Genomic DNA, 57,671 nt, shown 5'->3' on the forward strand with positions numbered 1-57,671 from the left:
GCCGGTAAACAGGTTGAATCCAAGGAACGCGGGCGTAGCATCCTCAGGAATGTCGAGGGACTCGACGTCCACGGCATGCACTGTGAAGACATACCGGTGCTCGCCGTGTCCGGCCGGAGGCGCGGCACCGACGAAACCCTTGACACCGCCGTCGTTCTTGAGTGTCAGCGCGGAACCGGAAAGCGCATCCTTGTCGAGCTGATCGACCACCGCGGATCCATCAGCAAGCTCGGTGATCGACGCGGGAATGTTGGCCACTGCCCAGTGCCAGAACCCGCTGCCGGTGGGGGCATCCGGGTCGAAGCACGTAACGACGTAGCTCTTAGTGCCCTCCGGGGCGCCGCTCCAAGACAGCTGCGGGGAGCGGTCCTGTCCTCCGGTGCCGAGCATGCCGCCCACATGCTCAAGTGGAAGCTGATCGCCATCGTTGAAAGAGGACGAGGTTACTTGGAGCTCCGGAAGCTCGGGCAGTGCAGCCTGGAAATCGAAAGACATGAGATTCCTTTCTGTCAATGATGTTGATTGCGATTGGGGAAGGCTTTGGGGATAAGGCTCACAGCGACCAGCCGCCGTCTACGCGCCAGCTTGATCCTGTGACATACCCGAATTCTGGGCGGAGAAGTGAAATAATCACTGCCGCCACCTCCTCAGCTGTACCTGCGCGGCCAGCGGGGATCTCGGCTCGCATGCGGTTCGCGTGTGATTCGTCGTTCCACCCATCAGCGGTCATCGGCGTTCGAATTGATCCGGGGTTGACTGAATTTACTCGAACGCCGTAAGGAGCGAGCTCGAGGGCAGCACTCCTCACGAGCGCATCGATTGCCCCCTTTGAGGTGTTGTATGACGCTTGTCCACTCACCGTCTTAGAAGTGACGGCCGAGGAGACAAGAACAACTGGCAGGCCCTGTGCATCGTATCCACCGTCGCACACCTGGGCCAGACGACGCAGCCCCAGAAACGCTCCTGTCACGTTGATGTCCATGACGTCCCGCCAGTCATCGAGAGACGTTTTCGCCAATGGTGCGGGCTTTCGTATTCCGGATGTGATCACGAGGCCCTTGCAGTCATTGAGGTCAAGGCTGTTCCAGTCTTCTTCGGCTGTCACGTCGAAGCGAACAACATCGTCGTTCGGGTTGAGATCGAGTCCAAGCACTTCAGCGCCAGTTGCGGCCAGCGATGTGTGAACTGCGCCCCCGATGCCTGAGGCCGCCCCGATGACGTAGTAGCGGGAGGCTGTCATGACCCTCCTTTCTTGAAACGAGAATTTGAACTCCAGGCTGTGACGTCAGACTGTCGAAGCATTTTCGTTTTGGAGGATAGAGTCCTTCTGTCGCTCACCCGTGAGCACGGCGAGAGCAACGTACGTGACAAGGGCAGCCGCCACTGCGGACGCCACAGGGGGCACGACTTCAATCGGCTTCCAGCCAAGCACTCCGGCAAGTCCTAGTGCGGAGCCCACCAGTAGGGAGCCAATGGCCGAGATCTTCCCTCCGAAGTTAGTGAAAAGGCCCATGAAGAAGAGCGCGAACACTCCTGCTCCGTACATCGTGAAAGCCATCGTCAGGATGGTGATGATGTTCGGGACCAGTAGGGAAGCGACCAGTGCGAGCCCGCCGACGACCACGGTGATGATGCGTGTTGCGGTCAAGGAACCAAGTGTTTGTGCGGTTTTCTGCGGGAGTCGTGCGATCAAGTCCGAGCTGATATTGCTGACGATGGCGAGCAGGATGGCGTCTGCCGTCGAGATCACCGCCGAAATCAGTGCTGCTACGAAGATGCCGGCGGCCCAGACGGGCAGGACATCCTGGATGAGTGCCGGGATGGCGCCCACGCTCGGATCGAGGTCCGGGATGAGAGTTTTGGCGGCCATGCCCGACAAAGCGGGAAAGACTGCGAAGAGCGCGGTAAGAACGCCAGCGATAATTGCGCCACGGCGCGCAACAGTCGTGGTCTTGGCTGCGAAAACTCGCTGCATGACGTCCTGTCCGACCTGCTTGTGGACAAAGACAGGCAAAGCGGCGCCGAGGAAGAATGCCCACCCCTGGTTCCAGGGATTGAAGGGGTCGCTCACCCCGGCAGCTTCGTAAGTGGCGGAGATGGCGCCGATCCCGCCCGCCGCAGAGACGGACATGACGGTGATGACCACGAGGCCCACAGTGATCACGCAGAACTGAATGAAGTCTGTGACTGCCACCCCCCACATGCCTGAAAGAGCCGTAAGGACAATGATCAGGACAGTTCCGATGATGGCGCTCGTCTCGTAGGTGAGGCCAAGTGTGGTGAACGCGCTTCCAATAGCTGCGATCTGACCGCCGAGGATTCCCGTCAGGGCGATGATCGACATAAGCGAGACGAGTACGGCGAGGGCCGTGCTACGGAAGCGCCGCGAGAGGAAGTCCGGCACCGTGCTGAACTGGGTACTGCGTACGCGGCGAGTGACAAACAGGCCAAGGCAGGTAAGGCCGAAGAAGATGCCGATTGCGAATGACACGGCCGCGAATCCGACCGCGTAGGCATCCTGACTTGTACCGAGGACGAATGCGCCACCGAAGTTGATGGCCAGCAGCATCGTGGCCATCAGTGTGGTTCCGATATTGCGACCGGCAAGCAGGTAGTCCTCATTGTCAGTGACTCGAGACTTCAGTCGCCATGCCACGACGAATGTAGCGGCCATGTAGAGGACGACCACTGTCACCAAGGGGATGTTCATCGATACTCCAGTGCGAGAAGTGACGGGGGTAACAAGCTTGCCGAGATCGAGGCTACGACTTGAGTTGCCGGATTGACAAGGGGATGGGCCAAGGTCTTTCCGAAGTGGGTGCACGCTGTTATGAGTAGCGCCGCCCTTGGTAGGCTCATCGAGAATCAGTTGTCTGGCTTAGGAGGTGGGTTTATGGGTGGTCAGGGAGCTTTCCTGGTTGATGACGTAGACCGACGGGTGCTCATGGCGCTTCGCGAAGACCCTCGTGGGACTGTGGCTTCTCTTGCGGATACTGCGGGCGTCTCCCGCCCCACCTTCAGGCAGAGGCTTGACCGCATGTGGGCAAGCGGGGTTATCACGGGTCAAGAGCCCCAGCTCGATTTAGCGGCAATCGGTTTCACGGTGCAGGCATGGGTTGACTTGGAAGTCGTCCAGGGCTCCATCGACGAGCTGGAGCGTCACTTGCGGGATAATCCTGCGGTGGTTGAGGCGTTCTCGACGACCGGTGAAGCGGACGTGCGGTGTCGAATCGCGGCACGAGACACCTCGCATCTGCAGGAGTTGCTAGTGGGGCTGGCAGCCGTGCCGGTCATCCGCAAAACGAGGTCCTCCGTAATTCTTCGGCCCCTCGTGCTTCAGCAAAAGGTGCGCACCCTGGACATGCTCGATCTTTGATTTGGTGTCGAGTCTGAGCGGGTCGAGCGGCCCGCCCGCTGGAATAGGCGAAGTTCTCGAATGGTGACCGGCCGTCGTCGGGAAGCCGCCCGCCGGCGGTCCCGGAACGGCCCCCTCCCATTTCACTAGCGAAAACGCCGAGGGGTCGATCCAACCGCCTCCCGTTTCGCGAGCGAAAACGCATGGGCGCCGGCGAACACGTCTGTGCGATGCCCCTCCTGCTCACGCACCGCGGCTCCATGCGGAATACTGGATCCCATGTCAGCGCCCGACCCGCACGCGACTGCGTCCCCGTCTGCCCGCACCGAGGCCCTGGGGGAAGATCAGGCCGCCCACAAGGTCGCCTCGGGGCAGTCCTCCCCGGAGCACGCCTCCTCGGAGCAGGTCGCCTCGGGGCAGTCCTCCCCGGAGCACGCCTCCTCGGAGCAGGTCGCCTCGGGGCAGTCCTCCCCGGAGCACGCCTCCTCGGAGCAGTCCGCCCCGGAACACGCCTCGGCCCCGAGCAGCTCTCTGCCGGGGAAACGGACGAAGGGCGAGCACATCGCCGTCCGACTGCAGAACAGGTGGAACGTCTGGCAGCGGGGCAGGGCGGAGAGGCGCGGCCACGTGCCCACCGCCATCGCGTTCACCGGCTACGGCACCACCGAGTGGGTCCGTGTGCTCTCCCGCGTGATCGTGGCCCCGGACGAGGACTTCCTCAACGGCCGTCGTGTGCACCAGGTGGTGGCGGACGGCATCCGCGGCTGGCGCAACTTCTCCTCCCCGCCCATGGCCGGCGCGCAGGTGCAGGTGACTGTCAAGGGCCAGGTCCACACCGTGACCACGGACCGGATGGGTGTGGTGGACGCGGTCATCCCCGCCTCCCTGAAGCCGGGGTGGCGCACCGTCACCCTGACCGTCGGGGATGACGAGGTCGTCTCCTCGGACGTCTACATCACGGACCCCTCCGCTGACGTCGGGATGGTGTCCGACATCGACGACACGGTGCTGGTCACCGCCCTGCCGCGCCCGATGCTCGCGGCCTGGAACTCCTTCGTGCTGGACGAGCACGCCCGCACGCCCACCCCGGGCATGGCCGTGCTGCTGCGCCGCATCGCCGCCGCCAACCCGATGGCCCCGATGCTCTACCTGTCCACCGGGGCGTGGAACGTGGCGCAGATGCTCACCCGGTTCCTCGGCCGCAACCTCTATCCGCTCGGTCCGCTGCTGCTGACCAGCTGGGGCCCCACCCAGGACCGCTGGTTCCGCTCCGGCCAGGAGCACAAGTTCGCCCAGCTCGAGCGCCTGGCGGAGGAGTTCCCGCACATCAAGTGGATCCTCATCGGCGACGACGGCCAGCACGACCCCGAGATCTACGCCGACTTCGCCAAGCGTCACCCGGACCGGGTGAAGGCGATCGTCATCCGCCAGCTGACCCCGTCCGAGGCCCTGCTGGCCGGCGGCCGTGCGCAGCACACCCGCCATTCGACCCCCGGTGTGCCGTGGTGCTACGGCCCGGACGGTGCCGCCCTCGCCTCCCAGCTGGAGGAGCTCGGCATCCTCGAGACCGAGTTCGTGGACGTCCGTCCGGAGGGCTGGAAGAACGAGATCGAGGGGCTGGAGGAGGAGTGACCATGACAGCCGGAACCCCTTTCCTGGACGACGACGGCCGCCTCGCCGTGGACGTGTACGTCCCCTTGCGCTGGAAGGACATGGACGCCTACGGGCACATCAACAACATCCAGGTCGTCCAGCTCATGGAGGAGGCCCGCGTGGCCGCCTTCGGCGTCCCCGTCGGGTCCGGCAGCGACGCCGAGGCCGACCTGGCGCCGCTGGACCTGACGGTCGGCGCGGGGGAGGGGGTGCGCGTCTTCGTCTCCGAACACCGTGTGAAGTATCGGGCGCAGATGAAGTACCGCGCGAAGCCGGTGCGTGTGCGCGTTTCGATCGATCAGGCCAAGGGCGCCTCCGTGCATGTGGGCTACAAGATGCACGACGGCGTGGACGATGCGCTGCTGGTGACCGCCACCTCCGTGATGGTCTACGTGGACGCTGAGACCGGCCGCCCCATGCGGCTGACGGACGAGCAGAGGAAGGCGCTGACCGGGGGACAGTGAGCGGATGCCCGCGTTCAGTCCGTGGGCGCGCTGCCCGGGGCACCGCAGCCCCAGCCGCTCGGGTTGGTGACGCAGTCCTCCGCCACATTGCGGGTGACCGAGCGGAAGATGTCCGCCTGGGCCGGGGTCGAGTCGATCACCAGCTGCCCGGGGACAAGCTCCCAGGTCTCGCCGTCGTCGTAGGAGACCTCACCGATGAACACCGTGGTCAGGGTCACCGTGTATGTGCCGGTGTCCTCGTAGACGTGGCTGGTCGAGGTCTCCGTGTTGAAGTCCACGGCGTCTCGGCCGGGATCCGTGGTGGTGCGGGTGGTCCCGTCGCCATAGTCCCATCGGAACTCGACCGGGGTCAGTCGCATCAGCGTCAGCTCGCCGAACTGGGTCTTCCGCTCGAGGATCTGCTCCGCGTCCGCGTAGATGTTGGTGTGGGCGTTCCGCATTCCGCGGCCGCCGTTCTGCAGGAGGATGTCGACCTCGCTGGGAGCGACCGCGGCCAGGTCATCCATGGTGATGGCCGGCCGTCCCTCTGAGCCGCCGCCAGCGGCGTCAGCGGCGCAGAAACGCGAACCGTGTTCGATCGGTTCGTCGGGGTTCTCCCTGCGTACCCGCACCTGCTGCACCCAGGTGCCGTCATCACCGCAGAAGACATCCTGCTGGCGCTGACAGTCTCCGAAGTCCAGGTTCTGGAGCTGGTCCGGATAGCAGCCGGACACATGGCGCGAGTAGACGGGGTTGGACGTGTTGTAGTTGCTGGCCTTGTTCGCGGTGCTGTTGCTGTCGTCGCCCGAATGAACACCACTGTCGGAGCACTCTCTCTTGACTACGAGAGACGTGTCACGCAGGAGAGCGCTGTTGGTCGTCTCACCGCACCGATCGGGCGTTTCATTTGCCGAGGCAGGGGATGACAAGAAGATCGACAGAGCAGCGACGGAGAATGCGAGGACTGTGGCAGGTGGCGTTGCTCGCCTCACTTTTCACCCTCAAAGCTGACGGAAGTGGCGACCCATCGCTGGGACTCTTCGTCGAATTTGACGTTGGTGATCCAGGGGGAGTCTCCATAGGACTCCTCGCTCTGTGTCTTGTCGATGGACCCGTTCGACTTGAAGGTCGTGAGTCCTTCGACATCAAGGAGTGTGGTCACTTGAAGAAGCTTCCGGTCCTTGTCGATCACTCCAGTGAGAGCGGACGTCACTTCGACTTCCGCGCCTGAGGTCCAACCCCCGTCCTCGTAGATCTTCTCGATGCTGTGGGTGTACGCACGGCAGAAGTCGCAATCCTCGTCCGAGGACGCGCGCACCAGTTCCGAATCTCCCGTCCGCTGCAGGTAGGTCACCGTGTCCCACCAGTACTGCACCGCGGCCTTGGCGCCCTCCGGGGTCTCCTCCTTCATCTCTTCGGGCATGACGGGCTTGGGCACGTTCTTGGCCGGTCCGTCGGCGGAGGCGGGGACGTACTCGCTGGTGTCCTCCCCGTCCGGGTCGCTGTCGTCGCCGTCGGCGTCCGGTGACTCGTCCTCGTCCGGGCCGTCCGGATCGTCGGACGTGGTCTCCGTGGACGCGTCGGCCCCTTCGGCCTCTGGTTGCTCGTCAGTCCCGTCGGGCGAGGCGCCCTGCGAGGCAGGGGCCGTCGTTGACGGCGATGCGGTCTCCTCCGGCTCCTTGTCCTCACCGCCGGAGCAGGCGGTCAGTGCCAGTGCGAGTGCGGCGGTCAGAGTCAGGCCACGGGCGGGTGCGCCACGGCGCATGAGAACCCCTCCAGATGTCTCATCGTCGGTAGGTCACCGGGACGGCCGCTGATCCCGCAACGGCCGCCGACCCCCTCGGTCGGCGGTGACACAAACCACAGTGTAGGCAGATGCCACCGCGGAGGTGCGGTTCTCCACAGGCCCTTCCCTCTCCGTCGTGTCACCGGAGAAGGTGACGGGCCGTGGTCGGGGAGGGGTCCGTCGTCGGGAAGGGGAGGCCGAGGGCCGCGAAGGCGGCCTCACCTGCGGTCTTGAGGGGAAGACACGGTGCCGTTCTTGGATCTCAACGCCGTGTTGTATCCCCAAAGCGCAGGGAAAGGTGGATCCCCCAAAGCGCAGTGAACGGCGGCGGGGGCTCAGACGATGCCCTGGGCCAGCATCGCGTCTGCCACCTTGATGAAGCCGGCGATGTTCGCACCGGCCACATAGTTGCCCGGGGCGCCGTAGCTGTCCGCGGTCTCCACGCAGCGGTCGTGGATGGAGTGCATGATCTGCTCCAGGCGCTCACGGGTGTAGTCGAAGTCCCAGGAGTCGCGCTGGGCGTTCTGCTGCATCTCCAGGGCGGAGGTGGCCACACCGCCGGCATTCGCCGCCTTGCCGGGCCCGAACAGCACGCCGGCGTCCAGGAAGGTGTGCGTGGCCTTCTCCGTGCACGGCATGTTCGCGCCCTCGGCCACCGCCTTCACGCCGTTCTTGATCAGCATGCCCGCAGCCTTGTTGCCCAGCTCGTTCTGGGTGGCACAGGGCAGCGCCACGGTGCCCGGCACCTCCCACACGTAGCCACCCTCCACGAAGTGGGCACCGTTGCCGCGGCGCTCGGCGTACTCGGAGATGCGGCCACGCTCGACCTCCTTGACCTGCTTGAGCAGGTCCAGGTCCAGGCCGTTCTCATCCACCACGTAGCCGGAGGAGTCCGAGGCGGTGATGACCTTCGCCCCCAGGGCCATCGCCTTCTCGGCCGCGTAGATCGCCACGTTGCCGGAGCCGGACACGAGGACCTTCTGCCCGTCCATGGACTCGCCGCGGGTGCGCAGCATGGCGTCCGTGAACATCACCGTGCCGTAGCCGGTGGCCTCCTTGCGGACCAGCGAGCCGCCCCAGGTCAGGCCCTTGCCGGTGAGCACACCGGCCTCGAACCGGTTGGTCAGGCGCTTGTACTGGCCGAACATGTACCCGATCTCGCGGGCACCCACGCCGATGTCACCGGCCGGGACGTCCGTGTGCTCGCCCACATGGCGCCACAGCTCCGTCATGAAGGACTGACAGAAGCGCATGATCTCACCGTCCGAACGGCCGGACGGGTTGAAGTCCGAGCCGCCCTTGGCGCCGCCGATCGGCATGCCGGTCAGCGAGTTCTTGAAGATCTGCTCGAACCCCAGGAACTTCACGATGCCCAGGTACACCGACGGGTGGAAGCGGATGCCGCCCTTGTACGGGCCCAGCGCCGAGTTGAACTCCACCCGGAAGCCGCGGTTCACCTGGACCACGCCCTGGTCGTCCACCCACGGGACGCGGAAGATGATCTGGCGCTCCGGCTCGCAGAGACGGTGGAGGATACCGGCCTCCACGTACTCAGGATGGCGGTCCACCACCGGATCCAAGGCCTCGAAGACCTCGGAGACGGCCTGGTGGAACTCCTTCTCACCGGGGTTGCGGGCGAAGACCTCGTCACGGAGTTCGGAGAGTTCGGCATGCATGAAGGCGGCTCCTGGGGTCGGCCGTCACCGCCGCTCAGGCAGGGCCGAAGCGGCGCGGACGGCGGTGGTCACAGTGAAGTGCCGGAACGCGCAGGCACCGACACTCCATCTTCACAAGGGCCGGAGGCCGCCCGCAGGTGTGTGTCGGCAGGTGGACACACAAGCGCAGTCTCAGAAGGTCAGCGGCCAGGTGGTGTGGTGCTGCAGATGGCGCAGCGCCACCTCGTCCGCACGGCGGTGCTGCACCCGGATCGCCTTCGCGTAGTACCCGAGCAGCTGCTCACACAGCACCGGCCAGGTGCGGCCCTGCACGGACTCCCAGGCGGCCTGGGCGAAGGCGGTGCGCTTGGCGTCGTCGTAGACCAGGTCCGCCACCTGCTCGCGCAGCTGGGCGAGGTTCTTCGGCTCATACAGCCAGCCGGTGCGGGAGGAGTCCACGATGTCCAACGGTCCGCCGCGGCCCACCGCGACCACCGGCACGCCCGAGGCCATGGCCTCCTGCAGCGTCTGCCCGAAGGTGTCCGACTCGCCCGGGTGCACGAACAGGTCCAACGAGGCCACGTGGCGGGCCAGGTCCTCGCCCCCCTGGAAGCCGGCGAAGTGCGCACCCGGAAGCTGCGCCTGCAGCTGCTCCTTCAGCGGGCCCGAGCCGATGACCACCAGACGGGTGCCCGGCAGGTCCGCCAGCACGGCCAGATCCTCCACCTGCTTCTCATGGGCCAGCCGGCCCACGAAGCCGATCAACCGCTCGCCGTTCGGGGCGAGCTCGCGGCGCAGCTGCTCGGACCGCTTGGACGGGTGGAACCGCTCCGAGTCCACACCGCGGGCCCAGCGGTGCACCCGGCGCACCCCATGGGAGTGCAGCTGGCAGATGGTGAAGCTGCTCGGCGCCACCGTCAGCGTGGCGGTGTTGTGCAGGCGAGCCACGTGGCTCCACAGCACGTCCTCCAGCCACGGCGCCCCATAGCGCGCCGCGTAGCGGGGGACTTCGGTCTGGTAGACGGCCACGGACGGGATGCCCAGCTGGTCCGCCGCCTGCACCGCCCGCCAGCCCAGCACGAACGGGGAGGCGATGTGCACCACGTCCGGGCGGAACCCCGCCAGGATCGAACGCACCCGCGCCACCGGCCCGGCGGCCACGCGCACCGAGGCGTAGCCGGACAGCGGCACGGACGGCAGACGGTGCACGTCGAAGCCCTCGACCTGACTGGGCGCCGTGTCCTGACCGACCCGCTGCGTCCAGCCGGCCATCCAGGAGGACGCAGGGGCGATCACGATCGCCTCATGGCCCTCCCGTCGCAGGTGCCTGAGCACCTGGAGCACGGAGTTGGTGACCCCGTTCATGTGGGGCAGGAACGATTCGGCGACCACGGCAACGCGCATGTCCCGCACGCTACGTCCGCCGTACGACCTCCCCGTGGCCGCACCATGACCCCGCCGTGAACACTCGTCACCCCGGGTGAACGAGCGGTGAAACAGCGCCCGGCCGGCGTCACCGCGGCGGGCGAGCGGCCGTCGTCGGGAAGGAGGGCGGACAGCCGTGACGCACGCTCCCTGTGAGCTCACCGGACCGGCCGCGCCCTGAAGGCCCCGCGCCGCCCGGCGGTGGCACCATAGTGAGGATGACTTCCCCCACTCCACGCGCGTCCCGCCTGCTGCGCCCCCTGCCCCTTCCCCTGTGGGTGCAGGGGGTGATCGAGGCGCTGATCGCGGCGCTGTTCAGCCTGGTGCTCGTGGTGGTCCCCACCCTGCTCGTCTGGGTCACCGGCGGCTTCCACATGGAGCGCATCGACGACGTCCTGCAGACCGCCGGCGTCCTCTGGCTGGTCCTCCACGCCGCCCCCGTCTCCGTCACCTCCGGCATGCCCGTGGTGGACGGCGACGTCTCCGCCGGACTCGCATGGATGGTCCCCTGGGGCCTGTCCCTGCTGCCGATGGTCCTGAGCTGGCGCGCCGGCCGGAAGCTGGCGCGCGCGAGCTACCGCGACCAGGCCTGGCAGGCGCTCGCCGGCGGCATGATCGCCTACGCGCTCGTGGGTCTCACCCTGGCGCTGCTGCCCGGCAGCACCGGCGACACCGTGAACCCGGCCGTGGGCGCCATCTTCCCCGCCCTGTTCTTCGCCGTCTGCGCCGTGGCCGGTGCCCGACGTGAGGCCGGCACCTGGGCGCACCTGGTGGGTGTGGACGTGACCGAGCGGATCGCCAGGCGCTCCCAGTACGAGCGCTGGGCCGGCTCCTACGCCTGGTCCGTGCTGCGCGCCTGCCTGGTGGCCGTGCTCAGCCTGGTGGCCGTGCACGCGCTGCTGGTGACCGTGACCCTCGCCGTCCGCTGGGCCGACGCCGTGCACATGTACCAGCTCGTGGACGCCGGACCGGTGGGCGGAACCATGCTCACCCTCCTCGAGATCGGCTACCTGCCCGCCATGGTCGGCTGGGCGGTGGCCTGGTCGGCCGGCCCCGGGTTCTCCATCGGCTCGGAGAGCCTGTACTCCGCCTTCGGCACGACGACGGCCCCCGTCCCCGCGCTGCCCGTCTTCGCCGCGCTTCCCGCACCCTGGGAGCCGTGGCACCCGGTGTTCGTGCTGCTGCCGGTGCTGGCCGGTGTCGTGGCCGGCTGGTGGCTGCTGCGCGAGGGCGAGAACCACCTCGACGACTGGATGGTCCGTCGGGTGAAGACCCGGTGGATGTCCCTGCTCGCGTCGACCGGCGTGCTGGCGCTGCTGCTCGGTGTGGTCTCCGGTGCGATGGCGATGGTCCTGCTGGCCCTGACCTCCGGGACCATGGGCGTGGGCACCTACACGGTGATCGGGTCGAATGTGTGGCTGGTGGGGCCTGCGCTGGCCGGGTGGATCGCCCTCGGCGGGTTCGTGGGCTACCTGGTGGCCATGGGCCTGCAGTCCAGGTCCCTCGAGGCGGACGTCCGCAAGGCCGAGAGGGCGGAGGCCAAGGCGGAGAGGAAAGCTGAGAAGGCAGAGGCCAAGGCGGAGAGGAAGGCCGAGAAGGCGGAGGCCAAAGCGGAGAAGAAGGCCGAGAAGGCGGCCGCCAAGAACGCTGAGGCTGAGAAGGACGCGAAGGATGCCGCCGCGGACGCCGAGGACCGCGGTGACGGAACCGGCGGCGGGGACGGCGCGGATCGCGGTGGCGGAGCCGGCGGCGCGGACGGCGCGGATGACACCGATGGCGCCGGCGCCGACGCTGGAGTCGACGGTGACGCTGATGCTGGGGGAGCCGGTGCCGGTGAGGCCGAGCGTGACGGTGCGAAGGGCGCCGGGGGTGAGGGGGCCGTCGTCGGGAAGGACGGGGCGAAGCCCGGCACAGCGACGACAGACGGCACCGGCGCGGCCGATGCTGCGGACAAGGACAAGGACAAGGACAGGGGCCGCGACGCGGACAAAGGGGCGGACGCCCCGCAGGAGGACGCCGAGCGTGCGGGTGCCCAGGCCGTCGACGCCGAGCGTGCCGGTGCCGAGGCGGAGAAGCACGTGGCGCCCGCCGCCGGGAAGGCCGCGGACGTCACCCCGATGCCGCCGGTGAAGGCGCGCATCCCGCGTCGCCCGCGGTCGTCGCGTGGTGGGTCGTTGCCGGTGGCCAAGGCCGTGGACGTGAAGGCGCGTGCCGAGCGCGACCAGGCGGCGACCGACCAGCCGAAGGGCGCACAGGGCCGTGCTGAGACCGCACTGAAGCCGACGGCCGAGAAGCTGCAGACTGACAGGACGCACGGTGCTGCCGCGCAGCCGGGCAAGTTGAAGGGGGCTGAGGGCGGAACGGCGACGGGTGCGAAGGGTGCGTCGGAGACGGCGTCGCAAGGGGCCTCGGACAAGGCTGCTGAGAAGGCGGCGGAGCAGGCTGCTGAGAAGGCGGCGGAGAAGGCGCCCGGGCAGGCACCGGAGCAGCTGGCCGCCGAGCGCCGCGACCGCGTGGCCGCGCTGGCGCGCCGCAACCGTGAGAAGCAGTCTCCGAAGGACGAGCCGCGTCGCCGTGTGTACCGGGACGAGGACGAGCTGGCCGCAGGCCGGACCGGAGCTGCGGGCCAGGGGCGCGGGAAAGGCACCGTGAAGGGGCTCGCGAAGGACGAGAAGGCGACGGGCGAGACGGCGAAGGACGAGACGGCGACGAAGCCGAAGTCGACGAAGCCGAAGTCGAGCTTCGACGCGATCGTCGCGACCCGCGACCCGCGCGCCGGGACCGGCGCCGCCGACGGCCTCGAGAACGCTCGGAGAGGTGCCGTCCGCCGGGGACGGGCCGACGTCGAGGACCAGGGCGATGGCGCCGGGAACGGCCCCCACTCCGCGGGCCGGCAGGGGGGCGCTTCCGGCGAGGACGGCCCCGGTCGTCCGCGTCCGCGCCGTGCGCGGTGAGGTGCTGCTGCCGTTCCGGGAGCGGGCGCGCTCACAAGGCAACGGGCGCCGGGAGCGGGGCTTACAAGGCAACGGGCGCCGGGAGCGGGGCTTGCGTGTATCGAAGTTGGGTCGCAGGGGGCCTGAGTTCTGCGAATCGGCCCAACTTCGATACACGGACAACCTCACACGTGGGCGGCATTCTGCGGCCGAGGTGCGCACACCGAGCGCGCTGCCGGTGTACCGCCGGTTGTCCACAGATTCCGGCCACCTGCTCAACGGTGCGACTGCACGAACCAGAGTGGAGCCATGTCTCGCTCTGCTCCGATCCCTGACGCCCTGCTCTGGAAGGCCTTCACCATCGCCGAGGCGGAGGCGGCCGGAGTGAGCTACCACCGGCTTCGCGGCCCTTCCTTCGAGAGGGTCGGGCACGGCCGGTACCGGTACATCGACTCGCAGCTCGTGCGTGCCGCCGCTGAGCAGACGGGCGTGGGCGAACAGGAGATCTATCGTTGGAGCCCGCTGGTGCCGCCGCCGTCAGCGGTCATGCTCCTCGAGATCCTGGCGCGGTGCCCAGACGCCGTGGTGTCCCATGCGACGGCGGCCCGACTCCGGAACTTCTGGCTGCCGTCTCGGCTGGTTGCGGACGACCGGCTGCATGTGACGCGGTCGAGAAGCCGTGGAGTCCTCAAGGACCGGTGGGTGGTCACCCACCGCAGCGACCTGCCGCGGCACCATTCCACGCCACTGGTCCTCGTCGGCCACAGCATCAGGGTGACTGCTCCGGAACGGCTCTGGACGGAGCTGGCGACGGAGCTGACCGACGACGAGCTCGTCATCCTCGGCGACCACCTCATCCGCAGGAGCGGCAGGAGCCGGAGGGCCGTGCGGGAGAAGGGCCCTCACCTCTTGGAGAGGTTTCGCCAGGCACTCGACAGCCCAGGGGCGCGGCCACAGCGGCGGAAGCTTCGTGCAGCGCTGCAGCGCATCAGGATCGGAGCCGACTCGCCCAAGGAGACCGAGCTTCGGTTGGCCCTCATCGCCGCCGGACTGCCCGAGCCGGAGCTGCAGATCGAAGAATGGGACGCAGACTACTCCGCGGACTTCCCCGCGACTGCAGACATGGGATGGCGGAGCGCCAGGATCGTCCTCCAGTACGAGGGCGCCCATCACAGCCACCGGATCGATGAGGACGTTCGCCGGGATGCGGTGTTCCAGCGCAAGGGGTACACCGTGATCCGTGTGTCTGCATCCGATGCCAAAGACGGGTTCCGCGGAGTCATCGCCCGGGTCCGCGCGCTTCTGGGCGCGGAGCGACAGGCGGGCTGAGGCTCCGCCGACGACCGCCTCGATCGTACGTGTATGGAGCATCGTGGGCGTGCCGGACGTCGTTGATCGTGGGTGTACAAGACGTCGTGGGTGTGCCGGACGTCGTGGGTGTGCCGGACGTCGTCGATCCTGGGTGTGCCGGGCGTCGTTGATTGTGGGTGCCGGACGTCGTGCGTGTATCGAACTTGGGTCATGTGGGGCCCTGGAGGCCGAATCCGGGCCAACTTCGATACCCGCAACGAGAGGGGTCACGTGCCGTCCAGCGTTGCGCCGTGCGAGAAGGCGCCCAGCCTTCGGGCCCGGCCCCACTCAGCCTGCGAGCCGACTCGGCTCAGCCGCCGAGGCCGCCGATACCTCCCATGGTCTTGGTGAACTCAGCCTGGCACACGGCCTCGGACTTGAGGGTGAGGGCCTGGCGGAGGCACTCGTCGTAGGCGCTGGCGGCCTCCCAGAACAGCAGTGGTGTCAGCGAGGCCACCGCCACAAATGTGCCGAGGGCCAGCCCGGCGCCCAGCATGACGCGCAGGAACCCGGGCTTCGTGAGCTTTCCGGCGCGCATCCAGGCCACGAAGCCCACAGCCACCGCGCCCACTGCGAACGGTGCGGCCAGCAGCTTCCAGGGCAGCAGCAGGTCCATCGCGAGGATGGTGCACAACAGCAGGCCGCACTGCCACAGCAGCAGCCGTCCGACGTTCTTGCGGAGCTTCAGCTCCTCGGCCTCGTTCGCAGGCTTGCCGGAGCCGTTCTTCCCAGACCTGTTCCTGCCGGGCCAGCCGCCACCGGCAGGCCCACCAGGCCCACCACCGGCCGGCCCGCCACGCTCACCGGGCCCGCCGTTCCCGGGACCTCCGCCCTGACCGCCGGGCTCTGCGGACCTGCTGGAGGCAGGGTCCTGCCCGGGCTTCTGCGTCGGGTCGGTGTGCGGACCTGCGGGCGGCGTGGGAGCGGACACGCTTCCACCCTACGATGAAGGCATGCGCATCGTTGCCCTCGTCTCCGGTTCCGGCACCAACCTGCAGGCTGTCCTCGACGCCGTCGCGGGCGGTCACCTGCCTCTCGAGATCGCCGCGGTCGGCGCGGACGTCCCGGGCGTGCAGGGTCTGGCCCGGGCGGAGGCGGCCGGGGTTCCCACGTTCACGGTCTCTGTGAAGGAGCACGCGGACCGGGACGCCTGGAACGTCGCGCTCGCCGACGCCGTCGCCGCCTATGAGCCGGACCTCGTGGTCTGCTCGGGCTTCATGCGGATCCTCGGCGCCGGGTTCCTGGAGCGCTTCGCCGGCCGCATCGTGAACACGCATCCGGCCCTGCTGCCGTCCTTCCCGGGCGCGCACGGCGTCCGCGACGCCCTGGCCTACGGCGTGAAGGTCACCGGCTGCACGGTCCACTGGGTCGACGCCGGCGTGGACACCGGCCGCATCATCGCGCAGGCCGCCGTCCCGGTCATGGACACAGACACCGAGGAGGAGCTCCATGAGCGCATCAAGGTGCAGGAGCGCGCCCTGCTGGTCCGCGTCCTCGGCGACTTCGCCGCCCGCCACGCCGCCGGCGAGACTGTCAGTGCCTGACCGCCCGCCACGCCGCCGGCGAGACTGTCAGTGCCTGACCGCCCGCGCCTGACCTCGCCCGCTCACCAGCCGCGCTGGTACTGCCGCACGGCCCGGTTCCGCTCGCGGGCGTTGAATGCGGTCACCTGCAGGGGCAGGGTGACCAGGTCCCAGACCATCACGAGGCCCCAGATGATGAGGGGGATCCAGCCGATGAGGATCGCGGCGGTCGCGGTGCCGACGCCGAACAGCACGGCCAGCGTGATGCCGGTGATCCACTTGCCGAGGTACATGCGGTGCACGCCCAGCCAGCCGAGCAGCACCAGCAGGACGTAGGCGAGCACGACGCTGCGTCCCGCCTGGACGATCACGGTCGGCGGCTGAGGGTAGGTCATGGTCCGCGATTCTAGGCCTCGGCCTGGGAGAACGCCTCCCTCATCTCCTCCCAGCAGGCCCAGGGGATTCTCGGGCTGCCTCGTCCTCGGCGCCGGCCAGGTGCTCGCCGGCGGTCTCGGGCGCAGCCACCGCCATCGCGGCCAGGGACAGCGCCACGAGCAGGCCGGTGAGCACGAACGCCCCGGTCAGGCCGAGCATCGGCACCAGCCAGCCCACGAACAGCAGCGGGCCCACGCCGGCGGCCACGCGGGAAGCCGCGGAGGCCCAGCCGAAGCCGGAGGCGCGCAGGGTGGTCGGGTACAGCTCGGTGACATACGTGTAGAGCACCGGCACGGCCACCTGCACGAGGAAGCCGAACAGCAGCACCAGCGGCAGCGCCGCCGCGGGCACGCCCAGCACGGAGCTGAGCCACACGAGCACCGCGCAGGATGCCAGGGAGCTGACGGCCAGCAGCCGGCGGCGCCCGGTGCGCTCCACCAGGACGGCGGAGGCCACCACGCCCAGCAGGCCGACGGCCGCCATGCCGGAGGTCATCACGAACGCCCGCGACTGCTCGTGGCCGGCCTCCACGAGGAAGGTCGGCAGCCACTGCAGGGCCAGGTAGTAGGTGAGCATGATCGAGCAGAACAGCGCCCAGGCCACGGCGGTCACCTTCGGCAAGTGCCGCCAGACCGCCACGAGCTGCTCGCCCACGGCCTGCAGCCCGCCGCCCAGCCCGCTGCCGGCGGCCTCGGGCATGGTGTATTCGCGGCGCTCGGCGCCGGTGTCCTCCACCAGCGTGTCGACGACGGCACGCGCCTCCGCCTCGCGGCCTCGGCTCATCAGATAGAAGGGGGACTCGGGGACGCCGCGGCGCACAAGGAACACCAGCAGCGCGGGCAGGACCATGGCGAGCAGCGGCAGCCGCCAGTCGCCCCAGGTGGCCACGAGCCAGGCGGACACCAGGCCGCAGAGGGCTGCGCCGACCGGCCACCAGCCGTCCATGGCGGTGAGCACCCTGCCGCGCAGGTGCCGGGGCGTGAACTCGGAGACCAGGGCGTAGTCCACGGGGATGGTGCCGCCCAGGCCGATGCCGGCGAGGAAGCGGAAGAACGCGAACCAGCCGATGGACGGGGCGAGCGCGCCGGCCAGGGTGAAGACCGAGAACACCAGCAGCGTCAGGGTGAACGCCTTCTTGCGGCCCAGCCGGTCCGCGACCGTGCCCCAGAGGAAGGCGCCCACGCCCATGCCGATGAGGTTCGCGGTGCCGATCCAGGCGGCCTCGGACCTCTCCAGCCCCCATTCGGCGGTCAGCAACGGGATCATCACGCCGTTCAGTGCGACGTCCCAGGCGTCGAACATGAAGCCGAGCCCGCCGATGAGGAAGATCCGGCCCTGCACGGACCATCGCCACGGCAGCTCCTGCACGACCTCCTCTCCGGTGGGGAGGCGGCCGCCGGCAGGGTGGGCGGCGGTGGTGGCGGGGGAGGAGGACATCGGCGTCGGTCTCCTGTGCTCTGGTGTGCGGTGTGGTCTCAAGGCCACGGGCGAGGCCCGTGTGGGGTCGTCGTCTCGGTGGTCGAAGCGAGGGCCAGGCTCCGCGCGGGGCGAGGCGCCTCGTGCCGCAGGGACTCGATGACCGCGGGGACCCGGCCCCGTCCGCGGGGTGAGGCGCCCACCGGCGGCGAGTGCCGTCGTCGTGGGTCAGGGGAGAGTATGCGCAGGACCGACGTGGCGTGCCACCTCTAGACTGGCTTCGTTACTTCACCTCCGACTTTTCCCTGACGCTGAGGAGACCTCTGCCGTGAGCACCGCGCAGCCGACCGCGATCGACGCCCTGGACACCGTCCCGCTGAAGCGGGCCCTGATCTCCGTGTATGACAAGACCGGCCTCGAGGAGCTCGCGACCGGGCTGCACGCGGCGGGCGTCGCGATCGTCTCCACCGGCTCCACCGCGAAGCGCATCGCGGACGCCGGCGTCCCGGTCACCGAGGTCTCCGAGGTCACCGGCTTCCAGGAGTGCCTGGACGGCCGCGTGAAGACCCTGCACCCGCGCGTGCACGCCGGCATCCTCGCCGACCGCCGCCGCGAGGACCACCGCGCCCAGCTGACGGACATGCAGATCGAGCCGTTCGACCTGGTGGTGGTGAACCTCTACCCGTTCGTGGACACCGTGCGCTCCGGCGCCGCCGAGGACGAGGTGGTGGAGCAGATCGACATCGGCGGACCGTCCATGGTCCGCGCGGCCGCGAAGAACCACGCGTCCGTGTCGATCGTGGTGGACCCGGCCGCGTACGGCGAGGTCGTTCAGGCCGCGAAGTCCGGCGGGTTCGACCTGATGGCCCGCCGCCGCCTGGCATCCCTGGCCTTTGCTCACACCGCGGCCTATGACAACGCGGTGGCCGCCTGGACCGCCGCCCACTACGGCGCGGACACCGAGGACGAGGACGTCCCGGTCTTCCCGCCGTACGCCGGCTTCTCCCTCGAGCGCGCGGACATCCTCCGCTACGGGGAGAACCCGCACCAGCCGGCCGCCCTGTACGCGGACTCCTCGGCGGCCCCGGGCATCGCCCAGTCCGAGCTGCTGCACGGCAAGGCCATGTCCTACAACAACTACGTGGACGCGGATGCCGCCGTGCGTGCCGCCTACGACCACGCAGGCCCGGCCGTCGCGATCGTCAAGCACGCCAACCCGTGCGGCGTGGCCGTGGCCGGCCAGGGCGAGGACATCGCGGTCGCCCACGCCAAGGCCCACGCCTGCGACCCGGTCTCCGCCTTCGGCGGCGTGATCGCCGCGAACCGCCCGGTGACCGCGGCGATGGCCGCGCAGGTGAAGGACATCTTCACCGAGGTGGTGGCCGCCCCGGCCTTCGACCCCGAGGCCGTCGAGATCCTCACCGCCAAGAAGAACCTGCGCCTGCTGGCCCTGCCCGAGGGCTTCGAGCGTGACGCCGTGGAGGCCAAGCAGGTCTCCGGCGGCATGCTCATGCAGATCACGGACGCGGTGGACGCCGACGGCGACGACCCGGCGAACTGGACCCTGGCCGCCGGCGAGGCCGCGGACGAGGCCACCCTCGCCGACCTCGCCTTCGCCTGGCGCGCCGTCCGCGCCGCCAAGTCCAATGCGGTGCTGCTGGCCTCCGGCGGTGCCACCGTGGGCGTCGGCATGGGCCAGGTCAACCGCCTGGACTCCTGCCGCCTGGCCGTGGAGCGCGCCAACACCCTGGGCTCCGCCGTCACTGGCGGCCAGGACGTGAACTCCGCCGGCGGAGCCGAGAACGTCACCGGCGCCGGCGCCCCGGAGCGCGCCCGCGGCGCCGTGGCCGCCTCGGACGCGTTCTTCCCGTTCGCCGACGGCCTGCAGATCCTCATCGACGCCGGTGTGAAGGCCGTCGTGCAGCCGGGCGGCTCCGTGCGTGACGCCGAGGTGGTCGAGGCCGCGAACGCCGCCGGCATCACCATGTACCTCACCGGCGCACGCCACTTCTTCCACGGCTGAGCCTGTGTCCGACCCGCACCGCAGCCGCCACGGCGCCGCCCTGTCCCCTGAGGATGAGGGCGGCGTCCCCGCGTCCGAGACCGATCGCCCTGCAGCCCACGACCGTCATCCCGCCACCTCCGGGCTGCCCGAGCTCACGGAGGACGGGATCCGCGAGCTGGTCCGGAGGGACCGGTTCGACGCGGCCGTCGCGCAGCTGCGCCTGCTCCCGGCGGGCGACGTCCTCGAGTTCCTGGACCGCTGCGACCCGGACGAGGTCCCCATCCTGTTCCGCCTGCTGGAGAAGGACACGGCAGTCCGCGTGTTCACGGACATGGAGCCTCGGCAGCAGTCGGACCTGATCGCCCAGCTCCAGGACGGGCAGGTCCAGGACCTCTTCGGCCGCCTGCACGCCTCCTCCCAGGCCCGCCTGGTCGACGAGATGCCGGCGAAGGTCGCCCGGCGCCTGCTGGACGGCCTGGGCCCGGAGGCCAGGGACCGTGCCGGTGAGCTGCTCGGCTACCCGGCCGACTCGGTGGGCCGCCGTGTCCGCACGGCCCCGGTGCGCCTGCGCCGGGACTGGAGCGTGGCCCATGCGCTCGAGCAGGTCCGCGTCCACGGCGAGGGGGACCGGCGCGCGCTGGCCGCCCTGCCGGTGGTGGGGGACCTGCATCGGGTCGTGGGGATCGTGGAGCTCGGAGAGCTCACCACCGCAGACCCGGGCGGCACGGTCGAGGCCCTCATGGACGATGCGGTGGCGGTCCCCGCAGGCACGGAGGCGGAGGAAGCCGCCAGACTCTGCGCGGACCGCCGCCTGTGGTCCCTGCCCGTCACGGACGACGACGGCCGCCTCATCGGCATGTTCACCGTGGCCGACGCCCTCCAGGTCCTGGACGAGGAGTCCACCGAGGACGCTGCCCGCTCCGGCGGCGCAGAGCCTCTCGGCCGCCCCTACCTGTCCACCCCCGTGATGACTCTGATGCGGGCCCGCATCGTGTGGCTGCTCGTGCTCGCCGTGGGCGCGACGCTCACGGTGCAGGTCCTGGAGGTCTTCGAGGAGACCCTCGAGCAGCTGGTGGTGCTCTCCCTGTTCGTCCCGCTGGTGATCGGCACGGGCGGCAACACCGGCAACCAGGCGGCCACCACGGTCACCCGGGCGCTCGCCCTGGACGACGTCCGTCCCCGCGACGCCCTCCGCGTGATGCTCCGCGAGCTCCGCGTGGGCTTCACCCTGGGGGCCTGTCTGGGCGGACTCGGGACACTCGTGGCGGGCCTGTTCTACGGGTGGGACATCGGCGCGGTGATCGGTCTGACGCTGCTGTCCGTGTGCACCCTGGCGGCGACCGTCGGCGGACTCATGCCCCTGGCCGGCAAGAAGGTCGGCGTGGACCCGGCGGTGTTCTCCAACCCGTTCATCTCCACACTGGTGGATGCCCTGGGCCTGGTCCTGTACTTCCTGATCGCGCGGGCGCTGCTCGGCCTCTGATCAGCGACGCCGGGCCGCAGACAGCGGCTGGGTCCCGTGCGGCCGGTCGTCGGGCTACCGTGAGAGACGACGACGGCCCCTCGCCTGTCCGGGCACGTCACCGCCTGCATCGCCACTGTGGAAGGACCGACGATGAGCACCCCGTACCAGCCGCACGAGAAGGACGTCCGCGCCGAGGAGCAGGGCCCCCACGGCTGGGACCGGCCGGGCTACGGCGGCTACGGGGACTACGGGCCGGCCCCGTACCAGCAGTCCTACGGCATGGCTGCCGCGCAGGAGGGCCAGCGGGCGGGGCAGCTGGCGATCGCCTTCGGCGTGATCGGCCTGCTGTCCGGCCTGGGCGTGATCTTCGGCCCGCTCGCGATCTGGCAGGCGAACAGGGCTGACCGTGCCGGTGGCGTCGGCATCGGCGGGCGCGTGCTCGGCTGGGTGGCGATCGGGATCACGATCGCGTTCGTGGTGCTCTTCGTCGCCTACGGCGTGTTCCTCTTCAGCATGGTCGAGTACATGTCCACCGAGTTCGGCGAGGACTTCCAGACCGACTTCAGCACGCGGTCCTGACGCCGCACCGGACCCGGCCACGGACCGGGGCGGGGTCACAGGCGGCCCGGACGGGCCGTCGTCGGGCCTCCTCCGGTAGATTTGGGGGAGAGGAAGCCCTTTCCCCTGACGAAGACCCGGGGCGCCGAGGTGTGCCCCAGAAGGAGAGACGTCCCGCATGTCCAAGATCACCTACACGTTCACCGACGAGGCTCCCATGCTGGCCACCGGATCGCTGCTGCCGATCATCGAGGCCTACGCCGGCACCGCCGGTGTGGAGTTCGAGACCAAGGACATCTCCCTGGCCGGCCGCATCCTGGCCGCCTTCAACGACGTCCTGCCGGAGGACCAGCGCACTGCCGACGCCCTCGCCGAGCTGGGCGAGATGGTGAAGACCCCCGAGGCCAACGTCATCAAGCTGCCGAACATCTCCGCCTCCGTGCCGCAGCTGCGTGCCGCGATCAAGGAGCTGCAGGCCGCCGGCTACGACCTGCCCGAGTACGTGGACGAGCCGAAGACCGACGCGGAGAAGGACGCCAAGGCGCGCTACGACTCCGTCAAGGGCTCCGCCGTGAACCCGGTCCTGCGTGAGGGCAACTCGGACCGCCGCGCCCCGAAGGCCGTGAAGAACTACGCCAAGCAGTTCCCGCACTCCATGGGTGAGTGGACCGCCGACTCCAAGTCCGCCGTCGCCACCATGGGTGCGAACGACTTCCGCTCCAACGAGAAGTCCGTGACCCTGGACAAGGACGACGTCCTGACCATCGAGTTCACCTCCGCCGAGGGCGAGACCACCGTGCTCAAGGAGGGCCTGAAGGTCCTCGAGGGCGAGATCGTGGACGGCACCTTCATGTCCGCCAAGGCCCTGGACGCCTTCCTGGCCGAGCAGGTCCAGCGCGCCAAGGACGAGGGCATCCTCTTCTCCGCCCACCTGAAGGCCACCATGATGAAGGTCTCCGACCCGGTGATCTTCGGCCACGTGGTGAAGGCCTACTTCGCCGACCTCTTCGCCCAGTACGGTGACCAGCTGGCCGAGGCCGGCCTGTCCGCCAACGACGGCCTCGCGGCCATCGAGGCCGGCCTGGACAAGCTGGACGCCGAGACCGCCGAGGGCGTGAAGAAGGCCATCGCCGACGCCTACGAGAACGGCCCGGACCTGGCCATGGTGAACTCCGCCAAGGGCATCACCAACCTGCACGTGCCCTCCGACGTGATCGTGGACGCCTCCATGCCGGCCATGATCCGCACCTCGGGCCAGATGTGGAACAAGGACGACAAGACCCAGGACACCCTGGCCGTCATCCCGGACTCCTCCTACGCCGGCGTGTACCAGGCCGTGATCGAGGACTGCAAGGCCAACGGCGCCTACGACCCGACCACCATGGGCACCGTCCCGAACGTCGGCCTCATGGCCCAGAAGGCCGAGGAGTACGGCTCCCATGACAAGACCTTCGTGATGACCGGCGCCGGCAAGGTCGAGGTCAAGAACTCGGCCGGCGAGGTGCTGATCTCCCACGACGTCGAGGAGAACGACATCTGGCGCGCCTGCCAGACCAAGGACATCCCGGTGCAGGACTGGGTCAAGCTGGCGGTCACCCGCTCGCGCGACTCCCAGACCCCGGCCGTGTTCTGGCTGGACGCCGAGCGCGGCCACGACGCCGAGCTGATCAAGAAGGTCGAGACGTACCTGGGCGACCACGACACCGAGGGCCTGGACATCAAGATCCTGTCCCCGGTCGAGGCCACCAAGCTGTCCGTGGAGCGCATCCGCCGCGGTGAGGACACCATCTCCGTGACCGGCAACGTGCTGCGTGACTACAACACGGACCTGTTCCCGATCCTCGAGCTGGGCACCTCCGCGAAGATGCTCTCGATCGTCCCGCTGATCAACGGCGGCGGCCTGTTCGAGACCGGCGCCGGCGGCTCCGCCCCGAAGCACGTCCAGCAGCTGCTGGAGGAGAACCACCTGCGGTGGGACTCCCTCGGCGAGTTCCTCGCCCTGGCCGTGTCCTTCGAGCATGAGGCCAAGACGAACGACAACAAGCGCGCCCAGGTCCTCGCGGACACCCTGGACGCCGCCACCGGCACCCTGCTGACCGAGGGCAAGTCCCCGTCCCGCAAGGCCGGCGAGCTGGACAACCGCGGTTCGCACTTCTACCTCGGCCTCTACTGGGCCCAGGAGCTGGCCAAGCAGACCGAGGACAAGGAGCTGGCCGAGGCGATCGCCCCGATCGCCGAGGAGCTGGCCGCCAACGAGGAGAAGATCGTCGGCGAGCTGAACGGCGTCCAGGGCAAGCCCGTGGACATCGCCGGCTACTACTACCCGTCCGTGGAGAAGGTCGCCGAGGTGATGCGCCCGTCGCAGACCCTCAACGACATCATGGCCAAGCTGGCCAAGTGACCCGCTGACGGCGCACCCCCGCCCCGGGCGTTTTCGTTCGGGAAAGCGTCGGGTTCCCGGGCGCTTTCGTTCGGGAAAGCGTCGGGTTCCCGCCGCTGGGCGCCTGTACGACGAGGGCCCCGTCCCACCGGAGTGATCCGGTCGGACGGGGCCCTCCGTCATGCCTGCGCCTCTGCCGGCGTGCTGGGCGTCGTCGTCGGTGATAGCGGATGTCCCCGTGGCGCCGAACCAGAAGAATCGGCCTCTTCGCGGCGGGGTCAAGGGGCCGGTTCTTCTGGCTCGTCCCCGTGGTGCCGAACCAGAAGAATTGGCCTCTTCGCGGCGGGGTCAAGGGGCCGGTTCTTCTGGCTCGGCGGACCGTGTCAGCCGGCCTATCGCCCGGCCGCGCCCGGCCTACCGCGCCCGGCCTGACGCCTCACCTGGCGTGCTTCGCCTCGTGCTCCAGCAGCGCCCGCTTCGCCTCGGCACCGTAGAGATACGACCCCACGGACCCGTCGGCCCTGACCACGCGGTGGCAGGGCACCACCACGGCCACGAGGTTCTTCGCGCAGGCCGTCCCGGCGGCCCGCACGGCGGTCGGCTTCCCGATCTCCTCGGCGAACCGGCCGTAGCTCAGCGGCGCCCCGGCCGGGATCCTTCGCAGCCCCTTCCACGCCGCCTGGCGGAAGTCGGTCCCCGCCTGCTCCACGGCCAGCCCGTCCAGTGCCCCCACATCGCCTCCCGCATACGCCGCCAGCGCGTCCGCCACGGGCTGCTCCAGCCTCGGGTGGGGCTCCACGGGCATCGGGTTCATCTCCCGCGCCGCCGTGGCCGGGGCGACCTCCTCGAGCCGGTCCATCAGCTCCAGCAGCAGCCGGCCGATGGCGGCCGCCTGCGGCTCGTCGCCGGCGGGCACGGCCACGCCGGAGGCCCGCACGGTCTGGTCCTCGGGGGAGAACACGGCCACCAGGTTCAGCTCGGTGTCGGGCAGGGCGGCCGCGGTCCAGCGCAGCTCGGGCAGGACGTCGTCGAACGCGGTCACGGGGCCTTCCGGTGGTTTCGGGTGTGGGGAACGGCCACCGCCCCGGGATCACAGGATTCCCGGAGCCGACGGCCTCCTGACAGTGTCCCACCCGCATGGAACGCTGGCCACATGACCTCCACGGACGTCCCCACCGCCCACGTCTTCGAGCACCGCACGCTTCTGCGTCACCCGCGCGACGTCGTCTGGCGCTGGCTCACCCACCCCGGCGCCCTGACCCGCCTGACCCCGGACTACGCCGGCACAGTCCTGCAGGAGCCGGCCGCCGGCCTGCCCGTCGGCTCCGAGGCCGTCCTCGCCCTCTCCGCACCCGGCGGCCTCGGCCTGTTCGCCGGCGCGGCGCACGGCACGGTCTCCCAGGCGCTCTCCTCCGTCCTCCCCGGCAGGATCCCCGCCCCTCGGCTCACCTGGCGGGCCCGCCACACCGCCCTCGAACCCGGCGCCATGTTCCGCGACGAGATGGTCTCGGGCCCGCTGCGCTCCTGGGTCCACACCCATACGCTCGCGGACGCCGCACCCGGCGAGGCGGACACGGCCGACGGCAGCCCCGGCACCGTGGTCCACGACAGCATCGCGTACGCCCTCCCTGCCGGCGACGCGCTCTCCCGCGTCCCCGGCATCGGCGACCGCACCGGCCGTGCCGCCCGTCAGGCCTTCGAACGCATCCTGACCGCCCAGTTCTACTCCCGCGCCGCGACCATGGCCGAGGACCTGGACTTCCACGCCGCCCACCCCGGCCCTCTCCACGGCGCCCCCGCCAAGACGATCGTGGTCACCGGTGCCAGCGGCCTCATCGGCGCCCGGCTCTGCGCGTTGCTGACCTCCGGCGGGCACACCGTGGTCCGCCTCGTCCGCGACGCCGCCCAGGCCTCCGCCGAGGACGCCTCCTTCTGGGACCCGCTGCGGGGAGAGGTCGACAGCGCCGTCCTCGCCTCCGCGGACGCGGTGGTCAACCTCGCCGGGGCCACCATCGCCGGCCGCATGACCGACGCCCACAAGGAGGCCGTCCACCACTCGCGTGTGTCCGGGACCCGCACGCTGGCCGAGGCCCTCGTCGGTCTCACCTCCTCTGAGGCCGGCCGGAACAACGACGACGGCCGCCGGGCTCCCGCTCTCGTCAACGGCTCCGCGGTGGGCTGGTATGGCGCCGACGCCGGGGACAGGGGCCTTCCCGGGGGCCTCACCGAGGACCTCCCCTGCGGGGAGGACTTCTTGGCGGAGGTCTGCCGGGACTGGGAGGCCGAGGCCCGAGCCGTCGAGGAGGCGGGCATCCGCTGCGTCCGGGTCCGGACGGGCATCGCGCTCAGCCCGGCCGGCGGCATGCTGCGGCAGATCCTGCCGATCTTCCTGGCCGGCCTCGGCGGCACGCTGTCCACGAAGGGCTCCGGCCCGGACGGCACCCCGTGGATGAGCTGGATCTCCGCCGATGACGTTGCGGCCCTGTTCGCGCACGCGGCCCTCGAGGACTCCGTCTCCGGGGCGCTGAACGCCGCCGCCCCGGATCCGGTCACGGCGAAGGAGTTCGCGGCCACGCTGGGCTCGGTGCTGCATCGCCCGTCCGCGGTGCCGGTGCCCGGCGTCGGACCGCGTCTGCTGCTGGGCCGTGAGGGGGCGGAGCTGATCGTGGACGCGGACCAGAAAGCGTCGTCGGCCGCGGCGGAGGCCGCAGGCCACCGCTTTCGCCACCGCACGCTCGATCAGGCCCTGCGCAGCGTCCTCGGCCGCTGACCTCCGGCGTCAGGCCGGCCGCCGCTGCGCCAGCCGCCAGCGCGGCTGCCAGCACGGCTGCGCCGGCCGTCAGCGCACCGCGCACGGGACGGGACGTAGCCTCCGGCGTCAGTCCTGCAGCGCGCCGGTCTCCCGGATGAGCTGGGCGAGGGCGGTGAAGGCATCCCGCGCGAGGGCCTCCCAGAGCTTCATGGCCAGCTGCGGGGTGGCCTCCTCGAGGGCGTACATGACCTGAGCGGTCAGCACGCGGGTGGTCACGGGGCCGCGGGCGCGGACGGTGCCGGGCTGGCGGCCGGGCTGGCCGAGGGCCATCTCGCCGAAGATCATGCCGGGGGTGAGGAGCATGCGGCGCATGCGGCGGCCGCCGGTGGCCTGGCCGGTGAGCTCCACCTGGCCGGAGGTGATCACGTAGATGCCGCCGAAGGGCTGGCCTGCGCGGCGGATGATCTGGCCGTCCTCGTACCGGCGGGTGTCCATCATGGACTCGACGAGGCGGGCGTCGTCCTCGGAGAGGTGCTGCAGCAGCGGGGAGAAGGCGGCCTCCTCCTCGGTCTTGGGCAGCAGGTGCGGTTCGTGGCGGGCCAGCAGGCGCTGCTCGCACCACTGCATGGCCTGCGAGCGGGAGGTGAAGAACACGAACTGGGTGGAGTCCAACGGCACGTCCGGCAGGAACGCCTCGGACTCGCGCAGGGGCTCGCGCACCTCGACGCCCTCGGACGCACCGGCGGCGCGGACCTGCTCCAGCAGGGACTCGTCGCGGTCCGTGACCACGATGTCCAGGCCGTCGCGGAGCGCGTGCGCGATCCACTGGGCGATCAGGCGGCGGGCCGGCCCGGAGATGGAGGACACGGAGCGTACGTCCATGGCGAGGGTCTGCAGGTCGTCCGGCATGCTGCCGACCACGTGCACGAGCGCCTCGACCTGGCTGAAGCCGATGTGGCCGCCGAGCTCCATGAGGTGGACGGTGTCCGCATGGCGTTCGAAGGCCTGCATGACCTCGGCGGTGCGGGAGGTGCCGGAGGGGGCCTGGTCCACCCGGTAGTGGGTGCGCAGGGCGGAGCGCGGGGAACCGGCCACCAGGGACGGATGCATCTCGAAGGCCTCCACGAGCGAGCGCAGCGCCTGCAGGCCGTGCGCGGAGATGCCGTTCTCGTCCAGGCCGTGGGACTGGAGTGCGAGGCCGAGGTGGCCGGGGACGACCACCATGATCGTGCCGCCGCGGCGGGAGGCCCAGCCGGGCTGGCCCACGGTGAGGGACCACAGCGGGTCCCGGGTGACGAGGCCGCAGGAGGACATCAGGGAGAGCACGGCCTGCACGGTCTCGGCGGAGAAGACGCGGTCGCCGGTGTGCGGGTGGACGCCGCCGTGGGCGAAGACCGAGGCGATCACGGACAGCTCGCGCACGTCCACGGTCACGGCGCGCAGGCGGGAGATGTCTGTGAGGATGACGGTGGGGTCCGCGTCGATCGCCTCGATGGACTTCATGAACCAGGCTGCGGCGCGGGTGCGGCGGTTGGCCTTGTCCTCTGCGCGGGCGGCGGTGTCCGTCACGGAGACCTCGCGCTCGAGCAGGGTGGAGGCCAGCTGCATGAAGCGGGCGGTGCGGTCTCGTCCGCCGCGGCCCTTCACGAGGGTCGCCGCGGCCACCACTCCGGTGTCCGTGAGCCCGTTGTAGGCGCGGTGGGTCTCCGGCTCGACCTCGATGCGGTGCAGGGGGTCGCCGGCGGGCTCGGTGCCGATGTGCTCGAGCACGGCGTCGATGCCGTGGTCCTCCACCGCCATCGCGTAGATCAGTGGTGCGGCGAGCGCCCCGAGGGTCACGGTCTGCCCCGTGCCGGCCTCGTAGCCGTAGCCGTCCACGAGGGTCATGGCGATGCCCAGACCGCCCGGCGTGTCCTCGCCTGTCTCGGCCTGGGCCGGCTTCGCGTAGGAGGCGGCGAGCAGGTCGAGGTGGTACTGCACGGGCGTCATCATGCGGCCCAGCCTATCCACAGACCGAGGCCTGCGACACCCGGTCCTGGGCCACAATGGACGGTGATGACCTCCGCTTCTCCGCTCTCCCCGCTGGACCTGGACTCCTTCGTCTCCGGCCTCACGGTGGCGCAGGTGCTGCCGGAGCTCACCGACGCCCTGGCGGCCCACGGAGCGGCCGTGCTCCACGCCCCGCCGGGCACCGGCAAGACCACCGCGGTGCCCCCGCACGTCGCCCTGACGCTCGCCGACGCCTCGGGTGTGGCCGGGCGTTCCGACGAGGGCCCCTGGCCCTCGTCTGCCGCTGCGCCTGCCGCGTCGGCCGGCTCGTCCCCCGACGTCGCCGCCGACACCGCCGCTGCGGCCGCACCCCGTGTTCTGGTCACCCAGCCCCGCCGCGTGGCGGTGCGCGCAGCCTGGCGCCGCCTCCATGCCGCGGTCGAGGCTGCGTATCGGGCCGCCGGCGCCGCCGAGCCCGCGGCGCGGCAGGCCGCCGACGCCGCGGTCGGCTACACGGTCCGCGGCGACGCCGTGGGCCGCGGCCGCAGCCAGGTCGAGTTCCTCACCCCGGGCGTGCTGGTCCGGCGCCTGCTGAACGACCCGGAGCTGGCCGGCGTCGGGGCGGTCCTGCTGGACGAGGTCCACGAGCGTGACCTGGACACGGACCTGCTCTTCGCACTGCTGGCGGACCTGCGGCAGCTGCGCGAGGACCTGCAGGTCGTCGCGATGTCCGCCACCCTGGACGCCGAGGCCCTCGCGGCCCGATGGGCCGAAGGTATGGGCCAGGACGCCGTTCCGGTGGTCCGCACCGAGGACGTCCTCCACCCGTTGACTGAGCGGTGGGCGCCCTACGGCTCCTCCCGCCTGACCGCGCGCGGCGGCTGCGAGCGCGGCTTCCTGGACCACGTGGCCGAGCAGACCGTGGCCGCGCACGCCGCGGCCCTCGCCGAGGACCCGGGCATCGACGCCCTGGTGTTCCTTCCCGGCGTGGCGGAGGTGGAGGCGGTGGCCGAGCGTATGCGCGCCCGCGTCCCGGCCCACGACGTGCTCACCCTCCACGGCCGCCAGGAGCCGGCCGAGCAGGACGCCGCCGTCGCCGGCCGCGCACCCGGCGGCGCCCCGCGCATCGTGGTCGCCACGAATGTCGCCGAGTCCTCGCTCACCGTGCCCGGGGTGCGTCTGGTGGTCGACTCCGCCCTGGCCCGCGAGCCGCGCAGAGACGCCGGCCGCGCCATGACCGGTCTGGTCACCGTGCAGGTCTCCCGGGCCGCCGCCGGGCAGCGGGCCGGTCGTGCCGCCCGCCTCGGCCCGGGCACCGTGGTCCGCTGCTGCAGCCGCTCCGCGCTCGGCACCGCTCCCGCCGCGCCGACGCCCGCGCTCGACGTGGTCGACCTCGCCCCGCTCGCCCTCGCCCTGGCCGCCTGGGGCGCCCCGCGCGGCGAGGGGCTGGTGTTGCCCCAGGAGCCGCCGGCCGGTGCGCTCGCCGAGGCCGAGGCCCGTCTGCAGTCCCTCGGCGCCGTGGACGCGGACGGCCGCATCACCGCCCACGGCACCGCCCTGTCCATGCTCCCGGTCCCGCCGCACCTCGGGCACGCCCTCGGGTACGGCGCGCAGGCCGTGGGGGAGCAGACGGCCGCGGACGTCGTCGCCCTGCTCGCGGCCGACCTGCGCGCCCCCGGAGCCGACCTCACCGCCGCCCTCGCCCAGGTCCGCCGGGGCGGACCCGAGTCCCGGATGTGGCGCCGTGAAGCCGACCGCCTCGAGCGCCTGCTGCGTCGCGGTGCTCTCGTTCCTTCCCTTCCCCTTCCCGACGACGGCGCCGGCGCCTCCGCCTCGCCCGGCACCTCCGCCTCGCCCGATGCCTCCGCGGCGACCGCCGCGCGCGGATCCGCCGTTTCCTCCGCAGGCCCCCGTCGTCTCGGCCGGGACGAGGAGGTCGGCTACGTGGTGGCCCTCGCGGCTCCGGACCGCATCGCCCGTCGGGTGGGGGAGTCCGACGCCTACCTGCTCGCCTCCGGCACCCGAGCGTCCCTGCCTGCGGACTCGCCGCTGCGGGGCAGCCACTGGCTGGCCGTCGCCGAGGTCCAGCGCACCGGCTCCGACGCCGAGGGCACCGGCGCCGTGGTCCGCGCCGCCGCCCCGCTGGGGGAGGAGGCCGCGATCGCCGCGGGAGCCGGACTGCTCCGCCAGGAGCACACCGCCGTCTGGTCCGGCGGACGGCTCAGGGGCAGCCGCCGTCGCCTCCTCGGCGGCATCGAGCTGGCCGCCCACAGCGAGGCCCCCACCGTCGAGGCCGCCGCGGACGCCGTCCGCGCCGCGTGGGCCGAGGAAGGGCTGAAAGGTTGGGGCGGCGAGGCCGCGGACACGCTGCGCCGCCGCGTCCACCTGCTCCACCGCGTCCTGAAGGACCCCTGGCCGGACATGTCCGCCGCCGCCCTCGCCCAGGACGAGGACCTCGTCGCGGCCGTCGCCGCGCAGGTGGTGGCCGGCACCCCGCGGTCCCGGGTCGACCTCGCCGGACTGCTGCAGGGCCTGCTGCCCTGGCCCGCCGCCTCCGAGCTGGACACGCTCGCCCCCGCACTGCTGCCCATCCCCTCCGGGCGCACCGCCGCCGTGGAGTACCCGGAGGTCGGCGACGACGGCCAGCCCGTGCTCGCCGCCAAGCTCCAGGAGTTCTTCGGGGCCTCCGGCACGCCGACGGTCGCGGACGGACGCCAGCCGGTGCTGCTGCACCTGCTCTCGCCCGCCGGACGCCCGCTGGCCGTGACGGCGGACCTGCCCTCCTTCTGGGCCGGCGCCTACGCCCAGGTCCGTGCCGACATGCGCGGCAGGTATCCGAAGCACCCCTGGCCCGAGGACCCCACGACGGCCGAGGCCACGGGACGGACCCGGCGTCGGTGAGCCGGGCCCCGGCGGTCCGTCCGCGGACGGTGCGGCCGGGCAGGAAGTCGGGGTGCCGTCGTCGTGAAACAGGGCCCCGTAGGGGCACGGTGCGTGCTGACGGACGGCGAAGGGTCTAGGGTGTAGCGCAGATCACCCGGAAGACGGACGACAAGGAATCCCCGCCATGACGACTCCCCCCACCCGGTGCGGCCGGGGCCGGATGCTCGCGGCGACCGGCCTGGCCGCCGCCGCCCTGGTCTTGAGCGGATGCGCCGCCGACGACGGCGGAGGCACTCCGGTGCTGACCTGGTACACGAATCCGGACGACGGCGGCCAGGCAACCATCGCCCAGCAGTGCACCGAGGCATCCGACGGGAGGTACCGCATCGAGACCTCCATGCTCCCCACCGAGGCCTCCGCGCAGCGGGAGCAGCTCACCCGTCGCCTCGCCGCCGGCGACTCGTCCATGGACATCATGTCCCTGGACCCGCCGTTCGTGCCCGAGCTCGCCGAGCCCGGCTTCCTGGCGCCGGTGCCCCAGGAGCTGCAGAAGACCGCGCAGGAGAACACCCTCGACGGCGCGCTCGCCGGCGCGACGTGGAAGGACGAGCTCGTGACCGTCCCGTTCTGGGCCAACACGCAGCTGCTCTGGTACCGCAAGTCGGTGGCCGAGGCCGCCGGACTGGACATGGACAAGCCGGTCACCTGGGACCAGCTGATCGAGGCCGCCGAGGCCGAGGACAAGTACCTCGGCGTCCAGGGGGCCCGCGCGGAGTCCATGACCGTGTGGCTCAACGCGCTCGTCGCCGGCGGCGGGGACGAGATCATCGTGGACCCTGAGGCCTCGGCGGACGAGATGACCACCAACCTCGCCGGTGAGGCCGGCACGAAGGCCGCCGAGATCGTCTCGACCATCGGCAAGAAGGGCCTCGGCGGCCCCGGCCTGCCGACCCAGCGTGAGAACGAGGCGATGCTGCAGTTCCAGGGGGACAAGGGCTCGTTCATGGTGAACTGGCCGTTCATCTGGGCGGCCACCAACGCCTCGGTCGAGGCGGGAGACCTGCCCGAGGACCTCCCGGAGGACATCGGCTGGACCACCTACCCGCAGACCGTCGAGGGGCACGAGGCCGCACCGCCGCTGGGCGGCATCAACCTGGGGGTCGGCGCGAAGTCCGAGCATCAGGACCTGGCCTGGGATGCCGTCTCCTGCATCACCTCCGCCGAACACCAGGCGGACTACTTCGTCACCAACGGCAACCCGCCGGCAGACCCGAAGGCCTACGAGGACGAGCGCATCAAGGACGCCTACCCCATGGCGGACGCGATCCGCGACTCCCTGGACATCGCGAAGCCGCGACCGCAGACGCCGTACTACAACGAGGTCTCCACGGCCATCCAGCAGCGCTACGCGCCGGTCTCCGGCGTCAACCCCGCCACCACGCCGGAGGAGACGAACACCTTCATCGAGCAGATCCTCCGAGGGGAGCGCCTCCTGTGAGCACCGTGTCCGCCCCCGAGCGCGCATCCGGGCGCCGCCGCGTCCGCTCCGCCCGTGCGAAGTCCGAGGCCCGCCTCGGCATGATGCTGGCCGCCCCGGCGTTCCTCATCATGCTGTTCGTGGTGCTGTACCCCATCGTCCAGGCCGTCTGGGACTCCCTGTTCAGCTTCCGCCTGACCGCGCCGGCGGACAAGGAGTTCGTGGGCCTGAAGAACTACGGCACCATCCTCACCGACCCCGTGTTCTGGTCCGACCTGGGCGTCACACTGCTCATCACGGTGGTCACCGTGGCGGTCGAGCTCGTGCTCGGCTTCCTCCTGGCCCTGGTGATGCACCATGCGATCAAGTCCACCAAGGGGCTGGTCCGCACCATGATCCTGGTGCCCTACGGCATCATCACGGTGGTGTCCGCCTTCGCGTGGTTCTACATGTTCTCGATCGACTCGGGGTACATGAACTCGTGGCTGTCCTGGCTGCCCGGCGTGGACGCGAACCTCAACTGGTTCGCCCAGGGCTCCACGGCGCTGTTCGTGATCATGCTCTCGGAGATCTGGAAGACCACCCCGTTCATCTCCCTGCTGCTGCTCTCCGGCCTGGCCCAGGTCCCCGGCGACCTCACCGAGGCGGCCGCCGTGGACGGCGCCACCCGCTGGCAGCGCCTCACCCGCGTGATCCTGCCCAACATGAAGGCGGCCATCATGGTGGCGGTCCTGTTCCGCGCGATGGACGCCTTCCGCATTTTCGACGCCATCTTCATCATGACCAACGGCGCCTACGGCACTGAGGCACTGTCCCTGCTGGCGTACCGGACCTCCATCGGGCGCCTGGAGATCGGCCTCGGCTCGGCGGTCTCCGTCATCCTGTTCCTGTGCGTGGCGCTGATGGCCTTCATCGCGGTGAAGGGCTTCAAGGTGGACCTCGCCGACCGAGGAGGCAACCAGTGAGCACTGTGGCAACCCCTGACAAGTCCGGCAACGCACCGGACACGTCCGCGCACGGGCGCACGGAGGCAGGGCGCAGCGCAGCGCCTCCGGCCAGGAAGAAGTCCGGGACGGGTCGGATCACCCTCGGCTGGTGGGTACTCACCGTGCTGATCGGCATCTGGTGCCTGTTCCCGGTGTTCTCCATCCTGGCCACCAGCTTCAAGACGCCCTCGGACCTGTCCAACGGCCGGCTGCTGCCGACCTCCTGGTCCACCGTGAACTACGAGGAGATCTTCGTGGGCGGCTCCCGCGAGCTGTTCCTCACGGCACTGCGGAACTCGGTGGGCATCTCGGTGATCGCCACCGTGGTCGCCGTCGTCCTGGCCACCCTGTGCGCCTATGCGATCGCGCGCCTGGACTTCCCCGGCAAGCGGCTGGTGCTGACGGTCTCCCTGATGGTCTCCATGTTCCCGGTGATCTCGCTGGTGACCCCGCTGTTCAACGTGTGGCGGACCATCGGCCTGTACGACACCTGGCTCGGCCTGATCATCCCCTACCTCTCGCTCACCCTGCCGATCTCCATCTGGACGCTGGCCGCGTTCTTCAAGCAGATCCCGTGGGAGCTGGACCAGGCCGCCCAGGTGGACGGCGCCACCCCGCTGCAGGCGTTCAGGAAGGTGATCGTCCCGCTGGCCGCACCCGGCGTGTTCACCACCGCGATCATCGCGTTCTTCATCGCCTGGAACGACTTCGTCTACGGCATCTCGCTGACCTCCACGGAGACGGCACGTCCGGTGCCGGCGGCACTGGCGTTCTTCACCGGCGCCTCGCAGTTCGAGTCGCCGACCGGCGCGATCTCCGCCGCCGCGATCATCGTGACCATCCCGATCGTGCTCCTGGTGCTCTTCTTCCAGAAGCAGATCGTGGCCGGCCTGACCAACGGCGCCGTCAAGGGCTGAGGCCCGGACCAACGCTTCGAAAGGACCCTGAACCGATGGCCTCCATCACCCTGAACAACATCCACAAGACCTACGACGACGGCTTCCATGCGGTGAAGGGCGTCGACCTGGAGATCGCCGACGGCGAGTTCGTGATCCTCGTGGGCCCCTCCGGCTGCGGCAAGTCCACCCTGCTGCGCATGGTCGTGGGCCTGGAGGACATCACCGACGGTGATCTGCTGATCGGTGAGCGCCGCGTCAACGAGGTGGCGCCGAAGGACCGCAACCTCGCCATGGTGTTCCAGAACTACGCGCTGTACCCGCACCTGACGGTGTTCGAGAACATCGCGTTCCCCCTGCGCCTGAACAAGGACGCCAAGCTCTCCGAGGACCAGATCAAGGCCAAGGTGGCCGAGGCGTCCCGCATGCTGGAGCTGGACGACCACCTGGACCGCAAGCCCGGCAACCTCTCCGGCGGCCAGCGCCAGCGCGTGGCCATGGGCCGTGCGATCGTCCGTGAGGCCGACGCGTTCCTGTTCGACGAGCCGCTGTCCAACCTGGACGCCAAGCTGCGCGGCCAGATGCGCGCCGAGATCGCCCAGATGCAGCGCCGCCTCGGCATCACCTCCATCTACGTGACCCACGACCAGACCGAGGCGATGACGCTCGGCGACCGCGTGGCCGTCCTGAAGAAGGGCGAGCTGCAGCAGGTGGCCTCCCCGCGTGAGCTCTACGAGCAGCCGATCAACCTGTTCGTGGCCGGCTTCATCGGCTCCCCGTCGATGAACTTCCTGCCCGCCAGCCTCAAGTCCGAGGGCGGCCGCCACGTCCTGTCCTCGCCGATCGGGGACATCCCGGTGCCGGAGGCCAAGGCCAAGGCCGCCGAGGGGCGCGACCTGGTGTTCGTGGGCCTGCGCCCCGAGTTCTTCGAGGACGCCTCCCTCGTGGACGAGGACAAGAAGTCCAAGGGCTCGATCTTCCAGGTGGAGCTGACCCACCTGGAGTGGCTGGGCCACGAGCAGTACGGCCACATCGAGTTCGACCCGGACCCGGAGGTCAAGACCATGCTCTCCGACCTGGCGAAGGAGATGGACGCGGACGAGCTGCGCCCGGTGGTGGTGACCACCCTGTCCGCCGAGTCCCGCGTCCGCCCGGGCACCCCGGTGGACCTGTGGGTGGACACCTCCCGCATCCACCTCTTCGACCCGAAGACCGGTGAGAACCTGACCCGCGACCCCGAGGCCGGCGCCGAGCTGACCCGCATGGCCGGCGAGGAGCGCCAGCGTCAGATCGACCTGGCCCAGGAGAACGACCGGAAGAAGGAGCAGGAGGGCGCGGGGCACCGGACCGAGGACGCCATCGGGGACAACCTCGACCACGGCACCGAGGGCGAAGGCCGCACCGGCTCCCACGCCCAGGGCTGACGCTCCCGGGGCGTCCTGGGCTGACGCTCCCGGGGCGCCCTGGCCCTGGCCCACAGCAAAAGTGAGGGGAAGACACGGTCTCGTTCGCCGATCTCGACGCCGTGTCTTGCCCTCACTTTCGCCTTGGCCGCCTTGGTGGCGTTGGTCGCCGTGTTCGGCTCAGTACCCGCCCTCGACGTCCACGAGCCCCTCGAGCTCCCTGCCCTCCGCGCGGGCGGCGAGGTTCCGCCGGATCCGCGCATCGAGCAGCGGGATGCACATCTCCGGGGTGTCGGCGGTGTGCGGGGTGATCAGACAGCGCGGCTCGGCCCACAGCGGATGCCCGTCCGGCAGCGGCTCGGGGTCGGTCACGTCCGTGCCGTAGGAGCGGATCTTCCCGGCGGCCAGGGCGGCGGTCACGGCGTCGGTGTCCACGAGCACGCCGCGGCCGACGTTGACCAGCACCGCGTCGTCGTCCATGAGCTCCAGCTGCCGTGCGCCCACGATCCCGCGGGTCTGGTCGGTCGCGGCGGCGGCCAGCATGACCACGTCGGCTCCGGGCAGCACCTCGTCGAACCGGTCGGTCGTCACGGTGACGTCCGCGCCGGGCACGTCGTCCGCCCTGCGCCGCACCGCGGTGACGTGCACGTCCCAGGCCTTGAGCAGTCGGATGTACTCCTGTGCGATGCCCCCGCCGCCGAGCACCACCGCGCGGGCCCCGTCGAGGCTCTTCCCCCGGCACTGACCCCAGGACGTCGCCGTGACGCGCTCGGGCAGATGCCGCAGCAGCGCGAGGGTCAGCATCAGGGCGTGCTCGGCCACCGGCGGGGCATAGGTGCCCTTCGCCGACGTCCAGGTGATCTCCGGGCGGCTGCGCACGAGCGGCACATAGGCCTCGATCCCGGCGAAGGGGAACTGCACCCAGTCGATCTGCGGGTTCGCCTTGAGTGCGGCGCGCACGTCCTCCACCGGGATCGGGGTCAGCAGCACCAGCGCGGTCGCGTCGCCGTCGCCGTGGGGTGACCCGTCCGTCCCGACGACGGCCCCTCCCGTCTGCGTGACGGCCTCCGTCGGCCCGCGGCGGGCCTCGGCGTAGCGGGTGCCGGCCAGCTGCTCGGCCGTCGGCAGGATCAGCAGGCGTTCGGCGCGCACCCTCAGCCCTCCTGGGCGGCCTTGTGGGCCGCGGACAGCTCGAGGTAGATGCTTGCGTTGCGCTTCAGGGACTCGCGTTCCTCGTCCGAGAGCGGGCGGCGCACCTTGGCCGGGACACCGGCCACCAGGGAGCCGGCGGGGACCTCGGTGCCCTCCAGCACGAGGGCGCCGGCGGCCACGAGGGAGCCGGCGCCGATCGTGGCGCCGTTCATGACGGTGGCGGACATGCCGATCAGGCAGTCGTCCCCGACCTTCGCGCCGTGCACCACGGCCGAGTGGCCCACGGAGACGCCGGAGCCCAGCTCGCAGGGGAAGCCCTCATCCGCGTGCAGCACCACGTTGTCCTGCAGGTTGGTGCCCTCGCCCACGCGGATGGGCGCGGAGTCGCCGCGTGCGGAGACGCCGTAGAAGGCGGAGGAGCGCTCGGCCATCTCGACGTCGCCGGTGATCGCGGCGGTCGGGGCGAGGAAGACGGACTCGTGGATGCGGGGCGTAGCGCCCTTCACGGTGATGATGTGTGCCATGTCACCAGGCTACGGGGAGCGGACAGGCGGCGGCGAGCGCCGCCGTCGTCCGGGGCCTGACGACGACGGCCGGGTCCCTCCGTCTTCCCGGCGAGGGTCGTCGTCGGGAAGGGGACACGGGTGCGGATCAGCCGAAGACGACCGTGCGACGCCCGTCCAGCAGGACGCGGTGCTGGGCGTGCCAGCGGACGGCCTGGACGAGGGTGTTGCCCTCCACGTGCCGGCCGCGGGCCACGAAGTCCGCGGCGGTCTGCGCGTGGGTGACCGGCTGGACGGACTGGGCGATGATCGGGCCCTCGTCCAGGTCCGCGGTGACGTAGTGGGCGGTGGCGCCGATGAGCTTCACGCCGCGTTCATGGGCCTGGTGGTAGGGGCGCGCGCCCTTGAAGGACGGCAGGAACGAGTGGTGGATGTTGATGGCACGGCCCTCGAGCTCCGCGCAGAGCTCGTCCGAGAGGATCTGCATGTAGCGGGCGAGGACCACCAGGTCGATGTCGAACTCCTCGATGAGCTCGCGCAGGCGGGCCTCGGCTGCGGCCTTCGTCTGGGTGCCGGTGGCGGAGACCGGGACGTGGATGAACGGGACGCCGTAGAAGGAGGCCAGCGGCTGCAGGTCCAGGTGGTTGGAGACCACCACCGGAATTTCGATCGGAAGGGTGCCCGCGCGCTGCTGGAACAGCAGGTCGTTCAGGGTGTGGCCGTCCTTGGAGCACATCACCAGCGTGCGGGTGCGGACCGCGGCGTCCCAGAGCTGCAGGTGCATGCCGAACCGCTCGCCGACCGGGGCGAGGGCGGCGTCCACGGCGTCGCGTGCGGCCGGGGTGTGGAATTCCACACGCATGAAGAAGGTGCCGGTGTCCGGGGAGTCGTACTGCTGGGACTCGGTGATGTCCGCGTCCACCTCGAGCAGGGCGCCGGAGACCGCGTGCACGATGCCCCGGGTGTTGGTGCAGGACAGCGTCAGGACGAACTCGCGCTCGCCGGCAGCGGGGGAGGCGGCTGCACCGGTGGGGGCGGGGGAGGGCAGGCGGACGGCGTCGGAGGCAGACATGCCTGCCATCAAACCACGGGGACGGTCGCGTCGAACCGGGGGGTCGGCCGATGACCACACAGCGGAAGGTGTGACATTCTCGGGTCTGAACTGTCTCCGCGACCGCGGAATCAGCAGTGACATCGACCGGAAGTAGACAGAGGAGACATCATGGACAACCCCATCGTCTATGTGGTGATCGCCGCCATCATCGTGGTGCTGCTGATCCTCATCATCCTGAGCGTCGTCGCCGGCAAGCGCCGGGCGAACGCCGAGCTCGAACAGGAGCAGCGCGAGAAGAAGGCCGGCATCAAGGACGGCGTGGTCCCGGGCGACGAAGACAAGGTCGCCGGGGCCGACCGCGTGACGCCCCGGAAGAAGGCGACCAAGGACGTCACGGCGGCGAAGGGTGCCGACGGTGCCAAGGGGGCCGATGAGGCCGCCGCGGGCACGGCTGCCGCGGACTCGGGCGCCGTGAAGGCCGGCGGCAAGGACGGCCAGGACCCGGACGTGTTGAAGGACGCCGATGTGCAGGCCGGCGGCAAGGATGTGCAGGTGGACGAGGCCGATGCCGACGCCGCCGCGAAGGTCGGCAAGGGAGGCCCGTGGGACACCCCGACCGCACCGGATGCCAAGGACCCGAGCAAGCGCAAGCCGATCAAGTTCACCGAGGGTGAGAAGGTCTCCGAGGCGGAGGCCGCTCGTGACGGCAAGGCCCCGAACGCCCCGAAGGAGAGCGGCACGGGCAGCACGACCGCTGCCGCTGTCTCCGGCGGTGCCGTGGCCGGTGGTGCTGCCGCCGCGTCCCAGGACGAGAAGGACGCCGACGAGGGCGGCGCCGTGAAGGCCGACGAGAAAAGCGCCGACGAGGCCGGCACCGTGAAGGCCGACGAGAAGACCGCCGCCCCGGCTGCTGAGCAGAAGGTCGCCCACAAGGACGCCGATCGTGAGGGCGCCGAGCGTGAGGTCGCGGACAAGGGCGCCGTGGGTGCCGGTGCCGAGAAGTCCGGCGTTTCCCAGGACGCCGATGTGCAGGCCGGTGGCCGTGGCGTGACGGTGGACGAGGCCGCAGACGGTCAGCAGGCCGCCGACGTCCCCGAGGACAAGGCCGCTGAGACGGGCTCCGAGGACAAGGCCGCTGAGACGGCCTCCGAGCCGGCGCCGGTGACCGACTCCCAGCGTCAGGTCCAGCAGGCCACCGCAGCCACTGCGGCGGGTGTCGTCGGCGGGACCGCAGCCGCCGCGACCGCCGGTGTGGCCGGCGGTCAGGGCGTGCAGGTCGACGAAGCCGAGGCCGAGACGGGCCAGGGCACCGCCCCGACCGGCAAGGCTGATCAGGCCGACCAGGCCGACGGCGAGCCGGCCCTGGCGATGTCCTCCAAGGACGAGGACCGCATGGCCGCCACTGTCGACTCCGACAAGACCGCCGCGGTCGACGCCGACAAGGCTGCCACTGTCGACGCCGACAAGAAGGAGACCGTCCAGGCCGCCGAGGCCGAAAAGTCGCAGGGCTCCGGCGCAGGCACCGCCGCCGTGGTGGGCGGCACCGCCGTCGCCGGCGGCGCTGTGGCTGCCGGTGCGGCCGCCCACGCCGCCCGGACCGAGAAGGCCGAGGCTCCGAAGGAAGGCACCTACGGCGCTCAGACCCTGACGAGCGGCACTGACGTCCCGGGCACCGAGAAGGACCACGGCGACCTGCTGGACGAGCCCACCGCCGGCCGCACCGCCGACGGCACGAAGATCGAGACCGTGACCGACGAGCAGCTCAAGGCCCGGGCCGAGGGTGACGACGTCGACGGTGCGGACACGGCCGACGCCGCACGGACCGATGCCGGCCGAGCGGACGCCGCGCAGACCGATGCCGGCCGAGCGGACGCCGCGCAGACCGTTTCCGGCCCTGCCGACGCCCCGCAGACCGACACCGCCGACTCCGGACGCGAGACGGCCGCCCAGATGGACGGCTACTCCGTGACCGGCGTGCCCGGCTACGCGGGACCGGTCTCCGAGCGCGCCCGGCGCGAGATCGCCGAGGACGAGGCCAAGGCATCCGCCGCCGGCGCCTCGGACGCCGGTGCAGGCACAGCCGACACCGACAAGGTCGGCGCCGACCAGGCTGATGCGGACAAGGCCGCCACCGGCAATGCCGCCACCGGCAATGCCGCCACCGGCAATGCCGCCACCGGCAATGCCGGCACCGACCGTCATGAGGTCCAGTCCGAGGAGGCCCTCGGCGAGCACCACACCCCGGCCGCCCAGGGCCCGGTGTCCGTGGGTGCCTCCGGCACCGCGGCCGGCACCTCCGCCGAGGCCACGGCCTCGAAGCGTCAGGAGGACGGCTCCCTGAAGGAGACCATCGTGGAGACCGCCAAGGGTGCCGCTTCCGTGGCCGCGAAGGGGGCCGCCAAGGGCGCCGAGGCCGGCGCCAAGGGTGCTGTGAAGGGCGCCGCCTTCCTCCGCGACAAGCTGGCCCAGGCCCAGGAGCGCCGCTGGAAGAAGTGATCCGCTGACAGGCGCCGCGGACGCACGCGGCTCCGGACAGACGACGGCCCCCTCACTTGCGAAAAGTGAGGGGGCCGTCGTCTGCCCATGGACGTCCTGCCGGATCAGACGCCCGGGATCTCATCTCCGGCGGCGGCCTTCACGGCCTCCTCGATCTTGGCGCCGGTCTCGGCGTCCACGTTCTTCCAGTACTCGAGGGCCTTGGAGAGCACCGGCTCCTTCACGCCGTCGAGGGCGCCGGCCACGGTCTGCACGAACTCGGCGCGCTCGGCGTCGGAGAACACCTCGCGGACCAGGATGCCGGCCTGGCCGAAGTCGTCGTCGTCCTTGCGGAGCGTCTGGGACTCGCGGGTCATCTCGCCGTCGGCCTCCCAGCCGTTGTCGACGCGGCCCTCCTCGTCGGACCACGAGTGGTCGAAGGAGTTGGGGACGTACTGCGGGGCGTTGCCCTGGTGGTGGTACGTCATCTGGCCGTCGAACGTGTAGGAGTTGACCGGGCACTTGGGCTGGTTGACCGGCAGCTGCGCGAAGTTCGTGCCGATGCGGTAGCGCGCCGCGTCGTGGTACGCGAAGGAGCGGGCCAGCAGCATGCGGTCCGGGGACAGGCCGATGCCCGGCACGGTGTTGCCCGGGGAGAACGCGGCCTGCTCGATCTGCGCGAAGTGGTTCTCCGGGTTCCGGTTCAGGGTCATGGTGCCGACCTTGATGCGCGGGTAGTCCTTCTGGGACCACACCTTGGTCAGGTCGAACGGGTTGTACCGGTAGGTCTTCGCCTCCTCGTACGGCATCACCTGCACGTACAGGTCCCACTTCGGGAAGTTCCCCGCGGCGATGGACTCGAACAGGTCCTGGCGGTGGTAGTCGGCGTTCTCGCCGGCCATCTTCACGGCCTCGTCATTGGTGAAGTTGTGCACGCCCTGCTGGGAGATGAAGTGGTACTTCACCCAGAAGCGCTCGCCCTCGGCGTTGACCCACATGTAGGTGTGGGAGCCGTAGCCGTTCATCTCCGCCCAGGTGCGAGGCAGGCCGCGCGGGCCCATCAGATAGGTGACCTGGTGGGCGGTCTCCGGGTTGTTCGCCCAGAAGTCCCACTGCATGGTGCCGTCACGCAGGCCGGAGTCCGGCAGGCGCTTCTGCGAGCGGATGAAGTGGGTGAACTTCATGGGGTCGCGCATGAAGAACACCGGGGTGTTGTTGCCGACCAGGTCGTAGTTGCCCTCCTCCGAGTAGAAGCGGAGGGAGAAGCCGCGCACGTCGCGCCAGGTGTCCGGGGAGCCCAGCTCACCGGCCACGGTGGAGAAGCGGGCGAGCATCTCGGTCTTGGTCCCCGGCTGGAACACGAGGGCCTTGGTGTACTGCGAGACGTCCTCGGTGACCTCGAACTCGCCGAACGCGCCGGAGCCCTTCGCGTGGGGACGGCGCTCCGGGATGTTCATCCGGTTGAAGTGCTGGTGTGTCTCCACGAGGTGGGAGTCGTGCAGGACGACCGGGCCGTCCGGGCCCACCGTCAGCGACTGGCGGTCCGACACGGCCGGGGCGCCCGACTGCGTCGTCGATCCGGTGGCGTGGGGAGTCTTCTTCTCGATCATGCTCACTCCTTGCGGTTCCGTCCGGGCCGGGCCCGGGTTTCCGCCCTCTTCCGGAGGGCTCACTCCACTGTGTCACCTGGCGTCCGAAGCTGTAAGGGGCGGTGTGCTCCGGCGGTGACGCCCACAGCGAAAGTGGTGCGGGCCGTCGTCGCCGAAGCGGCCATGGACGCACACCGCTGCGAGCGGCGCCACACCCCTGGCTAGGATGGTCCACGGAGCAGTCCGACCAGCCGAGGGTCGGAGCAGCCGACCGCCGAAGGGAAAGCCCGTGACCCAGCCCGATGTGAACACCCTCCCGCTGTCCGAGGTCGATCCAGAGATCGCCGCCGTCCTGGCCGACGAGCTGGGCCGTCAGCGCGGCACGCTCGAGATGATCGCCTCCGAGAACTTCGTGCCTCGCGCGATCCTCGAGACCCAGGGCTCGGTGCTGACCAACAAGTACGCGGAGGGCTACCCCGGCCGCCGCTACTACGGCGGCTGCGAGTTCGTGGACGTCGCCGAGAACCTCGCCATCGAGCGCGCCAAGGCGCTCTTCGGCGCAGAGCACGCCAACGTGCAGCCGCACGCCGGCGCCCAGGCGAACGTGGCCGTGATGACCGCCCTGATGGACCACGGGGACACCATGATGGGCATGTCCCTGGCGCACGGCGGCCACCTCACCCACGGCATGAAGATCAACTTCTCCGGCAAGAACTACACCATCGCCGCCTACGAGGTGGACCCGGAGACCTACACCGTGGACATGGACAAGGTCCGTGAGCAGGCGCTCGCCTCGAAGCCGAAGGTCATCGTGGCCGGCTGGTCCGCCTACCCGCGCCAGCTGGACTTCGCCGCGTTCCGTGAGATCGCGGACGAGGTCGGCGCCAAGCTCTGGGTGGACATGGCCCACTTCGCCGGCCTCGTGGCCGCGGGCCTGCACCCGAACCCGGTGCCGCACGCGGACGTGGTCTCCTCCACCGTGCACAAGACCCTCGCCGGCCCGCGCTCCGGCTTCATCCTCTGCAAGGAGGACCTGAAGAAGAAGATCAACTCGGCCGTGTTCCCCGGCCAGCAGGGCGGCCCGCTCATGCATGCGATCGCCGGCAAGGCCGTGGCCTTCAAGATCGCGGCCTCCGAGGAGTTCAAGGCCAAGCAGGAGCGCACCCTGGCCGGCGCCCAGATCCTGGCAGAGCGCCTCTCCGCGAAGGACATGCAGGACCAGGGCGTCTCCGTCCTCACCGGCGGCACCGACGTCCACCTGGTGCTCGTGGACCTGCGCAACTCGCAGCTGGACGGCCAGCAGGGCGAGGACATCCTGCACGAGGTCGGCATCACCGTGAACCGCAACTCCGTCCCGTGGGACCCGCGCCCGCCGATGACCACCTCCGGCCTGCGCATCGGCACCCCGGCCCTGGCCTCCCGCGGCTTCGGCGAGGCCGAGTTCCGCGAGGTCTCCGACGTCATCGCCGAGGCCCTCAAGCCCGGCGCGGACCTGGAGGCGCTGCGCGGCCGCGTGGCCCAGCTCGCCGACGACTTCCCGCTGTACGACGGCCTCGAGAACTGGTGACCGCCCAGATGACAGCACAGAAGCTGGACGGCAAGGCCACCGCGGCGGCCATCAAGGACGAGCTGCGCGGACGCGTGGCGCAGCTGGCCGAGCACGGCTTCACCCCGGGCCTGGGCACCGTCCTGGTGGGCGAGGACCCCGGCTCGCAGAAGTACGTGGCGGGCAAGCACCGCGACTGCGCGGAGGTCGGCATCCACTCCATCCAGAAGGAACTGCCGGCCGACGCCACCGAGGAGCAGATCCTCGAGGCCGTGCGCGAGCTGAACGAGGACCCGGACTGCACCGGGTACATCGTGCAGCTGCCGCTGCCGAAGCACGTGGACACCCAGAAGGTGCTCGAGGCCATCGACCCGGCCAAGGACGCCGACGGCCTGCACCCGATGAACCTGGGCCGCCTGGTCGCCTCCGTGGGCGGCGACCTGGACTCCCCGCTGCCGTGCACTCCGGCCGGCTGCGTGGAGCTGCTCAAGCGCCATGGCGTGGAGCTGGCGGGCAAGCACGTGCTGGTGATCGGCCGCGGCGTGACCATCGGCCGGCCCGCCGGCCTGGTGCTCACCCGCCGCGAGGTCAACGCCACGGTGACCCTGGCGCACACCGGCACCACCAACCTGGACGAGCTGCTGGCCGAGGCCGACGTGGTCATCGCCGCCGCCGGCTCCGCCCACATGGTGAAGCCGGAGCAGGTCAAGGAGGGCGTGATCGTCCTGGACGTGGGCGTCTCCCGGACCACGGACGCCGAGGGCCGTTCCCGCATCTCCGGGGACGTGGACCCGGCCGTGGCCGAGAAGGCCTCCTGGATGGCGCCGAACCCTGGCGGCGTGGGCCCGATGACCCGCGTCATGCTGCTCGCCAACGTGGTGGAGGCCGCCGAGCGGGCCGCCGCCTCGGGCGACTGGGCGGGGGAGACCCGCTGAGCCCGCTGGGCTGACCCGGCCGCCGTCCCCTGTGCGCGTCAGCCGTCGGGGGCGGAGTCTCGTCCGCGTCATGGTGCCGTCCATGCGTAGGATGCTGGCGTGAGCCACACCACCTCCTCTGCGGGCACCCCCGTGCCCTCCGCCACCGAGACCGCCACCGAGACCGCCGCCGGCACCTCGGGTACGTCCGTCATCCGCGCCCGCGGCCTGCGCAAGCACTACGGCGACTTCCACGCGGTCCAGGGCATCGACCTGGACGTCACACCGGGGGAGTGCTTCGGCCTGCTCGGCCCGAACGGCGCCGGCAAGTCCACCACCATGCGCATGCTCGCCGGCGTCTCCCAGCGCACGGCCGGAGAGCTGTCCATCATGGGCATCGACCCGGAGGAGGACGGCCCCGCGGTCCGCGCGCACCTGGGCGTGGTCCCGCAGCAGGACAACCTGGACGAGGAGCTCACCGCCCGGGACAACCTGCTGATCTACGGACGCTACTTCGGCCTGCCCTACTCCTACCTCAAGCCCAAGTCCCTGGAGCTGCTGGAGTTCGCGCAGCTCACGGACAAGGCGGACACCAAGGCCGACGCCCTCTCCGGCGGCATGAAGCGCCGCCTGGTGATCGCCCGTGCCCTGGTGAACGAGCCGCAGCTGCTGCTGTTGGACGAGCCGACCACCGGCCTGGACCCGCAGGCCCGCCACATCCTCTGGGACCGCCTCTACCGGCTGAAGGAGCGGGGCACCACGCTGGTGCTCACCACGCACTACATGGACGAGGCCGAGCAGCTCTGCGACCGGCTCGTGGTGGTGGACGGCGGGCAGATCATGGCCGCCGGCACCCCGCAGGCGCTGATCCGCGAGCACGCCTCCCGCGAGGTCCTGGAGGTCCGCTTCGGCACGGACCGCAACGAGGCCGCCGCCGAGGTGCTGCGGGCCGAGACCCGCGTGCACCGCATCGAGGTCCTCCCGGACCGTGTGCTGCTCTACGGCGACCGCGCTGACGAGCTCCAGGACGCCGTCACCGCGCTCGCCGAGGCCGGCCGCGTGACCGCCCCGGTCACCGCGCTGACCCGCCGCGCCTCCCTGGAGGACGTGTTCCTCATCCTCACCGGCCGCACCCTGGTGGACTGAGCATGGCCGAGACCTTCCCGACGACGGCCGCCTCCTCCGGCGGCCGCCCCGCCTCCTCGTCCGCGCGCCAGGATGCCGCAGGCACCGCGCAGGGCGGTGCACCCGGCACCTCCACGGCGTCCGGCCCGCTGCAGCCTCCTTTCGGTCCGGCCGAGTCCGCGCGCCGTGTCAGGCGCCGCGGGCTCTGGTACTTCGCCGAGCACCAGCTGCGCTCCATGCGCCGCTACGGCTCGGTGCTGGTGGTCAACGCCGTGGGCGAGCCGCTGGTCTACCTGCTGGCCATGGGCCTCGGCCTGGCCACGCTGATCAGCGGCGGGGCCTCCGCCGAGGTGCTGGGCGGCGCCACGTACCTGCAGTTCATCGCACCTGCGCTGCTGGCGTCCTCGGCGCTGATGACCGCCTCCGTGGAGTTCTCCTACCCGGTGATGGACGGCTTCAAGTGGCACCGGATCTACTATGCCCCGCAGGCCACCCCCATCAGCCCGGCGCAGATCACCGCCGGCCATCTGACCGCCGTGTCGTTGCGGTTCCTGGCCCAGTCCACGGTCTTCTACCTGATCATGACGGCCTTCGGCGCCACGGACTCCCCGTGGTCCTGGCTGCAGGTGTTCTCCGCGACCCTCGGCGGCCTGGCGATCGGCTCCTGGATCATGGCGTTCGCCGCGTCCATCCGGGACGAGAAGGGCCAGTTCGCCCTGCTCCAGCGGTTCGTGGTGATGCCGCTGTTCCTGTTCTCCGCCACGTTCTACCCGCTGACCCAGCTGCCGCTGTCCCTGCAGTGGATCGGTTGGATCTCCCCGCAGTGGCACGCCGCCCAGCTCGGCCGCGTGCTGTCCTACGGCATGGACAACCCGGCCTGGCTGACCGCGGTGCACGTGCTCTACCTGATGGGCCTGGCCGCCTCGGGCGCCCTGGTGGCCGTCGCGATCTACACCCGCCGGCTCGGCTGGCGGTCCGGCCGCCCGGACCCGGACGCGGTGGTGACGCGGACGAAGGGGCCCCGCGGTTCCGTCCTGTCTCGCCGCGCCGAGCGCGCCTCATCGGCCCCGGCCGCCTCCGCGTCCTCGGCGGCGGAGGCCGCCGGCGAGGCGACCACCGCCGCCGGCGAGGCGGCAGGACCCGGGGGAGTGGCCGTCGTCGGGACGCCGGGCACCGCCGCCGTCCCACCGATGCCGGAGATCACCGTGCGCACCGGCGCCCTGTCCGGCATGTACTCCGGCAACATCCGCGCCGTGCTGGAACGGGCGTTCCTGTCCCTGAAGTCGAACAACTGGGCGGTCTTCGTCTCCGGCTTCGCGGAGCCGGTGCTGTACCTGCTGTCCCTGGGCATCGGGCTGGGCTCGCTGATCGGCGAGCTGCCCGGCCCGGACGGAGAGCCGATCCCGTACGGCATGTACATCGCGCCGGCGCTGCTGGCGGTATCCGCCATGAACGGCGCCGTGTACGACTCCACCTGGAACGTCTTCTTCAAGCTGCGCTACGCGAAGACCTACCAGACCATGCTCGCCACCCGCCTCGGCCCCCTGGACGTGGCCCTCGGCGAGATCCTGATGGCGCTGTTCCGCGGCGCCGTGTACGCCGCGTCCTTCCTGATCGTCATGGCGCTGATGGGGCTGGTGACCAGCTGGACCGCGCTGCTCATGGTGCCCGGCGCGCTGCTGGTGGCGTTCGGGTTCGCGGCGGTCGGCATGGCGGTGACCAGCTACATGAAGACGTTCCAGCACATGGACTGGATCATGATCGTGATGCTGCCGATGTTCCTGTTCTCCGCCACGTTCTTCCCGCTTCAGGTGTACCCCACCGGCGTGCAGTGGTTCATCCAGGCGCTGCCGCTGTGGCACGCGGTGGAGATGATGCGGCACCTGGCCGTCGGCGTGGTCACCTGGGCCACCGCCGGGCACATCCTGTACTTCGTGGTGATGGCCGCCGCGGGCCTGGTGTTCGCCTCGCGTCGCCTGGCCAGGCTCTTCCTGCGCTGACCAGGCCCTTCTTACGCTGAGCCGTCAGGCGGTGCGGCGCTCCCGCCGGCGCTGCACGCCGCGGCGCGCCAGGTCTGCCGCACCGACGGCCAGCACCACGCACCAGCAGACCAGCACGACCCACAGGGCGTCCACCGCGGCCGCGCCGGAGGCCTCGCGCGCGGAGGCGTCCCGCATCCCGGCGGCGGTGACGAAGTACACACCGGTCACCGCGGCGATGCCGGTGGAGGTGCCGATGCGCTGGATGGTCTGGGAGACGCCACCGGCGGCACCGGCCTCGCGGGGGGCCACGTCGTCCATCATGAGCACCTGGGTGCTGGTCATGATCAGCGCCTGGGACACGCCCTGGGGCAGCAGGATCAGTGCCACGGTCCAGAACGGCCAGGACCCGTCCGTCACGCGTGCGAACGCCAGGATCAGCAGCAGCGCGGAGACCACGGCCAGCACCCCGCCGGCGAACACGAACCATGGGCCGAACCGGTCCACCCGCGCACCGATCCACGCCGAGAGCGACACCACCATCAGTGCCGAGCCGAGGGTGGAGACGCCGGCCAGGAACGGACTCAGCCCCAGCCCGTCCTGGGCGAACATCGCCACCACGGCGAACGCGGCCGGCATGGCGGCCATGTACACGGTCACCTGCAGGGTGCCGAGGCTGAAGGACGGGCGGCGGAACAGGGCCGGATCCACCATCGGGTACACGCCGGTCTGCACGGCGGTCCGCCGCACCCGCACCTCCCACGCCCACCAGGCGATCACCAGCACGACGGCTACGGCCAGCAGCCACAGTGCGTCCGTGAGGATGAACGGGAGCATCAGGCAGACGGTGGCGGCGGCCAGCAGCGTCATGCCCACCGGATCCAGGTACTTCAGCCCCCTGGGCACCAGGTCTGCTGAGGTCTGCGTCGGCGGGTGCAGCCAGAGCAGGCCCATCACCAGGGCGGCCAGGCCCAGCGGCACGTTCATCAGGAACAGCCAGCGCCAGCCCCAGTCGTCCCCCGCCACGCCGAGCAGCGCGCCGCCGGCAGGCGGGCCCACCGCCACGCCCAGGCCGATCACGGTGCCGAAGAACCCGTAGGCCCGGCCGCGTGCACGCCCGGTGAAGGAGGACTGGATGACGCCGATGATCTGCGGGTTGAACAGGCCCGCCCCGCAGCCCATGAGCAGACGCGAGGCGTTGAGCATCAGCGCGTTCGCGGCCAACCCGGACAGCAGCGAGCCGATCACGTAGACGAGGATGCCGGCCAGGAACAGCGGCTTGCGGCCCCAGAGGTCGCCGGCACGGCCGGCGGCCACGAGCACCACGCCGTAGGTCAGGGTGTAGCCGGAGAGCACCCACTGCAGGTCCGCGGCGGTGGCGCCGAGGCCTCGCTCGATCGCCGGCACCGCCACGTTCACCACGGACACGCTCATCAAGGCCAGGAACAGCGGCATGAGCAGCACCAGCAGGATGCGGGTCTGCTCCGGGCTGAAGCGCGTGGAGGTGGCCTCCGGGGTCGTCTCGGTCACCGGGACAGGATAGGCCAGGGGCCTCGATGAACGGTTCCGATCGCTTCAGGAGCCTGGTTTGACAAGAAAGAGTTGCAAGAGCAAGAAGCTCAAGCTAATGTTCCGGACAGGGTTCAATTGTGACCAGATGTTACAGGAGTGGAGGGGCTCGATGCTCGATAGGCGTGTCATGTTGCTTGGAGCTGGATCGATGGTGGTGGGTGCGGCGGTGGCGTCGGCTGCACCGGCGCTCGCTGCGGGGAGATTCACGTTTACGGCTACGTTCAAAGTTCGCCTTGTGGGGAGAGAGTTTCGCACATACAATTCGGGCTCTATTTCGATCACGGGGTCCGGTCCCGCGTGTCCCCCTGGCTCGTATGCGCGGAGCTATGCGGTGACTTTGCAGAAGAAGAGTGGCTTGATCTGGAACAATATTGCGACCTTTGTTTTGGACTGCAATCGAACGTCTACCTATAACTGGACAGGCAGGGACCCTGGACTTTATCGCGTCGTGTTTGAAAAACGAAACGACGGATACACGTATGTTGTCACTGGATCAATCAGGTATCCGTGAAGGTCTATTAAAGGGAATAGAATGGAGGGCTCCATGAGCTCGTGGATCAGCACCTACGCAGGATTCCTGCCCCTGCTCGTCGGCCTCGGCGTGGCCGTTGCCGTCGTCCTGGCCGTCCTGAGGTGGCGGGGGCTGCCGCGCGGCTGGTCCCTGGACCGGGTGACGGCGCTCTGGCTGTTCGTGATGTGGCTCATGGGCGTCGCGGTGGTCACCCTCGTCGGCACCGTCGGCATGGGCGGTAGCTTCGACAGGCCCCTGTCCGACCGCGTGGACCTGGTCCCACTGCGCTCCGTGTTCACCGCCGCGGACGGCGTGGCCGCCACCTCGTACCTCGAGCCCCTGTTCAACATCGCGATGTTCGCCGTCGGTGGGCTTGTGGCGGCGTGGGCCTTCCGCTGGTCCGTGGCCCGCACAGCGGTGGTCTTCCTCGCGCTCGGAGTGGGCATCGAGCTGCTGCAGACCGTGGTCCCGGGCGATCGGTCCATCACCGTCGACGACGTCCTCTGGGCCGTGCTCGGCGGTGCCCTGGGCGCTCTCGTCGCCACCGCGCTCCGAGGCCGGTCCCGTCCAGCCTCCGGCGCCGCGCGCCCGGCCGCGCGCTCGGCCGCGCGCTGAGCCGCGGCGTCCCGCGCCCCGGTTCTCCTCGCGCCCACCGCCCCACGGAAAGGCCAGCGGCACGACGACGGACGGTGCCGTCGTCGGGACGCCTCACCTCGGTCCGGGCCCGAGTGGCACCGGCACCGCCGGTGCGGGAGAATGGAGGCTGATCCCGCACGCGAGCCCTCGAGGAGAGGAAGCACACCCATGGCCAACGCCCTGCCCGGTGCCCCCGGCACGCCCCGCAACGCACGAGGAGGAGGGCTGCAGGTCGGCGGTCTGGGCTTCGCGGTGATGGTCACCGTGCTGCTGGTGGCGCTGCTGTTCGCGGCCAACCAGAACTCGGTCATCGGCTGGCTGCTCGTGGCGATCTCCGCCGGCTGGCTGATCTTCGCGATCGTCGTGTTCCTGCTGATGCGCAGGGGGATCCAGGGCGCCGCCCGCCGCGTGGACTCCATGGTCGCCAACACCGCCCGCCGCCAGGAGACCCCGGTGGCCGCCGGCGCGCAGACGTCCGCGGACCCGATGCGGGACACCAAGCTGGACCACTCCTTCAAGATCTGCCAGGTGCAGGTGAAGGTGGTGCGCGAGCAGCTCGCCTCCGGCGAGCTGGACCGGGACATGGTGGACAGGGCGCTGGAGACCATCGACATCACCGCCTCCAACGCGCGGGACATGATCAAGGGCGACCACGCCCGCAAGGGCGAGGACGAGGGCCCGGTGTCCGGAACGGTGGTGGGCTGACATGGCGCAGCTGCCGCAGAAGGACCCCGTCACCGGCAAATACCCCGAGCCCGCCGAGGGCGAGCCGATCATCCACGCCAACGCCGGCGCCCCCAAGGCCGAGGGCGCGGTGCGCATCGCCTCGGTCAACGTCAACGGCATCCGCGCCTCCCACCGCAAGGGCATGATCGGCTGGTTCGCCGGCCGCGGCGTGGACATCATGACCCTCCAGGAGGTCCGGGCCCCGCAGGAGATCACCGCCGCGCTGGTCCCGGAGATCGTGGACGGCGCCTGGGACGAGGTGCACCTGGTGGACGTGGAGGCCGCCGCCAAGGGCCGCGCCGGCGTGGCGATCGCCTCCCGGTTCCCCATCGAGGACGTCCGCCGCGGCCTGCGGGACGAGGACGGCCACGTCAACGACCGGGGCCGCTGGATCGAGGCCGACGTGCGCCTGCCGGACGGCTCCCTGCTCACCGTGGTGTCCGCCTACGTGCACACCGGCGGCGTCGGCACCCCCAAGCAGGAGGACAAGTACCGCTTCCTGGACGAGATGGTCCACCGCCTGCCCGAGCTCGCCGCCACCGGGAACGAGGTCCTGATCACCGGCGACCTCAACGTCGGCCACACCGAACGGGACATCAAGAACTGGAAGGGCAACCTGAAGAAGGCCGGCTTCCTGCCCGAGGAGCGCGCCTACTTCGACCGCTTCTTCGGCGAGCTCGGCTACGTGGACGTGGCCCGCACCCTCGCCGGGGACGTGGCCGGCCCCTACACCTGGTGGTCCATGCGCGGCAAGGCGTTCGACAACGACGCCGGCTGGCGCATCGACTACCACATGGCCACCCCGTCCCTCGCGGACCGCGCCACCGCCGCCGTGGTGGACCGCGCCCCGTCCTGGGGCACCCGCTTCTCCGACCACGCCCCGCTCGTGGCCGACTACCAGTACTGAGCGCCCCGCCCCGGGACGCCCGCAGCAGCCATGCGCGGCCGCCGCGCAGCAGACACGAAGAGACAAGAAGAGCAATGACGAAGAACACCGTGGCCGACGTCCTGGCCAAGGATCCGTCCACCACCGCCCACCTGGCCGGCGCCGGCACCGGCCACCGCGTGCTCTCCGGCATGCAGCCCTCGGCCGACTCCCTGCACCTGGGCAACTACCTGGGCGCACTGGTGAACTGGGTCCGCACCCAGGACGACTTCGACTCCTACTTCTTCATCCCGGACCTGCACGCCATCACCGTGCCGCAGGACCCGGCCTCCCTGGCCCAGCGCACCCGCGTGGCCGCCGCCCAGTACATCGCCGGCGGCATCGACCCGGAGCGCTCCACCCTGTTCGTCCAGTCCCAGGTGCCCGAGCACGCCCAGCTGGCCTGGGTGCTGACCTGCATGACCGGCATGGGCGAGGCGATGCGCATGACGCAGTTCAAGGACAAGGCCGCCAAGCAGGGCACGGACGCCGCCGGCGTGGGGCTGCTGGCCTACCCGATGCTCATGGCCGCCGACATCCTGCTCTACCAGCCGCACGGGGTGCCCGTGGGCGACGACCAGCGCCAGCACGTGGAGCTCACCCGCGACCTCGCCCAGCGGTTCAACCACCATTACGGGGAGACGTTCGTGCTGCCGACCGGCTTCTACCCGGAGGCCGGCGCCCGCATCTATGACCTGCAGGACCCGACCTCCAAGATGTCCAAGTCCGCCCAGTCCCCGAACGGCCTGATCAACATCCTCGACGAGCCGAAGGTGATCGCCAAGCGCATCAAGTCCGCCGTCACGGACACCGGCACCGAGGTCCGCTTCGACCGCGACCAGAAGCCGGGCGTGTCCAACCTGCTGACCATCCTGTCCGCGGTGACCCAGAAGCCGATCGCCGAGCTCGAGGCCGAGTTCGAGGGCAAGATGTACGGCCACCTGAAGGTCGCGGTCGCGGACGCCGTGGTGGAGGCCGTGACCCCCATCCGCGAACGGGCCCTCGGCCTGCTCGAGGACCCGGCCGAGCTGGACCGCCTGCTCGCCGCCGGAGCCCAGAAGGCCCGCGAGGTCGCCACCCCGGTGCTGGAGGACGTCTACCGGAAGGTCGGCTTCCTGCCGCCGGTCGGCTGAGTCCGACTGCACCGAAGATCGCAGACGCACGGCGGGGATCTCCTCCTGAGGGGGGAGGTCCCCGCCGTGCTCTCTGCAGGACACTGGTGGTGCCGGGGGATTCCCGACGACGGCCGCCCGCCTGCCGCGCTCGGCTCGCCCCGGTCCGCAGCAACCGACGACGAGAGGGACGCATGGCCACCGCAGCGCCGCCGACCGACCCGGCCCCACCCGAGACCCCAGCCGGCCGACCCGCCGCCGATCCGATCCTGGAGACCGAGAACCTCGTGAAGTCCTACGGCCAGGGCGAGGCCCGCTTCGACGCCCTGCGCGGACTCACCCTGCAGATCGGGCGCGGGGAGTCCGTGGCGATCGTGGGCAAGTCCGGCTCCGGCAAGTCCACGCTCATGCACCTGCTGGCCCTGCTGGACCGGCCCTCCCACGGCGTGGTCGCCATGGACGGACGGCCGGTGTCCGAGCTGAAGGCGAAGGCCGTGGCACAGCTGCGCAACGAGACCTTCGGGTTCGTGTTCCAGCAGTTCTTCCTCAACCCGGCCCAGACCGTGCTGGAGAACGTGGTGCTGCCGCTGAAGATCGCCGGTGTGCCGCGCAGCGAGCGGCGCCGCCGCGGCATGGAGGTGCTCGAGCGCCTGGAGTTGGCGGAGAAGGCGGACAACCGCGCCACCGACCTCTCCGGCGGCCAGAAACAGCGCGTGTGCATCGCCCGCGCGCTCGTGAACAACCCGACGGTGCTGTTCGCGGACGAGCCCACCGGCAACCTGGACACCGCCACCTCGGCGGTGGTGGAGGACATCCTCTTCGGCCTCAACCGGGACGAGGGCATCACCCTCGTGGTCGTCACCCACGATGAGGACCTCGCCGCCCGCTGCGGCCGGCGCGTCGAACTGCAGGACGGGCAGATCGTCTCCGATGCGCCCGTCGCCGCCCCGGCGGCGGGAGCCGCCCCCGGCGGGCACATGGCGACGGCGGACGGAACGGCGAGCCGCGCGGCCGTCGTCGGGAAGGAGGAGGACCGATGAAGACCGCAGACCTGTTCGGCACCGCCCTGACCAACACCCTGCGCTCCAAGCTGCGCACCATCCTGACGGTCATCGCGATCGTGATCGGCGCGTTCGCCCTCACCCTCACCTCCGGCCTCGGCGCCGGCGTCAACCGCTACGTGGACACCATGGTGGAGGGCTTCGGCGCCCCCGACGAGCTCTACGTCTCCAAGCAGGCGGACATGGTCACCGGCATGCCCACCAACAGCGCCCCCGCCGAGTACGACGCGGAGGAGGCTGGGGCCGGCGAGATGTTCGGCATGCCCCTGCTGACGCAGAAGGACGTCGACACCATCGAGGGGATCGAGCACATCAGCGAGGTGGAGACCACCCGCTTGGTGGAGCCGGACTACGTCCAGACGGCCGACGGCAAGAAGTGGCAGGTGGCCTTCATGGGCTCCTCCTTCGAGACCGAGACCGCCTCCACGGCCGCCGGGCGCATGCCCGCCGAGGACGCGGACGAGGTCACCGTCCCGCTCGCCTGGGTGGAGACCCTCGGCGGCAGGGACCCCGAGGACGTGCTGGGGGAGACGGTGACGCTCGTGGCCTCCGACCCGCTCGGCGAGGAGGGCTCCGTGGAGGCCGAGGTGGTGGGGGTGACCGAGACCCTCGCCTCCGGCTCCGGAGCCGGCCCCGTGCCGTCGGTGAAGGTGGAGGAAGCGCTGCACGAGATCCAGACCGAGGGGCTGCCCGAGGAGCAGCGGGACACCTGGTTCAACGCCACCGTGACCGTGCAGGACATGGAGGCCAACGAGGCGGCCGTGAAGCAGGCCCTGGCGGACGAGGGCTACACCGCGCAGACGCTGGAGGACCAGCTGGGCATGATCCGCGGCGTGATCGACGCGGTGACCTGGGTGTTCAACGGCTTCGGCCTGATCGCCCTGCTGGCGGCGTCCTTCGGCATCATCAACACCCTGCTGATGTCCGTGCAGGAGCGCACCCGGGAGATCGGCCTGATGAAGTCGCTCGGCATGACCAGCGGCAGGGTCTTCGGGCTGTTCTCCATGGAGGCCGTGGTGATCGGCCTGATGGGCTCGCTGATCGGCGTCGGAGGGGGGCTGGCCGTGGGACTCGTGGGCAACCGTCTGCTCGTGGACGGTCCGCTCAAGGACGTCACCGGGCTGCAGCTGTTCGCCGTGGAGCCGCTGTCCGTGCTCGGCATCGTGGCGCTGATCGTAGGCATCGCCTTCGTGGCCGGCGCCCTGCCCGCGGTGCGGGCGGCGCGCAAGGACCCGATCACCTCGCTGCGTTACGAGTGACCGGCCCCCGGTCCGCCTGCCATCCTTGGAGGCATGGACATGCACACACGCCGAGACCCCGACGATCCGCGCTGGCTCCTGGACGACCGCCCGCCCCGCTGGGGGAACGTCGTCCGGCTGATGCCCGTGGTGGTGCTGACCGTGGTGGTCTACGCCTTCGCCGTGGGACCGATGCCCAGCGCCCTCACCACGGGCGCCGGGGCCCTGATCATCGGCGCCGGCGTGCTCGCCGGACTGATGAAGGTCTCGGACGGTGCCCGTTGGGCAGGCCTGGTCTTCACCGTCCTGGTCATGCTCGGGACCCTGCTGTCCCTCGTCTTCCGCACGGCGGCCACCGGCAGCATCACGCTCTTCTCCGTGGTGACCGCCGTGCTGGTGCTCGCCGCCGGCGCCTTCTGGATCACCCAGGCCTTCCACGCCCAGGTCACCGCCTGGTTCAATGCCCGCCGCGACGGCTGAGAAGCACAGACCGCCCGAGAGAACCGAGAGGAATCACATGCCCGAGCAGAACGACCGCCCGTCCTACGGGCAGGACCCGGAGGGAAGGGGGCCCTACGGCGTGCCCCCGCAGGGCCAGGACCGGCAGTCACGCCCGGACTACGGGCCGACCGGCCAGGGCGCCTACGGCATGGGCCCGGGCCGCCCGCAGAACGCTCACGGCCGGCCGCCGCAGGGCGGGTACGGCCAGCCGCCGCACGGCGGGTACGGCCAGCCTCCGCACGGCGGGTACGGCCAGCCGCCGCAGGGCTGGCCGCAGCAGCCGC

General features: G+C 70.5%; 46 protein-coding genes (1 of these 46 running past the window's edge). 29 read left to right on the forward strand and 17 right to left on the reverse strand.

Annotation, left to right across the window (positions count from 1 at the left end; genetic code table 11):
- The 3 genes from MLY01S_RS00005 to MLY01S_RS00010 form a co-directional block, all read right to left on the reverse strand.
- Window positions 1-495 (reverse strand): YbhB/YbcL family Raf kinase inhibitor-like protein (locus MLY01S_RS00005; protein ID WP_067187924.1); only part of this gene is annotated, 495 nt, incomplete at its 3' end.
- A 58-nt stretch (window positions 496-553) separates the two neighbouring features.
- The gene (locus MLY01S_RS11930) at window positions 554-1,240 is read right to left on the reverse strand and encodes an SDR family NAD(P)-dependent oxidoreductase (protein WP_082739459.1); all 687 of its coding nucleotides are present in this window, start codon (window positions 1,238-1,240) and stop codon (window positions 554-556) included.
- A 45-nt stretch (window positions 1,241-1,285) separates the two neighbouring features.
- Complete coding sequence (locus MLY01S_RS00010) at window positions 1,286-2,710, reverse strand: sodium:solute symporter family protein (protein ID WP_067187926.1); 1,425 nt, start codon at window positions 2,708-2,710, stop codon at window positions 1,286-1,288.
- A 183-nt stretch (window positions 2,711-2,893) separates the two neighbouring features.
- Here MLY01S_RS00010 and MLY01S_RS11935 point away from each other — a divergent pair, with 183 nt between their 5' ends.
- The 3 genes from MLY01S_RS11935 (at window position 2,894) to MLY01S_RS00025 (ending at window position 5,472) form a co-directional block, all read left to right on the forward strand.
- Complete coding sequence (locus MLY01S_RS11935) at window positions 2,894-3,376, forward strand: Lrp/AsnC family transcriptional regulator (protein WP_255217993.1); 483 nt, start codon at window positions 2,894-2,896, stop codon at window positions 3,374-3,376.
- Window positions 3,377-3,634: 258 nt separating this feature from the next.
- Entirely contained in the window at window positions 3,635-4,987 is a 1,353-nt protein-coding gene (locus MLY01S_RS00020; RefSeq protein ID WP_082739461.1) for an App1 family protein phosphatidate phosphatase, read from the forward strand.
- A 2-nt stretch (window positions 4,988-4,989) separates the two neighbouring features.
- Window positions 4,990-5,472 (forward strand): acyl-CoA thioesterase, encoded by a 483-nt coding sequence (locus MLY01S_RS00025; protein WP_067187936.1) that lies wholly within the window; start codon window positions 4,990-4,992, stop codon window positions 5,470-5,472.
- Window positions 5,473-5,486: 14 nt separating this feature from the next.
- Here the strand turns inward: MLY01S_RS00025 and MLY01S_RS00030 are convergent, their stop codons facing one another.
- The 4 genes from MLY01S_RS00030 to MLY01S_RS00045 form a co-directional block, all read right to left on the reverse strand.
- Window positions 5,487-6,185, reverse strand: coding sequence for a PKD domain-containing protein (locus MLY01S_RS00030; RefSeq protein WP_245232046.1), 699 nt, complete (start codon window positions 6,183-6,185; stop codon window positions 5,487-5,489).
- 254 nt (window positions 6,186-6,439) lie between these two features.
- Window positions 6,440-7,216, reverse strand: a complete 777-nt coding sequence (locus MLY01S_RS00035; RefSeq protein WP_067187938.1) for a DUF6318 family protein — start codon at window positions 7,214-7,216, stop codon at window positions 6,440-6,442.
- Window positions 7,217-7,572: 356 nt separating this feature from the next.
- On the reverse strand, window positions 7,573-8,913 hold the full coding sequence (gene gdhA / locus MLY01S_RS00040; protein ID WP_067187941.1) for an NADP-specific glutamate dehydrogenase: 1,341 nt from the start codon (window positions 8,911-8,913) through the stop codon (window positions 7,573-7,575).
- 171 nt (window positions 8,914-9,084) lie between these two features.
- Entirely contained in the window at window positions 9,085-10,296 is a 1,212-nt protein-coding gene (locus MLY01S_RS00045; RefSeq protein WP_067188280.1) for a glycosyltransferase family 4 protein, read from the reverse strand.
- A 239-nt stretch (window positions 10,297-10,535) separates the two neighbouring features.
- Between MLY01S_RS00045 and MLY01S_RS13050 the strand changes: the two genes are divergently transcribed.
- Both MLY01S_RS13050 and MLY01S_RS00060 read left to right on the forward strand, forming a co-directional pair.
- Window positions 10,536-13,271, forward strand: a complete 2,736-nt coding sequence (locus MLY01S_RS13050) for a cell division protein PerM (protein ID WP_135103233.1) — start codon at window positions 10,536-10,538, stop codon at window positions 13,269-13,271.
- Between the two features lie 363 nt (window positions 13,272-13,634).
- Window positions 13,635-14,579 carry a DUF559 domain-containing protein gene (locus tag MLY01S_RS00060; RefSeq protein WP_167635481.1) on the forward strand — a complete coding sequence of 315 codons (945 nt, stop codon included), beginning with the start codon at window positions 13,635-13,637 and terminating at the stop codon, window positions 14,577-14,579.
- A gap of 331 nt (window positions 14,580-14,910) precedes the next feature.
- Here the strand turns inward: MLY01S_RS00060 and MLY01S_RS00065 are convergent, their stop codons facing one another.
- A complete protein-coding gene (locus MLY01S_RS00065) occupies window positions 14,911-15,531 on the reverse strand; it encodes a hypothetical protein (protein ID WP_067187954.1) in 621 nt (206 codons plus the stop codon).
- 22 nt (window positions 15,532-15,553) lie between these two features.
- Between MLY01S_RS00065 and purN the strand changes: the two genes are divergently transcribed.
- Window positions 15,554-16,144, forward strand: a complete 591-nt coding sequence (gene purN / locus MLY01S_RS00070; protein WP_067187958.1) for a phosphoribosylglycinamide formyltransferase — start codon at window positions 15,554-15,556, stop codon at window positions 16,142-16,144.
- Between the two features lie 62 nt (window positions 16,145-16,206).
- Here the strand turns inward: purN and MLY01S_RS00075 are convergent, their stop codons facing one another.
- Both MLY01S_RS00075 and MLY01S_RS00080 read right to left on the reverse strand, forming a co-directional pair.
- The gene (locus tag MLY01S_RS00075; protein ID WP_067187961.1) at window positions 16,207-16,518 is read right to left on the reverse strand and encodes an NINE protein; all 312 of its coding nucleotides are present in this window, start codon (window positions 16,516-16,518) and stop codon (window positions 16,207-16,209) included.
- A 40-nt stretch (window positions 16,519-16,558) separates the two neighbouring features.
- Window positions 16,559-17,995: an MFS transporter gene (locus MLY01S_RS00080; protein ID WP_067187966.1), complete on the reverse strand. Its 1,437-nt coding sequence runs from the start codon at window positions 17,993-17,995 to the stop codon at window positions 16,559-16,561.
- Between the two features lie 307 nt (window positions 17,996-18,302).
- Between MLY01S_RS00080 and purH the strand changes: the two genes are divergently transcribed.
- From purH to MLY01S_RS00100, 4 genes are all read left to right on the forward strand, one after another.
- The gene (gene purH, locus MLY01S_RS00085; RefSeq protein WP_067187969.1) at window positions 18,303-19,997 is read left to right on the forward strand and encodes a bifunctional phosphoribosylaminoimidazolecarboxamide formyltransferase/IMP cyclohydrolase; all 1,695 of its coding nucleotides are present in this window, start codon (window positions 18,303-18,305) and stop codon (window positions 19,995-19,997) included.
- 4 nt (window positions 19,998-20,001) lie between these two features.
- A complete protein-coding gene (gene mgtE, locus MLY01S_RS00090) occupies window positions 20,002-21,462 on the forward strand; it encodes a magnesium transporter (RefSeq protein ID WP_245232047.1) in 1,461 nt (486 codons plus the stop codon).
- A 132-nt stretch (window positions 21,463-21,594) separates the two neighbouring features.
- On the forward strand, window positions 21,595-22,023 hold the full coding sequence (locus MLY01S_RS00095; RefSeq protein ID WP_067187971.1) for a DUF4190 domain-containing protein: 429 nt from the start codon (window positions 21,595-21,597) through the stop codon (window positions 22,021-22,023).
- Between the two features lie 157 nt (window positions 22,024-22,180).
- A complete protein-coding gene (locus MLY01S_RS00100) occupies window positions 22,181-24,403 on the forward strand; it encodes an NADP-dependent isocitrate dehydrogenase (protein ID WP_067187974.1) in 2,223 nt (740 codons plus the stop codon).
- Window positions 24,404-24,818: 415 nt separating this feature from the next.
- Here the strand turns inward: MLY01S_RS00100 and MLY01S_RS00105 are convergent, their stop codons facing one another.
- On the reverse strand, window positions 24,819-25,424 hold the full coding sequence (locus MLY01S_RS00105) for a methylated-DNA--[protein]-cysteine S-methyltransferase (protein ID WP_067187977.1): 606 nt from the start codon (window positions 25,422-25,424) through the stop codon (window positions 24,819-24,821).
- Between the two features lie 111 nt (window positions 25,425-25,535).
- Here MLY01S_RS00105 and MLY01S_RS00110 point away from each other — a divergent pair, with 111 nt between their 5' ends.
- Window positions 25,536-27,152, forward strand: a complete 1,617-nt coding sequence (locus MLY01S_RS00110; RefSeq protein WP_067187979.1) for a TIGR01777 family oxidoreductase — start codon at window positions 25,536-25,538, stop codon at window positions 27,150-27,152.
- 108 nt (window positions 27,153-27,260) lie between these two features.
- On the opposite strand, the gene MLY01S_RS00115 is transcribed toward MLY01S_RS00110, so the two are convergent.
- Window positions 27,261-29,126: a glutaminase gene (locus tag MLY01S_RS00115; protein WP_067187982.1), complete on the reverse strand. Its 1,866-nt coding sequence runs from the start codon at window positions 29,124-29,126 to the stop codon at window positions 27,261-27,263.
- Between the two features lie 63 nt (window positions 29,127-29,189).
- On the opposite strand from MLY01S_RS00115, the gene MLY01S_RS00120 reads away from it, so the two are divergent.
- The 5 genes from MLY01S_RS00120 to MLY01S_RS00140 all read left to right on the forward strand — a co-directional run bounded on the left by MLY01S_RS00120 (window position 29,190) and on the right by MLY01S_RS00140 (window position 36,789).
- Complete coding sequence (locus MLY01S_RS00120) at window positions 29,190-32,024, forward strand: ATP-dependent helicase C-terminal domain-containing protein (RefSeq protein ID WP_067187986.1); 2,835 nt, start codon at window positions 29,190-29,192, stop codon at window positions 32,022-32,024.
- Window positions 32,025-32,190: 166 nt separating this feature from the next.
- Window positions 32,191-33,504 carry an extracellular solute-binding protein gene (locus MLY01S_RS00125; RefSeq protein ID WP_067187989.1) on the forward strand — a complete coding sequence of 438 codons (1,314 nt, stop codon included), beginning with the start codon at window positions 32,191-32,193 and terminating at the stop codon, window positions 33,502-33,504.
- A complete protein-coding gene (locus tag MLY01S_RS00130) occupies window positions 33,501-34,448 on the forward strand; it encodes a carbohydrate ABC transporter permease (protein WP_067187992.1) in 948 nt (315 codons plus the stop codon). Before MLY01S_RS00125 ends, MLY01S_RS00130 begins: the two co-directional genes overlap by 4 nt.
- A gap of 116 nt (window positions 34,449-34,564) precedes the next feature.
- Window positions 34,565-35,386, forward strand: a complete 822-nt coding sequence (locus MLY01S_RS00135; protein WP_067188286.1) for a carbohydrate ABC transporter permease — start codon at window positions 34,565-34,567, stop codon at window positions 35,384-35,386.
- 35 nt (window positions 35,387-35,421) lie between these two features.
- The gene (locus MLY01S_RS00140; RefSeq protein ID WP_067187993.1) at window positions 35,422-36,789 is read left to right on the forward strand and encodes an ABC transporter ATP-binding protein; all 1,368 of its coding nucleotides are present in this window, start codon (window positions 35,422-35,424) and stop codon (window positions 36,787-36,789) included.
- A gap of 159 nt (window positions 36,790-36,948) precedes the next feature.
- On the opposite strand, the gene MLY01S_RS00145 is transcribed toward MLY01S_RS00140, so the two are convergent.
- The 3 genes from MLY01S_RS00145 to purU all read right to left on the reverse strand — a co-directional run bounded on the left by MLY01S_RS00145 (window position 36,949) and on the right by purU (window position 39,495).
- Window positions 36,949-37,920, reverse strand: a complete 972-nt coding sequence (locus tag MLY01S_RS00145; RefSeq protein WP_245232048.1) for a D-isomer specific 2-hydroxyacid dehydrogenase family protein — start codon at window positions 37,918-37,920, stop codon at window positions 36,949-36,951.
- Window positions 37,921-37,922: 2 nt separating this feature from the next.
- Complete coding sequence (locus MLY01S_RS00150; RefSeq protein WP_067188001.1) at window positions 37,923-38,444, reverse strand: gamma carbonic anhydrase family protein; 522 nt, start codon at window positions 38,442-38,444, stop codon at window positions 37,923-37,925.
- A 127-nt stretch (window positions 38,445-38,571) separates the two neighbouring features.
- Entirely contained in the window at window positions 38,572-39,495 is a 924-nt protein-coding gene (gene purU, locus MLY01S_RS00155; RefSeq protein WP_067188004.1) for a formyltetrahydrofolate deformylase, read from the reverse strand.
- A 150-nt stretch (window positions 39,496-39,645) separates the two neighbouring features.
- Between purU and MLY01S_RS00160 the strand changes: the two genes are divergently transcribed.
- A complete protein-coding gene (locus MLY01S_RS00160) occupies window positions 39,646-41,973 on the forward strand; it encodes a hypothetical protein (RefSeq protein WP_067188006.1) in 2,328 nt (775 codons plus the stop codon).
- 104 nt (window positions 41,974-42,077) lie between these two features.
- Here the strand turns inward: MLY01S_RS00160 and MLY01S_RS00165 are convergent, their stop codons facing one another.
- The gene (locus MLY01S_RS00165; protein ID WP_067188009.1) at window positions 42,078-43,562 is read right to left on the reverse strand and encodes a catalase; all 1,485 of its coding nucleotides are present in this window, start codon (window positions 43,560-43,562) and stop codon (window positions 42,078-42,080) included.
- Window positions 43,563-43,830: 268 nt separating this feature from the next.
- Between MLY01S_RS00165 and glyA the strand changes: the two genes are divergently transcribed.
- From glyA to MLY01S_RS13085, 4 genes are all read left to right on the forward strand, one after another.
- A complete protein-coding gene (gene glyA / locus MLY01S_RS00170; protein ID WP_067188012.1) occupies window positions 43,831-45,108 on the forward strand; it encodes a serine hydroxymethyltransferase in 1,278 nt (425 codons plus the stop codon).
- An 8-nt stretch (window positions 45,109-45,116) separates the two neighbouring features.
- Window positions 45,117-46,022: a bifunctional methylenetetrahydrofolate dehydrogenase/methenyltetrahydrofolate cyclohydrolase gene (locus tag MLY01S_RS00175; RefSeq protein WP_067188289.1), complete on the forward strand. Its 906-nt coding sequence runs from the start codon at window positions 45,117-45,119 to the stop codon at window positions 46,020-46,022.
- A gap of 132 nt (window positions 46,023-46,154) precedes the next feature.
- On the forward strand, window positions 46,155-47,147 hold the full coding sequence (locus MLY01S_RS00180; RefSeq protein ID WP_067188292.1) for an ABC transporter ATP-binding protein: 993 nt from the start codon (window positions 46,155-46,157) through the stop codon (window positions 47,145-47,147).
- 2 nt (window positions 47,148-47,149) lie between these two features.
- Window positions 47,150-49,126 carry an ABC transporter permease gene (locus MLY01S_RS13085; protein ID WP_135103235.1) on the forward strand — a complete coding sequence of 659 codons (1,977 nt, stop codon included), beginning with the start codon at window positions 47,150-47,152 and terminating at the stop codon, window positions 49,124-49,126.
- 24 nt (window positions 49,127-49,150) lie between these two features.
- Here the strand turns inward: MLY01S_RS13085 and MLY01S_RS00190 are convergent, their stop codons facing one another.
- On the reverse strand, window positions 49,151-50,635 hold the full coding sequence (locus MLY01S_RS00190) for an MFS transporter (protein ID WP_245232049.1): 1,485 nt from the start codon (window positions 50,633-50,635) through the stop codon (window positions 49,151-49,153).
- Between the two features lie 586 nt (window positions 50,636-51,221).
- On the opposite strand from MLY01S_RS00190, the gene MLY01S_RS00195 reads away from it, so the two are divergent.
- The 8 genes from MLY01S_RS00195 to MLY01S_RS00230 all read left to right on the forward strand — a co-directional run.
- Window positions 51,222-51,803, forward strand: coding sequence for a VanZ family protein (locus MLY01S_RS00195; protein ID WP_167635482.1), 582 nt, complete (start codon window positions 51,222-51,224; stop codon window positions 51,801-51,803).
- Between the two features lie 189 nt (window positions 51,804-51,992).
- A complete protein-coding gene (locus MLY01S_RS00200; RefSeq protein WP_067188016.1) occupies window positions 51,993-52,529 on the forward strand; it encodes a hypothetical protein in 537 nt (178 codons plus the stop codon).
- Window position 52,530: 1 nt separating this feature from the next.
- On the forward strand, window positions 52,531-53,457 hold the full coding sequence (locus tag MLY01S_RS00205; protein WP_082739463.1) for an exodeoxyribonuclease III: 927 nt from the start codon (window positions 52,531-52,533) through the stop codon (window positions 53,455-53,457).
- A gap of 74 nt (window positions 53,458-53,531) precedes the next feature.
- Complete coding sequence (gene trpS, locus MLY01S_RS00210) at window positions 53,532-54,608, forward strand: tryptophan--tRNA ligase (RefSeq protein WP_067188019.1); 1,077 nt, start codon at window positions 53,532-53,534, stop codon at window positions 54,606-54,608.
- A 173-nt stretch (window positions 54,609-54,781) separates the two neighbouring features.
- Window positions 54,782-55,627 (forward strand): ABC transporter ATP-binding protein, encoded by an 846-nt coding sequence (locus tag MLY01S_RS00215; RefSeq protein ID WP_082739464.1) that lies wholly within the window; start codon window positions 54,782-54,784, stop codon window positions 55,625-55,627.
- Complete coding sequence (locus tag MLY01S_RS00220; protein ID WP_067188023.1) at window positions 55,624-56,907, forward strand: ABC transporter permease; 1,284 nt, start codon at window positions 55,624-55,626, stop codon at window positions 56,905-56,907. The genes MLY01S_RS00215 and MLY01S_RS00220 overlap by 4 nt, the downstream gene beginning before the upstream one ends.
- 33 nt (window positions 56,908-56,940) lie before the next feature.
- A complete protein-coding gene (locus tag MLY01S_RS00225) occupies window positions 56,941-57,366 on the forward strand; it encodes a hypothetical protein (RefSeq protein WP_067188026.1) in 426 nt (141 codons plus the stop codon).
- A gap of 37 nt (window positions 57,367-57,403) precedes the next feature.
- Window positions 57,404-57,671, forward strand: the start of a protein-coding gene (locus MLY01S_RS00230) for a hypothetical protein (protein WP_067188029.1). It continues 557 nt past the right edge of the window; 268 of the gene's 825 nt are visible here — the first part of the coding sequence; its start codon is at window positions 57,404-57,406; its stop codon lies beyond the right edge, outside the window.

The organism is Micrococcus lylae NBRC 15355, assembly GCF_001570885.1.
Classification (GTDB): domain Bacteria; phylum Actinomycetota; class Actinomycetes; order Actinomycetales; family Micrococcaceae; genus Micrococcus; species Micrococcus lylae.

Bases quoted from the DNA above. Each gene is read 5' to 3' on its own strand.
- trpS (WP_067188019.1), top strand. From the start codon at position 53,532: ATGACGAAGAACACCGTGGCCGACGTCCTGGCCAAGGATCCGTCCACC.
- MLY01S_RS00150 (WP_067188001.1), bottom strand. From the start codon at position 38,444: ATGGCACACATCATCACCGTGAAGGGCGCTACGCCCCGCATCCACGAG.
- MLY01S_RS00195 (WP_167635482.1), top strand. From the start codon at position 51,222: ATGAGCTCGTGGATCAGCACCTACGCAGGATTCCTGCCCCTGCTCGTC.
- MLY01S_RS00160 (WP_067188006.1), top strand. From the start codon at position 39,646: ATGGACAACCCCATCGTCTATGTGGTGATCGCCGCCATCATCGTGGTG.
- MLY01S_RS11930 (WP_082739459.1), bottom strand. From the start codon at position 1,240: ATGACAGCCTCCCGCTACTACGTCATCGGGGCGGCCTCAGGCATCGGG.
- MLY01S_RS00220 (WP_067188023.1), top strand. From the start codon at position 55,624: ATGAAGACCGCAGACCTGTTCGGCACCGCCCTGACCAACACCCTGCGC.
- MLY01S_RS00175 (WP_067188289.1), top strand. From the start codon at position 45,117: ATGACAGCACAGAAGCTGGACGGCAAGGCCACCGCGGCGGCCATCAAG.
- MLY01S_RS00045 (WP_067188280.1), bottom strand. From the start codon at position 10,296: ATGCGCGTTGCCGTGGTCGCCGAATCGTTCCTGCCCCACATGAACGGG.
- MLY01S_RS00120 (WP_067187986.1), top strand. From the start codon at position 29,190: ATGACCTCCGCTTCTCCGCTCTCCCCGCTGGACCTGGACTCCTTCGTC.
- MLY01S_RS00205 (WP_082739463.1), top strand. From the start codon at position 52,531: ATGGCGCAGCTGCCGCAGAAGGACCCCGTCACCGGCAAATACCCCGAG.
- MLY01S_RS00165 (WP_067188009.1), bottom strand. From the start codon at position 43,562: ATGATCGAGAAGAAGACTCCCCACGCCACCGGATCGACGACGCAGTCG.
- MLY01S_RS00035 (WP_067187938.1), bottom strand. From the start codon at position 7,216: ATGCGCCGTGGCGCACCCGCCCGTGGCCTGACTCTGACCGCCGCACTC.
- MLY01S_RS13050 (WP_135103233.1), top strand. From the start codon at position 10,536: ATGACTTCCCCCACTCCACGCGCGTCCCGCCTGCTGCGCCCCCTGCCC.
- purN (WP_067187958.1), top strand. From the start codon at position 15,554: ATGCGCATCGTTGCCCTCGTCTCCGGTTCCGGCACCAACCTGCAGGCT.
- MLY01S_RS00025 (WP_067187936.1), top strand. From the start codon at position 4,990: ATGACAGCCGGAACCCCTTTCCTGGACGACGACGGCCGCCTCGCCGTG.
- MLY01S_RS00140 (WP_067187993.1), top strand. From the start codon at position 35,422: ATGGCCTCCATCACCCTGAACAACATCCACAAGACCTACGACGACGGC.
- MLY01S_RS00110 (WP_067187979.1), top strand. From the start codon at position 25,536: ATGACCTCCACGGACGTCCCCACCGCCCACGTCTTCGAGCACCGCACG.
- MLY01S_RS00095 (WP_067187971.1), top strand. From the start codon at position 21,595: ATGAGCACCCCGTACCAGCCGCACGAGAAGGACGTCCGCGCCGAGGAG.
- MLY01S_RS13085 (WP_135103235.1), top strand. From the start codon at position 47,150: ATGGCCGAGACCTTCCCGACGACGGCCGCCTCCTCCGGCGGCCGCCCC.
- MLY01S_RS00075 (WP_067187961.1), bottom strand. From the start codon at position 16,518: ATGACCTACCCTCAGCCGCCGACCGTGATCGTCCAGGCGGGACGCAGC.
- gdhA (WP_067187941.1), bottom strand. From the start codon at position 8,913: ATGCATGCCGAACTCTCCGAACTCCGTGACGAGGTCTTCGCCCGCAAC.
- MLY01S_RS00100 (WP_067187974.1), top strand. From the start codon at position 22,181: ATGTCCAAGATCACCTACACGTTCACCGACGAGGCTCCCATGCTGGCC.
- MLY01S_RS00200 (WP_067188016.1), top strand. From the start codon at position 51,993: ATGGCCAACGCCCTGCCCGGTGCCCCCGGCACGCCCCGCAACGCACGA.
- MLY01S_RS00020 (WP_082739461.1), top strand. From the start codon at position 3,635: ATGTCAGCGCCCGACCCGCACGCGACTGCGTCCCCGTCTGCCCGCACC.
- MLY01S_RS00215 (WP_082739464.1), top strand. From the start codon at position 54,782: ATGGCCACCGCAGCGCCGCCGACCGACCCGGCCCCACCCGAGACCCCA.
- MLY01S_RS11935 (WP_255217993.1), top strand. From the start codon at position 2,894: ATGGGTGGTCAGGGAGCTTTCCTGGTTGATGACGTAGACCGACGGGTG.
- MLY01S_RS00115 (WP_067187982.1), bottom strand. From the start codon at position 29,126: ATGATGACGCCCGTGCAGTACCACCTCGACCTGCTCGCCGCCTCCTAC.
- purU (WP_067188004.1), bottom strand. From the start codon at position 39,495: ATGTCTGCCTCCGACGCCGTCCGCCTGCCCTCCCCCGCCCCCACCGGT.
- MLY01S_RS00125 (WP_067187989.1), top strand. From the start codon at position 32,191: ATGACGACTCCCCCCACCCGGTGCGGCCGGGGCCGGATGCTCGCGGCG.
- MLY01S_RS00225 (WP_067188026.1), top strand. From the start codon at position 56,941: ATGGACATGCACACACGCCGAGACCCCGACGATCCGCGCTGGCTCCTG.
- MLY01S_RS00080 (WP_067187966.1), bottom strand. From the start codon at position 17,995: ATGTCCTCCTCCCCCGCCACCACCGCCGCCCACCCTGCCGGCGGCCGC.
- MLY01S_RS00010 (WP_067187926.1), bottom strand. From the start codon at position 2,710: ATGAACATCCCCTTGGTGACAGTGGTCGTCCTCTACATGGCCGCTACA.